This window comes from Candidatus Leptofilum sp. (assembly GCF_965223525.1).
Taxonomy (GTDB): Bacteria; Chloroflexota; Anaerolineae; order Promineifilales; family Promineifilaceae; genus Leptofilum.
Genome location: NZ_OZ245005.1, coordinates 1095303 through 1152973 on the forward strand (window position 1 = coordinate 1095303; position 57671 = coordinate 1152973).

Here is a 57671-nt window from a genome sequence, read left to right on the forward strand (position 1 = left end):
TTCGTTGATGAGGCAGCAGAGGGTTCGGGCACGCACTAAACCGGGGCCATCGGCGACAACGGCCGTTTCATAGCCCAACCCTTCTACAAATTTTTGCGCGCGATCCAGGCTGGCAACGGCCGTTTGCAACCCCGCCGCCAGTTCAATAATGCCACCATCCTTACGCAGCGGGGGTACAATGCCAAAGCCAACGACGCGATCTGGCTTGGGTACCCAGGCGGCGGCTTGGGTGGTGCTGGTGGCTAATGCCGAGGTCAGCAGCAGCGCATCTGGCGGAATGAACGCACCGAGCGCGGCAAGCAACTCCTCTTTGGCGGCGGCCGATTCGTTGTGTAGCTCGATAGCGACATCGACTCCGGCTGCATCGGGCATAGCATAGCCACTGTGCAAGGCGGAAGTGAAGTCTTCCACCAAGTAGAGCACGGTATCGTGGCCAGCCTGCGTGCAAAGCTGGCCCATCTGTTCCACAAAGGGAGATTCCCCGGCAATCACTACTTTCATGCAAAACCTTTTGCAAAAATCAGACAGAAATTACGCTAATTTAGACACTGATTAACACTGATCCTCACAGATAAAAACTACAAAATCAGCGTTTATCCGCGTTCATCTGCGTCCCATTCGACGGCCGAATTATACTCGGTTTTGGTGGACTGTGTTGAGAAATTCGAGAACTGCCGTATTAAACGCATCTGGTTGGTCTATGGGCGTGCCGTGGCGTGAGTTCTCGATGACTTGCAGCCGCGCTGTGGGCATCTCACGCACATACGCCTCCTTGTTGGCCACTGGCGTATAATCCATGTCGCCGCTTACGACCAGTACCGGGCACTGAACGCGATTTAGCTGCGAACGCACACTCCAGCCGATGAGTGCGTTGGTGGCGGCGCGATAGGCTTTGGGATCATTTTCCCGCATTTGCTGCACAAACAGTTCCTTATAATGTGCCTGATGCGGTTCCGGGAAGAGCCGTTCACCAATAAATTCACCGATTTTCTCCATTGGCATAAAGTTTAGCACCAGCCGTCGCTGCAAAATTTGCCAACGCTCTTTCCAGTTCTGTGCCACCAACTCTGGACCACTGTTAACCACGGTCAGGCTGAAGAACCGCTCCGGCTGATCCACCGCCATTTGGAAGCCAATCATGCCGCCCATCGAAAGGCCAACCAGATGAAACTGCTCAATTTGTAAATGATCCAGCAGATTAAAAACGTCGGCGGCAAATTGGGGAACGCTGTAAGGGCCAGGTGGTTTGGCGGAACGGCCGTGTCCACGCACATCCACCAAAAGCACGCGAAACTGTTCGGCAAACCGCTGCCGCTGATACTCCCAGGAACGGCCGCTTGCCCCCAGCCCATGTAGCAAAATGAGCGGTTCTCCCGCCCCTTCTTCTTCGTAATAAAGTGAGGTTGTTTCCAGGTTAACAGTTGGCATAGTTTTGAGATTAGAGGAATTCGTCAGTTTTAAACTGCTCTTCTAGCAGCCTTTTTGCCTTATTTAACTCCCAATGAAAGATTAAAGTCGGTGCACCCAAAACGCCGACCGCAAGCAAAACAAACTGCCAAAGTTGCCAAAATTCATTCGTTATAAACATTGCTACCATCAAACCGAAACCCATAGTCGGCCAAAAAATCATAACTAACAGATGGAGGTGTGCCGTAATCACCAACTTTGTCGCATCCAAATCATTGTAAATCTCACCATCCAAAATTGGTAAGAAGCTATTACGGTAATTTATCACTCTAGAAATTCGGAACGTTTTTATCTCAACTTCCCCTTCAAAGGGCAAATGATTGCGCGACCAACCCCATCGCACTTTCCGTGGTTCCACAATTTCCATAAGCTTTTGTCGGACAGCAACCGCGCCGAGTCGCGTCTTGATTTCAAATTTTTCATAAGGAAGAAATGTAGCCATCGTGCCTCCAAAAATGGTCTCATGCGAACAGTCGTGCTATGATTATGTCTATTATTTTGCACCAATGAGGATGCCATTTTCATGCCTGAATTACAAGCGGTCACGGGTCAACTTTACATCGTTGATGGCGTAATGCAAGCGGTTGAAGCAAATGCGGCCGTTCCCGGCATTCTCGTGCATCCCCCGCCTAACAAAGCCACCCGCAGCCGCAGCCGTGACTTCCTGTTTGTGCATCTTACTTTGAGCGGGGGCATGGGGGAAACGGCCGTACTCGCCCAAGATTTGCTTGATCTGATCAGCCAGAAATTTTATGCCACCAGCGGCAGCCTCACCGCCGCTCTGCGCGGAGCGATCATGGCGGCTAACCAAACCCTGCTACAACGCAATTTAACGGGCCAAGAAGCCACCCGCGAAGGCGGCATCACCTGTGCCGTGCTGCGCCAGGATGAGCTATTCACCCTGCAAGCAGGCGAGACGCTGGCGCTACTGGGCCACAACTTTGGCATCGAGCGACTACCACCCCGCCAACTAGACCACATCACACCGCTGGGACGCACCAGCGGACTAGACATTCGCTACGCCCACCACCGGCTGCAATCTGGCGATCTGATGCTGCTGGCCGACCCGCGCTTGAGCCACCTGCCCACCGATGATTTTAACGAGGCACTGGTGGATACAGACATTGAATCTGGTTTAGATGCCCTCATTGACACTGTGGCTGACGAGTCTGCCCGGCTGCTAATCATTGAATTCAACGACGATTCGCTGCTGGATTTGCCCGATGTGGTTGTACCCCGACCCCGCGAAGGGCAGGTGATTGCCCCTACCCCGCAACCCCGCCGCGACCCAGAGGCAATGACGCTACCTGTAGCTAGTAGTGAACGCCGCCCGCAACCCATCCGCGAAGGGCAACCAGCCTCAGCCAGAGACAATATCCGTACCCTGCCCGCCGTTGATCGGCAGCAGGTGGAAACAACCGCCCGCCGTGCCGGGTCGCAGGCGGCGTTGGGGCTTTCTACCTTCACCGCCTGGCTGGTGGATTTGCTTTCGCGGCTACGCCCGCCGCGCACGGCCGAACCGATCCAGGAGGAAGAAGAGCCAACCAGCCTCACCTGGCCCATCCTCATTGCCATCCTCATTCCCATCCTCATCGCCGTGATTGTGTCTGGCGTCTATTTGGAACGCGGTCGCAGCCAGCGCCTGTCAGAAATTCAAACTGAAATGAGCCAACTCATCAGCCTGGCCGACCAGGTTGGCGCAGATTCAGCGCAAGCGCGGCAATATTACAATGATGCGCTTGCGCTGGCAGTTGAGGCGGAAACCGAGGTGCGCCCCGGCGACGGTACGGTGGCTCAGCTACGCACTACTGCCCGCCAGCGGCTGGATGTGCTGGATGATGTTACACGATTGAGTACACGGCCGTATTATGAATTTAGCGAAGGCACCGCCCTGACTCATGTAGAATTGCGCGACGGCTTCAATGGCGGCATTTTCATTTTGGACAAAGGCAACGGGCTGGTTTATGAGCAGGAAACGGACGAATCCTATCTGAATCCGCTAACGCTAGAGCCTGAGGCGCGTCTTTTTAACGGGCAAGCAGTTGGCAGTGGCGTTGTTGGCAGCGTGATTGATATATTTTGGCGGCCTGCTGGTAGTGCCGTCAGCCGAGACGGGCTGGCCATACTGGACAGCAACGGCGCGCTGCTAACTTACCAGCCCAACCTGGGTAGCACCTTTGCCGTGCCGCTGGATTTAGCCAGCCAGTGGCAGGCACCCATCGCCATTGCCACCTTCGATGAGCGACTCTACATTTTGGACATCGGGGCACGGGTCATCTGGAAATATTTCCCTAACGGGGATGATTTCATTGCCAATGCCGATGACCGCACCATCTTTTTTAGCGATGAGCCGGAGCTAAACCAGGTGATTGATTTTGACATTTTTAGTCAGGATGGGGGCTTGGTGCTGCTATATCGAGACGGCCGTATTCGTTACTACGACACCCGCTCTGGAAGATTAGAATGGGACGAGACAGACGTGCTGGCTAATGGCTTACTCACGCCTTTTGTCGCGCCAACCTCTGTGGAAATTGTGGGACGTGGCTTGAATGCATCAATTTTTGTGGCCGATCCGGGAAGCGGCCGTATTGTGCAAATTAGCCGCCCCACCGGGCAAGTGCTGGCGCAATACCGCGCCACTGCCCCAGATGGAAGTGAATTGTTCAGCCAAATCAGCGACTTTGCCATCGCCGAAACGCCTCTCCGCATCTTCGTTACCACCGAGCAAACGCTTTACCTTGCCGTCCAGGAGTAAAATGTTATGACAGCAATTCAACCAGCAGAACAAAAGACTGTTTTATTTTACGATGATGAAATTACGGCCGTTCGCATGGAAGACGGCCGTGTGTTAATTCCCATTCGCCCCATTTGCGATTTGATGGGATTGTCATGGTCAGGCCAAGCAGATCGAATCGAACGAGATGAGGTTTTGTCTGAAATTGTGGCAACTGTACGTGTAACACGTACAGAAGGCTCGCGGGAGGTAACGCGTGAATTGGTATCACTCCCTCTAGAATACCTAAATGGATGGTTGTTTGGCGTTAACGCTCGCCGGGTAAAAGCTGAGGTTAAAGATCGTCTTGTTCGTTACCAGCGTGAATGTTACAAGGTTCTGGCTGAAGCGTTCCAAGACGGCCGTTTGACAACTGAAACGGACATTGACATCGAGGCTTTGCTCGCACAAGAATCCCCTGCCGCTCAAGCGTACCAGATGGCAATGGCTGTTGTACGCATGGCAAGGCAGCAGTTAATCATGGAAGCTAAGTTGGAGACTGCCGTTTCTACACTTACTGAACACGGCGAACGTCTGGATCAACTAGAAGCGGCCGTTGGGGGTAAACATGTTACTGAAGCACAGGCTTCTCAAATTAGCCAGGCAGTCAAAGCAGTGGCGATGGCTATTGGCAAGAAAACCAAACGGAATGAATTTGGTGGCGTATATGGGGAACTGTACAGAAAATTTTCCGTTTCGAGCTATAAAGCCATCCCTCAACGGCGCTTTGACGAAGTAATGGCTTTTTTGAATGAGTGGTTGCAAAGTCAGATTAGCGACAACCCGTTTTAAGTTAGTAGAGCTTCTATGTCCGTTGCTGTAACAACAACGGACATGGCCACATCGGCCAGTACCAGATCGCCATTGATGCGCCGATACTGCGCCGACCAGTCCAGGCCGAGCGTTTCACAGATGGGTCTTACTGGAATAAATACACGGCCGTCAGACAAACGAACGGCCGTTATCTCATCATCATAAAATATAACCGTCTTTTGCTCAGCAATCTGAAGTTCTTGATTGGATTGACTCATTTGGGCACCTTCATTTAATCCATGTGCATTTTACATACAGGGTTATGTTAACTAAACCAATCGATTCAGGCATTTGCATAATGCGATTACCATCGCAAAGAAGTGCAAGAATGACACCCCCTTTATATTATGTTGACTTGTTGGTTTTTGACAAGGGAAGCTGCAAAAAAGGTGTTTATTTAACCGATAGCCAAAGGCAGCTCCACAATGAAGGTGGCCCCCTGTCCCGGTGCACTTTCAGCCCAAATACGGCCGTCCTGGTTCTCCACTAGCGACTTGGCAATGGCTAACCCCAAACCAGAACCACCATCATGCCGTTGGCGCGATTTGTCACCCCGGTAAAAGCGATCGAAGACATGGGCGAGTTCGGCAGGGTTCATGCCGGGGCCGCTGTCCTGCACGTGCAGTTGGACGGCCGTTTGATTTTGCTGAGCGGTGAGGTGAATATGGCCGTTTTCCGGCGTGTATCGCAGTGCATTGGTTATCAAATTATCCAACACCTGCGCCAAACGATCCGGGTCTACCAGTACATCAGGCAAATCGTTGGGGGCAGTAAGCACTAGCTCGATCTGCTTTTGCTGGGCGGCGGGCGCGTGTGCTATCACAGCCCGCTCTAGCAAGCTCTGCGGCTGCACCGGGCGGCGCACCAACGACAGTTCACCCGCTTCCGATAGAGATAGCAGGCGTAGATCTTCCACCAGCCGGTTGAGGCGGCGTGCTTCGTCGTGGATCACATCAAATGTTTCTGGCGTGGGGGGCAGCACACCGTCGCTGAGTGCTTCAGCATGCCCCAGAATGAGGCTGAGTGGCGTGCGGAGATCGTGGGCGATGTCGGCCGTCATTTGGCGGCGCAGGTCGCGGGATTGGGCCAAGTCGGCGCTCATTTGGTTGAACGAGGTGGCCAGCTTGCCCAGCTCATCGTCTGAGCGTACCGGCACCTGCTGGGTCAGGTTACCCTGAGCCACCGCCTGGGTTGCCTCGGTCATTTCTTGCAGCGGCCTGGTGAGGCTACGTGCCAGCACCACCCCAATGACGAGGGAAACGGCCGTTGCCCCCAAAGCTGCCAAAAAAATGGCCCGGTTTACCCGTGAGGCAAAGTCGTTGCCAGGGGGCTGCTGCGGCACACCACGCTGCCGCCCTTCACCAAAGATAATTTGACCCGCCTGTTTACCATCTACTTCGATGGGAATGCCGCGATTGAGCCAGCCGCGCGGGACGCGGCTGCCGATCTGTTGATCCAGCCCGCCCAGCACAATTTCACCCTGGTTGTCTACAATGAGAAACGGCCGTACCTGTCCATTCCCCGGCCCCACGCCCCCAATCCCGATGCGATCCAGATTGTCCCAACTGCCGTTGATTTCGTAATAATTCACCAACTGCTCCATCAACAAGCTGTCCGATTGGGCATCGGCAAAGTTGCTAAACTCGTTAGCGGAAACGCGCCCGGCAAAAAAGGCAACCAGGGCAATCCCAACCAAACTGACCAGCAAAAAGGCCACACTCAGCTTAAAAACCAGCGAACGGGTCATCGGTTACTCCGGGGCAAAGCGGTACCCCACGCCGTACACCGTTTCAACGTGGCGAGGTTTACGGGGGTTAAGCTCAATTTTTGAGCGCAAATTTTTGATGTGCACGTCAATGGTGCGTTCAGAGCCTTCAAACGTCGTGCCTTGCAGCCGCTCCAGCAGATCAAACCGAGAGAAGGCGCGGCCTGGCGTTCCCATCAGAATGGCTAACAAATCAAACTCGGAGCGTGTTAAATCAATGCGTTCGCCATCTACTTCTACCAAAAAGCGTTCCAAATCTAGGGAGACGTTACCCACGCGGAGTCGGGCGCTGCTCTCAGCAGGCTGGTTGCCGCGACGCAGCACGGCACGCACCCGCGCCAGCAGTTCACGCGGGCTAAATGGCTTGGTAACGTAATCATCGGCACCCAGCTCCAGGCCAATAATTTTGTCGTCTTCCTCCACCCTGGCGGTCAGCAAGATAATCGGCGTTTGCCGCTCCTGACGATGCACGCGCATAAATTCGTGTCCGTCCATCTCTGGCATCATAATGTCGAGGAGAATGAGGTCTGGTTTTTCCTGGCGGGCAACGAAGAGGGCATCACGGCCGTTTCTGGCCGTGACCACACGAAAGCCACCCTGTTCCAGGTAGGCTTTCACCAGATTCACCAGGCGAACTTCGTCATCCGCCACCAATACTGTCTTGCTCATAGATGTCTCTCTTAAATTTAGCCACAGATTACACGGATTACACAGATTAACTGTTCAAAATCTGCGTGATCTGTGCTTACACTCAGTCCGTCTAAACAGATAGTCTCAGTAGACAAATGTCATGCCCGCCTTCGCGGGCATGACACGACTCAGTATCACTGTGAAATCCGCGGATATTCACTCGCGTATCGCGGCGGCGGTGAGTTGTAATTGCCGCTGCTTTTCGCGGGCGCGTTGAATTTGGTCAAAGGTCAATTCATCTGCACAAGTGGGGCAGGAAACGCCCAGTTCGTACTTGGGTGACGTGCGGTGGTGTGGCTGAACGGCCGTTTTGCACATCGGGCAAAGCTCAACAGGCGTCGGCTGCAAACGGTGATCCACCGTTACCCGATCATCGAAGACAAAGCAGTTGCCTTCCCACAGGCTTTCCTCTGGCGATATTTGTTCCAAATATTTCAGGATGCCATCTTTGAGATGATATACCTCCTCGAACCCTTGCTGCAGCATGTAGGCAGTTGCTTTTTCGCAGCGGATGCCGCCGGTGCAAAACATGGCCACCTTTTTGTGGCGGCTGGGGTCGAGGTGCTTTTCTACAAATTCGGGGAACTGGTTGAATGCGGCCGTTTTCGGGTTAATTGCCCCTTTGAACGTACCGAGTTCCACCTCAAAATCGTTGCGCGTATCTACCAAAATCACGTTTGGGTCGCTGATAAGCGTGTTCCACGCGTCGGCGGAAACGTACTCGCCCACCTGCTTGTTGGGGGTGAGGTCTGGTCTACCGAGGTTGACAATTTCCCGCTTCAGCCGCACCTTCATTCGGGCGAAGGGCATAAAATCCGCGTGGGATTCTTTGTGGGTGAGATTGGCAAAAGCCGTATCTTGGCGCAGGTGAGCCAGCACCGCATCAATTCCCTGGCGGCTGCCAGCAACGGTGCCATTGATTCCCTCCGTTGCGAGCAAAATAGAGCCTTTTACCTCTTGAGAGATACAGAAGTCACGCAACGGCCGTTGCCGTTCACGGTAGTCTGGCAGTTCCACAAATTTATAAAACGCAGCGATGACAATTGAAGACATATCCTAGCCTCGATAGTTAGTAGCTAGGTGACAGTCACGGGCGGCAGATGCAGCAAAAGGGTCAATCGTTGCGCCCGTGACTGTCACCTTTTTCAAACTATACCCTAAGGCAAAAAGCGTGTCATCCTGTGGGGAGTGCAGGATGACACGCAAGACAAAATGGGTAATTGAGTAATTAGGCAATTACCCAATTACTCAATTACATTATAAGAAGAAATTAAGCGTCTAAGTCAGAGTCATTGACGTTACCATTACCGCCGCCACGGGGGCCTCCACCGCGTGGACCGCCGTGTCCGCCATGCCCATGTGCGCGCCCACCAAAGCGGGGGCCTTCATGGCTCAACAGGATGTCAGCCTGCTCCTGGGTGATGGTGCCATCTTCCACGGCTGCTTCAATGGCAGCGGTGCGAGCGTCGGATACGGCCGTCATCAACGTTTCCACATCCACACCCTGCTCTTCGGCCAAATCTGGCAGGCGCGTGCCGTCTTCACGGGCGGCGGTGAGTTCTTCCACCGTCAAACCCAATGCTTCGGCAATGATAGCCTGGGCATCGTCGCGGCTAAAGATTTCTTGTGCCAGACCGCGCAGCTCTTGCATCGCCAGCATCTCATCCAGCTCTTCCTGGGTGATGACGCCATCTTCCACCAGCTGCGCCAGCATCGTTTCCATCACGGCATCGCGGGCAGCTTCCAGCTCATCTACCGTTATGCCCAGTTCTGCGGCGATGAGGGCTTTCATCTCGTCACGGTCAGGACGGCCGTCTTCGGCTTCAGCGGCTTCTTTGGCAGCGTCATGGGCGGCTTCCAAATCTTCTACCGTCACGCCGAGCTCCTCAGCCAGCAACGCTTGGGCTTCTTCCCGGTCAATGTGACCTTTCAAACCGCGCGGGCCATGGTGTCCGAAACGGCCGTTTGGACGCGCTTCTTCATTGTCACTACTGTCTTCCGGGGTGGTCACCGTGTCGTCTGTATCTGGCTCATCCTGGGCAAAGGTGAGTGAGCTACCCACCAATGCGGCTAAAGCCAACAGTACAATCAAAATACCACCAAACTTTACAAATCTACTTTTGTTCATTAGTTTACCTCCGAACGTTACAATATTTTTCTTTGTCAATTTCAGCATCTCGTTCGCTGACAAACCCAGATTAGCAATAAGATGTTCAGAAATTGTGAAGAACTTTTTGTAAATTCGTAAAATTTGGCTTTTTTTGCTTCCAGATATTGATGCCCCACCGATTAGCTTCCCCCAAAAGGTGCGACGCACCTTTTGCGTGTCAATTGGTTCCATCAATCAAAGTTTGACTTTCCCATTTGTACATTTTGTAGAAGCTGATTGGCGTCAATTACCCACTTTTGTGCCTCTTCGACTTGTTTTGTTAAGCCAAGGCACAATTCGCCAGATTCAAACTTTACTAGAAGCATAACTTCTGCATAACCCGTGTCTGAATCTTCCCGCAATACAAACCCACGAATCTTTCCAAAGGAAATAGCAGCTTGTATGCCCGGTTTACCAGCTTCCTCGCTAGGATTGAGAATTTTTGCCCCACCATCCAACGAAGTTATAACAAAAGCCCACATCATAATGGACCAATCAATAGCCAAATACTTTTCATGCCATCGGAATTTCGTTATAGTTGGTTTAGTTTTTGTCATAACTTTGTCCTACTCTTTGACTTTCCCCCAATACATAACACAGATTCACACCAATCTCATCAAAATCAGTGTGAATCTGTGTTTATCCTTCGACAAGCTCAGCACATGTCCGTGTCTAATTCAGAAAAAGCTGCTCTGGCTGTGGCCGGCGTCTCGCCGTGCCACCTAGCGGGCACGGTCAGGAGAGCAGCCCTTCGGGACTGAAAAGCGGCCCGAGCGCGTGAGTTCTTATTTTTGTGCCGCTTCCAGGTGGGATTGAACGGCCGTTACCGAATCCAACCCCAGCACCTCAACCGCCAACGCTTCCGCCTCCGGCACTGTCCAGTTGCGGAGCGCAGCTTTGACCGCCGGGATGGATGGCGCAGCCATGCTCAGCTCCGTCAGGCCCAGACCCAGCAGCAGTGGCGTCGCCAGCGGATTGCCCGCCAGTTCCCCGCACATCCCCACCCAGATATTGGCCTGCTTGGCAGCAACGGCCGTTTGCCGAATCATTCTTAGCACGGCCGGTTGAAACGCCTGGGCCAGCTCCGCCACGTTGGCGTTGCCCCGGTCGGCGGCCATTACGTACTGTGTTAGATCATTCGTGCCAATGCTAAAAAAGTCCACCTCTGCCGCCAGCGCATCCGCCACGGCAACCGCCGAAGGTAACTCAATCATGATACCCACGGCCAAATCTGCCGCAAACAATTTTCCCTCCGCCTGGAGCTGCTCACGGGCGGTTTGCAGCATCGCTTTGGCGCGGCGCAGCTCCGCCAGCGTGCCAATCATGGGGAACATCAGCTTCACGTTGGCCGAAGTGCCATCTTCCCGCACGCTGGCCTGCAAAATGGCCCGCAGCTGCGGCAGGAAAATTTCCGGCTTGTCCAGGCAAAAACGAATCCCCCGCCAGCCTAAAAATGGATTCTCTTCCTCGCCTAAATCTAAATAAGGCAGCGGCTTGTCCCCGCCCACGTCTAATGTGCGAATGATGAGTGGACGAGCGCCCAGTCCGGCCACCGCCTGCCGGTACGCTGCCAGCTGCTCCACCTCGCTCGGCGCTTCTTGCCGATCCAGAAAGAGAAATTCGGTGCGGAACAGCCCCACGCCCTCGGCTCCGAAGCTCAGAGCTACGTCCACATCGTGCGGCCCGCCAATGTTGGCCGCTACCTCAATCCGCACGTCGTCGGCAGTATGGGCGATGGCCTGGCTGGCCGCTTTGGCTACCTGCTGTGCCGCCTGCCAGTCGTCACGCGCGGCTTGCAGCTCGCCAATTTGTTCGTCGTCAGGGGTAAGCCAGATTTGCCCGGTACGGCCGTCTATCCCCACCATTTGCCCTTCATCAATATCCGCCAGCGCGTGGCCTGCACCAACCACCGCTGGAATCCCCAAGGCACGCGCCAAAATGGCGCTGTGGGCCGTCGCCCCACCCAGCTCTGTGCAAATAGCCAGCACCCGCGCCGGGTCTAGCTGCGCCGTGTCAGATGGCGTTAAATCAGCAGCGACCAAAACGTACGGCCGTTCCGCCTCCAGCGACGGCATCTGAACCCCCAACAAGTGACGCAAAACGCGATTCCCCACATCCAGCACATCCGCCGCCCGCGCCTGGAAGTATGGATCGTCCATTGCGGCAAACTTTTCGGCAGTTTCTTCGATGGTTTCATGCCAGGCGGCTTCGGCGTTTATTTGCTCGGTTTCCAGGATAGTTTGAACGGCCGTTTGCAAATCTGGGTCCTGCAAAATGAGCTGGTGCGCCTCGAAAATGGCGGCTTCTTCGGAACCAACCTGCTGTTCTGTTTGCTGCTGGATCGCATTCAATTCTGTAACGGCCGTTTGAACGGCCGTTTGCAGCTGCTGCCACGCCGCCCTGCTATCTTTGCCCGTCTCCCGCACAATGGTGGGCAACTTAGGGCGATATTGCAGCACTGGCCCGATGGCAATCCCCGGTGAGGCAGCAATGCCTTGCAATTGGCCTTCTTTTGATGTTGGTAGAACGGCCATTTCCGTCACTTCCGGCTCCGTTACCTGCTCATTTTCCCCAAAATTCTCGGCGGCTAACTGTTTAATTGCTTCAATGGCGGCATGACTGTCTGCGCCAACGGCCGTAATCAGGATCGTTTCCCCATGCCGCACCCCCAACGTTGCCACTTGGTTAATGCTCTTGGCATTGGCCGATTTTTCTCCTTTCCTCACCCTAATTTCCGACTGAAATTGGTTAGCCGTACGCACAAAATTGGCAGCGGGCCGAGCGTGAAGCCCCATTTTGTTGCCAACTTCCAAGCGAATTTCGTGCGTTTCCTCACTATTCTCCACTGTTGATTGCGCCACTGGTACGTTAATGATTTCTGGCGCAGGCAAATTGAGCTGCGTTACCTTCACGGTCAAGGCCCCTTCCGCCTCGGCTTTTACCCGGGTCAGATTGCCCCCCACCATCGCCTGAACAGCCGCTGCCATCGTACCCTCCACCAGCGGGGCAGCGCACAGCACAACCTTTGCCTGCTGTTCTTCGGGCAAAAATTCCAGCGCCATTTCGGCACTGAGCAAAGCACTGCCCAAATCCATCAGCACCAACACGCCATCATCGCTAAAAACGGATTCAATGGCGGCCATCACCTTCATCGGGTCTGTGCCGATGGGCTGCTCTGGATCATCAATACCACCAGCAACTGCAATTTGCACTTGCCCTTGAACCATCTGATCTGCTAATTCACGAACCCCTTGCGCCAGGGTAGCACTATGAGAAACAACGACTAATCCAACCATCCCCACACACTTTCTTTGGGTGCAAAAAAAGGTTCTCGACGGTAAAAACGGCCGTCGAGAACCTCTCTATTCAAAAACAAAAAGCAACTTACTCAACCCAATCAAAGGTACGCGTAACTGCTTTCTTCCACATCCGGTACAGATCCGTGCTGGCGTTGCTGTCTGTGTTCGGTTCCCACGTCTTGTCTACGCCCCAATTCTCGCGCATCTCATCCGTGTTCTTCCAGAAGCCAACAGCCAAACCAGCAGCGTAAGCAGCACCCAGAGCCGTCGTCTCTGCAACCTTAGGCCGAATCACCGGTACGCCCAACACATCTGCCTGGAACTGCATCAGCAAATTGTTGAAGACCATACCGCCATCCACCTTCAAGGCCGTCAGATCAACACCGGAATCTGCATTCATTGCATCCAGAACCTCGCGGGTTTGGTAAGCCGTGGCTTCCAGTGTAGCCCGGCCAAAGTGTCCACGGTTCACGTAACGGGTTAAACCAGCAATCACGCCACGGGCATCATCCTTCCAGTACGGTGCGTACAAGCCGGAGAAGGCAGGTACAAAGTAGATGCCGCCGTTGTCGTCTACCGTCTTGGCTAGCTCCTCAACCTCTGGGGCCGATTTGATCATCTTCAAGTTGTCGCGCAGCCACTGTACCAACGCACCCGTGATGGCGATGGATCCTTCCAGGGCGTAAACGGCCGGTTGGTCACCAAACTTGTAACACAGGGTCGTCAGCAAACCGTTGTTGGATGGCACGGGTTCGGTACCAGTATTCAAAATCATGAAGCAACCGGTGCCGTAGGTGTTTTTGGCTTCGCCAGGGCTGAAGCATGCTTGCCCAACGGTAGCCGCTTGCTGGTCACCCAAGTCACCTGCGACCGGAATGCGTCCGCCAAACGGGCCATCTTCCAACGTATAGCCGTAAATTTCGGAAGAAGATTTGATTGTGGGCAACATGCTCATAGGGATGCCCATTGCGTCAGCAATGTCAGCATTCCAGCTAAGCGTGTCCAGGTTCATGAGCATGGTACGGCTAGCATTGGTAACGTCGGTTACGTGTGCGCCCCCGTTAGGGCCACCAGTCAGGTTCCAAATAACCCAGGTGTCTATGTTGCCAAATAGGGCGTCGCCAGCGTCCGCAGCAGCGCGGATTTCTGGCACGTTATCGAGCAGCCATTTCACCTTGAGGCCAGAGAAGTAGGTGGCCAACGGCAACCCTACCTGCGGACGGAAGCGGTCTTGCCCGCCATCTTTAGCCATCTCTGCAACAACTTTATCATTGCGGGTGTCCATCCACACAACGGCGTTGTGGTATGGTTTCCCTGTATTTTTGTCCCAAACAACGGTGGTCTCGCGTTGGTTGGTAATACCAACGGCGGCCAAATCTTTAGCCGTGATGCCTGCACGATCCAAAGCACCTTTGATCACATCTTCAGTGCGTGCCCAAATTTCCATGGGGTCATGTTCCACCCAGCCTGGCTTGGGGAAAATTTGCTCGTGTTCCATTTGGTGAATCGCTACAGATTCGCCACTGTGATTAAAAACCATACAACGGGTGCTGGTCGTACCCTGGTCAATTGCTGCTACATATTTCGACATATTAACTCCTTCCTACAAAAATAATCCGCAGCATTTGCGGATTTTACAGATTATTCTTTGACAGTTTCGAGCAGGGCGTTGAGCATCAGGTAAGATGATGTTGCACCGGGGTCCTGATGCCCAATGCTGCGTTCTCCCAGATAGCTAGCGCGGCCTTTGCGGGCTTGCAGGGGAATAGTGTTTTTCATTCCTTGTTCGGCGGCAGCAACGGCCGTTTCTAAAATTGCCACTGTTTCTTCACCAGCCGATAGCGCCTGCTGCATCGCTTCCAAAGCGGGTGCCCAAGCATCGTACATCGTTTTGTCTTCCAGATTTGGCCGACCCCGCTGCACAACACCTTCCACGCCAGCCTGAAGCAGTTTGAACAAATCTTCATTGCTCAACTCTTCTTTGGACGCCATAGCCATGCCGCTACGCATGAAAAACGTGCCATAAAGCGGGCCACTCGCGCCGCCCACGCTGGAGATCAACGTCATGCCGGTGGTTTTGAGAATATTGCCAATATCTTTGTCGGAAACTGTGGGTAATTTTTCCATCACCTTTTTAAAGCCGCGATCCATGTTAGTGCCGTGGTCAGCATCGCCAATGGCGGAGTCTAAATCGGTGAGGTAACTTTTGTTTTCATGTAAAACGGCCGCTGTTTTTTCCAGCCACCGTACTATCTGGTCTTTGGTTATCATGTGGTCCTTCTTTTTCGGTAAGCGGTAATCGGTTATCTGTAATCCGATTACCGCTCACCGATTACCGTTCACCTGCTCTACGCGCCCCAGCGCAGGCCAGGGGTATTCACGGCGGCATCCCAGAACTTCAAGATTTCGTCGTCGGTTTTTACGAGGGTAATTGAGCAGCCCTGCATCTCCAGCGAGGTGATGTAGGGGCCAATGAGGTTGCGAGCAATGGTGACACCGCGGGCCTCACACTCGGCAGCCAGCTTGCGGTACACGGCATACAGTTCAGAGACGGGCGTGCCACCCATGCTGTTAACAAAGGCAATGACAGAGTCGCCGGATGCAAATGGAGCGTCGGTCAACTCTTTGTCTACCCAGGTGCCTTCTTCATTGTCCCATTCACGGACGGTGCGGGTGTATGCTTCGTCGTCCAAAACGGCCGCGGCCATCATCGCCGTAATTTCATCTACCGACTTCATCGGCAGCCGCTTACGGCCTGGTTCACCATGAATACCAATGCCAAACTCAAATTCGCCGTCGCCCAGATCAAAGGTTGGTTTGCCAGCCGCAGGCACGATGCAAGACGTGAGAGCCATACCAATGGAACGGCCGTACATGTTCACTTTCCGTGCCAAATCTGCACATTGATCCAAACTGTAGCCAGCTTCTGCTGCTGCGCCCACGACTTTCTCAACAATAACCGTGGTGCCCACCCCGCGCCGACCGGCTGTGTACAAACTATCTTTTACAGCCGCATCATCATCAATCAATATAGATTGCACCTTGATGCCTTCAGCGTAGGCCAGCTCTGCGGCCGTTTCAAAATTGAGCACATCACCTGTGTAATTCTTAACCAGGAAAAGTACGCCAGCGCCACCATCAACCGCTTTGGCACATTCATACATTTGGTCTGGCGTTGGAGACGTGAATACTTCGCCAGGGCAAGCCCCGTCTAGCATACCCATGCCCACAAAGCCACCGTGCATCGGTTCATGACCACTGCCACCACCAGAAACCAGCGCAACTTTACCTTCAACCGGCGCATCGGCACGCACCACAAAATATGGATCATAATTAACTTTCAACGCATCAGCATGAGCCAAAGCCATACCTTCAAGCTGCTCTCTGACAACATCTTCTACGCCATTAATCAATTTTTTCATGAAAAGGCTCCTTTATTGTTACGCCCTGGGAATTGAAGTTTGGTTCGAGACAAACACAACCAAACTAACATCCAGTTCGCTTATAGGTCTTCTAAAGTTTTCAATTATTTTGCCGACGGCAAAACAGCATTCCGTGTGTTAGGGTTGTATGACTGACCCGGCAAATCGAATACTGTTTGCCGGGCCAGCGGTTAGCGGAGGTGATTCGATTTGATTTTAGAACAATAAGAGGACAACGCCTGCTAAAATACCACCAACGATTGGTGCTACCACAGGAATCCAGGCATAACCCCAATCAGAGTCGCCTTTGCCAGCAATTGGCAATAAGAAGTGAGCAATACGTGGTCCTAAATCGCGGGCGGGGTTGATAGCGTAACCAGTTGGGCCGCCTAATGAAAGACCAATGCCCCAAACCAAGGCACCAACCAGGAACGGGCCAAGCGCATCGCTTACACCCCCAGCAAAAATTGCATGGACGCCAAACAGCAGTACAAACGTGCCAATAACCTCGGTAATAATGTTGGAGGTTGTGTTGCGAATAGCCGGTCCAGTTGAGAAAACGGCAAGTTTGAGACCCGGATCGCTTGTCTCTTTCCAGTGGCCCAAATAAGCCAACCAGACAATAACTGCACCGATGAAGGCACCAATGAGCTGAGCAACAATAAATGGTGCTACGTTACTCCAATCGCCATCCCGAACGGCAAACCCAATCGTTACGGCAGGGTTAATGTGGGCTGCATCGCTACCAAACGCGATAGCGGTAAATACGCCAGCCATTACTGCAAACGCCCAGCCAGAGGTGATAACCATCCAGCCTGCATTTTCACCTTTTGATTTTGCCAAAAGAACATTGGCCACAACGCCGTCGCCTAAAATAATCAAAATCATTGTGCCAAGTAGTTCACCTAAAAACGGACTCATTTATCCTCTCCTTAAAATGGCAAAAGCAAACCAACTTCACAAAAATTGAAGTTGCTGCACTTTTGCAAGCGCAAATACGCCTAAAGATCGCTATTTTTATGGCCGATCCATTTTCGATTTGCTGATTTAACTTCTTCCTAATTTCCCTTAATATGATTGGCCTAGTTGGTTGGGCAACCACCTTGACCGTGCCCGAAAAAATGCAGGGGAGTTATTTCTTCATGGGGCTAACAAAACGGATATTTATGTTAACTTGCCGAGTAATATCACCTCCTTTGTCTTCATTTCTACCAACAAATGGCAACAGACCAAACGGCCGTTTCCCGCTTCAATTATTCAATTTAAAATTTGTTGGGCAGTGACTACAATGTGAAGTTCTATTTATTTGTGTAAGTTGTACAACACCCTGGTACTATACGAGGAAATCGGTGAGAGGTTCAAGAAAATGGTGGTTTTTGTTTCACAATGAAACGCGTTTTGGCTAATATCGTTTCATACTGAAACAATCGGGCGTTTAACGGCCGTTCCGAAAACGCGCCGGGTCAATTTGGTGCAGCTTCATCTTGCGCCACAGCGTGGTGCGGCCAATCTCTAGCTCCTGCGCCATTTTAGACACACGCCCCCGGCAGGCCCACCCCGCCCGAATAATTGCCTCGCGCTCCGCCTCCGCAGCGGAAAGCACTGGCAGCGGCTCTGGCCCTCGCCCCATAACGACACGGCCGCTTCGCACATTTTCGGGCAAATCCATCAGCTTAATCATGTGGTCGCTACTTTGGTAGGCAGCTCGCTCCAGCACCATTTCTAGCTCCCGCACGTTGCCCGGCCACGGATACCGCCGCAAAATGGCCGCCGCCTCATCATCCAGCACCAAATGCTGCCCGTGCCGCCGCGCCGAACGCGCCAACAGTCGCTTGGCCAAAAGCAAAATATCCTCCTGGCGCTCGCGCAGCGGAGGAATGGTGATGTTGAAAACTGAAAAACGATAATAAAGATGGGAGAGGAACGTTCCTTCAGCAACGGCCGTTTTCATATTTGCAGAGGTCGCCGCCACCACCCGCACATCCACAGGAATGGGGCGCGTGCTGCCCAGGCGCATGACGTGGCCAGTCTCAACCACTTGCAGCAGTGCAGCCTGCATCTCCAACGACAAACTTTCCACCTGGTCTAGCAGTAACGTCCCTTCATGACCCAGCTCAAACTTACTCGGACGGCCGTCTCTGCCAGACTCCTTCTCATGCCCCAAAAATTCGCTGATGATTAGTTCACGCGGGATGGCCCGGCAGTTGATAGAGATGAACGGTTTGTCGGCGCGTTCGCTGTCGTTGTGGATGGCACGCGCCAGATGATTTTTGCCCACGCCCCCTTCGCCATTTAGCAGCACGGGGGCCGTACCACGCGCCGCAATGCGGGCTTGCCGCGTAACCGGGCGCATCACGGCCGATTCTGCAAAAATATCTTCCAGCTTGAGCATTGCTTGGCTGCCCACTTGCTGGTTAACCAGACGGCGCACCTGTGCCAACGGCCGTAACATCAACATATAGCCAACCGGACGGCCGTATTCCCACACCACCCGCAGCGTCGCCACCGTTTGCAAATGCTCACCCGTAAGGGAAACAACCAGCGTCACTTCAGTGTCGTCTAAATTCTGGTTATCCCGCAGCGCCGAGGCCAAAACTTCTGGCAAATTCAGCACCTCCTTCAGCGGCAACCCCAACACCGAGGCAGGCGACAAATTGAGCAGTCGCCCTGCCTGGGAGTTGACGTGATTGATTTTGCCATTACTGTTCCAGGTGAGCATCCCTTCCGAAATTGACTCCATAATGGTGTTCAGCTCAGTTAGACGGCGGTTTGCTTCTTCCAAATATAGCTCTGCTTGAAGCTGGTTGGCAATGGCCCGCGCTACGGCCATCACCAACGAGAGGGTGTGCGAGGTGGCATCTTCTGCGCTGTTTACCACCCCGATGACCCCAAGGATACGGCCGTTTACGTCATGAATCGGTGCGGCCGTACTGGTAAATTTGTGGAACGTTTGGAAGTAATGCTCGGCCCCCACCACCTGCACGGGCATTGCCGCCACCAAAGAAACACCAAAGGCGTTGGTCCCCAAATATGGCTCTGACCAGTAAGAGCCAACCCCCAAATGTCGTGCGTTTACGCGCTCTTGGGCAATCGAATCTCCACACAACGCCAGCACACAGCCAGTGCCATCTGCCAACAAAATGGCGGCTCCAGAGCCTTCAATGTATTGGTGCATATCTTCCATGAAAGGAATAGAGACGGTAATAATTTCCTGCTGAGATTTGAGTAAAGATTGCAAAACAGGGGAGCGCAGCACCGGGGGATTGGGTAGGTTGGTGGGGTCAGCCAGCGGGGCGCAGCGTTGCCACGATTGGATAATGGTGACGTCTGGTTCTGCCCCAGGAACGGCCGTTACCGACCCCATCGCCATAAAGTTTTGCCAGTAGCGCTGCAACAGCGCGTGATTAACCGGGTAACCAATTGGCTGCATGGTGCATTTTCACAAAAATCACGCCTCGGCGCAAATTCACATCCACCAGAGTCCGCATTTCTCGCCAATGGGACGCGGACGAGCGCAGACTTGCCCTGAGCTTGTTGTAAGGATCGCAAGTAATTTTCCGCGTCATCCGCACTAGTCCGCATCCCATAATTGTGATTGCTGAAAAGCCCTCGAATAATTATTGGAGAAATTATTGTCGCTTTCTGGACAACTAACCTGCATCTGGCCTATCATTCAGAAAAGTGCAAATTAAAGGATGGCAGCTATGAAACGATGGAACGGTTGGGGAGATACGGCCGTATCTCACCCTCTCCCTGAAAAAGCAGGTGAATTTCTGGTTGAACTTGTCGGCGAAGCCACACTGCCGCAAGATGCTACCCTGGCCGACGTCGTCGCCACCGTGCCAGCCAGCCGCCTGCCCACCCACCCGCTCATCCAAACTGATGCGGAAACGCGGCTCAAGCACGCCAGGGGCCAGAGCTTTCCAGATTGGGTGGCGTTACGCGGTGGGCAAATTGGCACCTTCCCCGATGGCGTTGCCTTCCCCCACAGCGAAGCCGACGTGCTAACGCTGCTGCAACTGGCACGCAGCCACGACCTGAAGCTAATTCCCTACGGCGGCGGCACCTCCGTCGCCGGGCACATCAACCCGGAATCAGGCGAACTTCCTGTGCTCACTGTGAATTTGCAGCGACTCAGCCGCATGACATCGCTGGACAGAACTTGCCAGCTAGCCACTTTCGGCGCGGGCGTGGCCGGGCCAGAGATGGAAGCGCAGCTGCGAGCCAAAGGGTACACGCTGGGACACTTCCCCCAATCGTTTGAATATTCCACCCTGGGGGGCTGGGTGGCTACGCGCTCCAGCGGGCAGCAATCGCGTGGATACGGCCGTATCGAAGACCTTTTCGCGGGGGGCAAGCTACTGGCTCCGGCAGGCGACCTCATCATGCCGCCGCTGCCCGCCTCTGCCGCCGGGCCAGATTTGCGCCAGCTCATCCTCGGCTCTGAGGGGCGATTGGGCATCATCACCGAAGCCACCGTTCGCATTTCGCCGCTGCCGGAGAGGGAATCGTTTAACGCCATCTTTTTCCCGGATTTTGAGGCTGGCAAAACGGCCGTTCGCCAAATGCTCCAGGCCGACCTCCCCCTCTCCATGCTGCGCCTCAGCACGGGCGTCGAGACGGAAACCACGCTCAAGCTGGCCGGACACGAACTCCTCATCGGCACGCTGGAACGACTTCTCAGCCTGCGCGGTGTGGATGAGAACAAATCGATGTTGCTGATCGGGTTTAGTGGGAACCGACACATCGTCAACACCGCACGGAGTGAAGCGGTGGACATTGCCAAGGAGCAGGGCGGCATTCATGTGGGGCAGCAGTTTGGCAACCAGTGGCAAAAAGGGCGGTTCCGCACGCCGTACATGCGGAATGAACTGTGGAATATGGGGTATGGGGTCGATACGTTGGAAACGGCCGTTACCTGGAACCAGGTAGACGCCACTCTCGACGACATCGAAAACAGCCTCAAAACCGCAATGACCCAATTTGACGAGCGGCTGCACGTCTTTACCCATCTGTCGCACATGTATGCTTCGGGTTGCAGCATTTACACTACCTACCTCTTCCGGCTCTCACCCGATCATGACGCAAATTTAGCCAGATGGACCGCTATGAAAACGGCCGCAAGCCAAGCAATCGTGCGGCACGGCGGCACCATTAGCCATCAACACGGCGTGGGCAGAGACCACGCCCCTTACCTGGAAGCAGAAAAAGGCAGCCTGGGCATTGCCACCATCGAAGCGATGACCCGGCAGTTTGATCCGGCGGGAGTAATGAATCCGGGGGTTTTGGTGACAAGGTGACTGCGTTCTGCGAACGCTTGGCGACAAGGTGAAGGGGTGACAAGGTGAAAGGGTGAACGGGTAACTTGCACACTTTTCGCTGTAAGAAACGGCAGCTACGGACAAAATTATGTGGAAACAAAATTGGCGTGAGGAAATTTGGCAAAACTTAGAGCAGCCGTGGGATATGGTAATTGTAGGCGGCGGCATTACCGGCGCGGGGATATTGCGCGAGGCGACGCGGCTGGGACTGAAAACCTTGCTGGTGGAGCAGCGTGACTTCGCCTTTGGCACCTCCAGCCGTAGCTCCAAGCTGGTGCATGGCGGGCTGCGCTATCTAAAACAAGGCAAAATTGGGCTGACGCAGGCCAGCGTGCAAGAGCGGCAGCGGCTGCAAGAATCTGCACCGGGATTAGTAGACCCGCTGGGTTTTTTGCTGGCCAACGAGAAAGGAAGCGGCCAACTGCGTGAAAAATGGCTGGTTCGCGCCGGACTTTCATTTTACGATTTGGTGGCGCTGCAATGGAGCCATCGCTACTACAGTCCGCAGGACGTTTGGATGCTGGCACCGCGCCTGAATGTGCAGGATTTGGCAGGGGCTTTCCACTATTTTGATGCCCAAACAGATGATGCCCGGCTGGTGCTGCGGGTATTGCGCGAGGCGGTGAATGCGGGCGGTACGGCCGTAAACTACACTGCCGCCGCCGATCTCATTCGGGAAGAGGGGCAGGTTGTGGGAGCCATCCTACAAGATCGGGAAACGCACCGCAAAAAGGAAGTACGCGCCAAAATCGTTATTAACGCCACCGGGGCGTGGGCAGATGATTTGCGGCAAAAAGCAGATCGGGAACCAAAGTTACGGCCGTTGCGCGGCAGCCATCTCATCTTCCCGCAGTGGCGCTTTCCCATTGCCCAAGCTGTCTCGTTTAACCATCCGCTGGACGGCCGTTTTGTCTTCATTTTTCCCTGGGACGGCGTGACGCTGGTAGGCACCACTGACGTGGATCACAGCGAGGATTTGAGTCACGAACCCCACATCACCCCTGGCGAAGTGGCCTATTTGATGGTCGCTGTGGAATCCCGCTACCCGTCGTTGGCGCTCACTTTGGACGATGTATTGGCCACCTATGCAGGCGTGCGCCCCGTCATCAACACGGGCAAGGCAGACCCGTCGGCTGAATCCCGCGACCATGTGGTGTGGACAGAAAATGGGCTGCTCACCGTCACGGGCGGCAAGCTCACCACCTTCCGCCTCATCGCCCTCGATGCCCTGAAAGCGGCGCGAGAAGCCCTGCCCGACATGCCCAAAATTGATGAGGATGCGCCCGCATTAGATGAGGTGACGGAAGATTTGCCTGCCACCACACTACCAGAAGCAACACGCCAGCGGCTGATTGGCCGCTACGGCCGTGAGGCAGATGAATTGGTAAAGGTGGCGCAGTCGGGCGAGTTGGTAAACATCCCTAACAGCAATGTGCTGTGGGCGGAGCTGCGCTGGGCGGCGCGAAGCGAAGGCGTGGTGCATCTGGATGATTTGCTGCTGCGGCGGGTGCGCTTGGGGCTGCTGCTGCCGCAAGGGGGTGCCAAATTTGAGAGGCAAATTCAGGCAATTTGTCAGGCAGAATTAGGATGGGAGGACGGCCGTTGGGCCGAGGAATGGGCCGCTTACCAAAAACGATGGCAGGCAAAATATAGCCTGCCATCTAAAGAAAATATCCCCGACTGGCATTCCATGCTGCAAAAGCCAGAAAGCGCGCCAATGATTGTTGAGGAAGAAGGTGGTGGGAGGAGAACGGCCGTTGCCGGCGGGTTGCTCAGTGCCGCTTTTGCACTCTTGCTATTCTACCTGGGCCTACGCCGTCGCAAATAAAACATAAAAATGGACCTCTGCACTTAAAGAACCCTCTGGACTTAGTGATAATGCCCAAAGGGTTCAAACAAAACAGGCTCCTATCCAGAGGGCTTTACAGGTTAATGAGCAGGACTTACGCGGCTGCTCCGGCCGGTTTCCTGACCGCGCCGACTAGGTGGCACGGCGAGACGCCGGCCACAACACGAAAAATGCGTATATTCTATGATCAATTTTGGGTACAGAGCGACGGCGATTGGTTGCCGTTGGCTTCTGCGTTATCATATCGCTCTGTCCAATTTTCATCCTGGCTTAACCGCGAGGAAAGCATTGCGGCTAAAATAACAAAACCAGAACTTATTATGCTCAATGTGAAAAATAGTAGGAGTGCCATCATCATTTTCGTTCCCAATTTAAACCGTGTGGTTGGTTGTTTACTTAGCAATGTTCACACTTTAAACGAAGGCAATCCTTAACGCCACGACATACGTGCAGGTGCTCACGCACTTGAGTGCGTCAGAATTACAATGACCCCAATTTTTTCTCCTAACTCACCCACCAAAACTGAACTAGAACGGCCGTTACACCCCCTGCTCCCCCAACTTTTAGCCCAAACCGCCAAGCGCCACCACCACTTATGCCCCCGGCAAGTGCTGGGCGTACGCCTGGGACTGTGCGGCCTCATCACCCTGGGGCTGCTCACGCCAAAGGCCACCACACCATTTTGCAACAATAACAAGCGGCTGCTCACCATCGTGGAAACAGATGGCTGCGGGGCCGACGGCATTGCCGTAGCGACAAATTCATTTGTGGGGCGGCGCACGCTGCGCGTGGAAGATTACGGCAAGGTGGCGGCAACTCTGGTGGATACTCACACAGGCCAGGCAGTGCGCGTTGCGCCAACGGCCGTTTCTCGCACGCTCGCCCAACAATACGCCCCCAACCAACCGGATCGCTGGCACCAATATCTCATTGGCTACCAGCGCATTCCTGATGAGCAATTGGTAGCTGTGCAAGCGGTAACCCTACGGCAACCGCTGGCCACCATCCTTAGCCAGCCAGACAAACGCGCGCTGTGCCAACAGTGCGGCGAAGAGATTATGAATGAGCGGGAAGTAGTGGATGGGAACGGCCGTATCCTGTGCCAAACCTGCGCTGGCCACAGCTACTACCTACCCCGTTAACTTTCTGACCCACACCTGATTTTTCCAAACCACATCGTTTATTGTTACATCTTTGTTAGAGGCCTATTAGCCCGTTGTCATGCCGCTGGGTTGCTTCAGAGGTATGCTGTCACTGTTCGAAAAGTCGCGTTTTCCTAGGACAACTTCTCTCGGCTCAGTTGTTTACGGCCGAAGTTCTCCAAACGGCCGTATTCATTGGAGGATTCGTATGTCTGGCTTCATCAAATTTTTCTCCCTTACTTTATTTGTTTTGCTCATTGGTAGTCTGCTTGTTGGCGCAACGGCCTGCTCCGATGTGGGGCCGGAAACCTTTAGTCAAACCCTGGCCGTGGTTGGCGAAGAAGTGGATGAGGCATTAACTGATCCCGATCAGTTGGTTTTTGCTGGGCAAGTTGAGGATGAAAACGGCCGTTGGCTCAATAATTGCGTCGTCGTGCTGTTTAAACACGGGGAGGAGGTTACCCGTACCACAACGGGTTTGCGAGAGAGCGCCTTCTCTAATGAAGGCCCGATGGATGGCGTCTTTGAACTAAGAATTCCCAATGCCTACAAATTGTCAGAAAGCCACGGATTTTATTACTATCCATCTGGAACCCTTGTGGAAATGCACACGATCCCAGGCGTCGTTGGCAATAAATATCTGGGTACCTGGGAAGGAGACCTGCAGCCGTCCGATTTTCGGCGATTCCATGTGCCCTCTAAACAGGCAGAATACGCTGTGGTGGTGCTGCCCATGCCGCTGGATGAACTGCCAGACACGCACCAGCGAGGCAATCTTATCTTCCAGGATGGCATGTTGGTGATTAAACCAGAGGTAGAGAGTGAAGAAGACATGGCGGCAGAGGCAGCAACGGCCGTTCCCCTACCACCTCCAGAAACCAACATCCAGTTCACCCTGCTGCCTAAGAATGACCAAGCGTGGAATCTACAGATGACAGGCTACTATGGCAACCGCTGGGACGTGTGGGAAAAATATGTTGAAGGACGCGGCACAGGCATGAGCTGGGAAACATTCAAAGTAGACGTCCTGTCACATAATCCTCAGCTAGAAGCAGATGGTTTTGTCTTTTATCCTCATCATTCTTATTTACTACCCACCTCGCCATAATCCTCTTCCCTTCCCAAAAGAGCGTGCCTATCTCTAAAACAGGCACGCTCTTTTTTTCAGCATTGAAAAAAGCAATCAAATTATCTATACTCACGGTGCGTTCTGGCCAATCATGTAAACCAGTAACAGCCGTTTCACAAAACAAAATTATATTCCGCCTTTTTGACGCAGGAGTTTTTTGAATGGTTTCATTTAGCAAAAGACGAAAACGAAATCTGGCTCTGGCAATCCTCTTTTTCCTCTTGTTAGCAGTCGTTCCGATTCTCATTTTTATCTATTTGGAAGATAAGACTTGGTTGGTGCTAGCATCAGTCGTAGGCGTTACGGGTCTCATTAGTACCCCGTTCTTCTTTTACGGCCGTTTCCGGGGAGCAGCAGGCGTTGTTGTGGTCGGGTTAATCATCGGTGCAGGTATTTACTTCTTTGGCGACCGTATCTTGCCATTGCTTACGCCATCGTCAGAACCGGGCCTTGAGGTAGCCTCTGAAGAAGGTGAAGAAGGTGAAATTCAGCTTACCGTGCGCGTGATTGACGGTGAAAGCAACCCAATTGACAATGCCCAAGTTCTCATTTTTCATGATGGGCCGCCCAGAAGCCAAATTAGCGATGTCAACGGCGTGGCCATCTTTGACACAAATGAAGCGCAACTAAATGCTCGCCTCGTTGTCAAACATGCAGAGCATGAAATTAGTGAAAAAGAGGTTTCATTAACCGTAAGCGGCAGAGAAGATGTGCAGCTCAGTCGCAAAGATGAAACCCTGGGGCGGGTTATCACCTATGTTGTGGATAATGAAGACGGCCGTCCGCTCAACGGAGCCAGGGTTACGATCATTGCCGACGGCAACGTTTTCCACGACACAACGGACGACACTGGGCTAGCCCGGTTTGAACTAGACTTCCCGACGGGTCAACTAGATGTTGAACTAAACGTCTCCACAGATGATTACATCACCACCAACCGCAGCCTGACCATTCGCCCCAATGATGTACAAAATATTCGGCTGAATGCTGAAGAAGAGACAATTGTTGTCGCCGAAGAAATTACCGTGGCTGAAGAGCCAACGCTGTCCACCTCCTTCACAGCCGCAGCTTCCGCTGAAACAGTTGGGGCAACTGTTGAACCGATTAATGAAGAAGAGCCAAATGATACCCAGGAAAACGCACAAACATTGAGTGCTATTGGTGTGGAAACGCCCGTGCAGGCAACCATTCGAGCAGCAGCAAGCGATGGGGATCCTGGAGATGTGGATTGGTATGAGTTTACGGCCGTTGCTGGCCAAACCTACGTCATCGAACTGTACAACGTCGCCAACAACATTGACCTCGTTTCTCGACGGTACAACTGCTCTGGCTCACGCACCTACACCGGCATGCGTATTATCCTTTATGACCCAGCAGGCAACGAAGTAAACCGCGTTTGTATACCAAACGGCCGTGGCAATGTGCATACCCTGCTTTCTTTTGTGGCTGGCGTGGATGGCACCCACACCTTCCAGGTAGCTGCCCATGCACCAGAAGTTTCTGGTGACTACAGCTTGCGTGTTCTGCCCAGATATGACGATGCGCTTGCCAGGTGGGATGGCAGCACCTATGAACCCAATAACACCCTTGCCAACGCCTTTGCCATTACCCCAGGCCATGAAAATGGGCTCACCAGCGTGCTAGAGTCGCGGAAATCCCGGTACAGCACCAACAGTGGGGATGTAGATGTGTACCGTTTTACGGCCGTTGCTGGGCAATCCTACGTTATTGAACTGTATAACGTGGCCAACAATCTTTCACTCGAATCACACCGCTACGGCTGCGAAGGCAGCAGCCGCACCTATGCGGGTCTTAGGCTCATTGTTTATGACCCGGCTGAAAATGAAGTGGGCCGGCAATGCACGCCCAACGGCGTAGGCAATGTGCATACCATCTACGCCTTCACGGCCGGATCCAGCGGCGACCATTTTTTGCATGTCGCTGCTCACGAGGGCACAGTCTCTGGCAATTACAGCCTTCGCGTACTGCCCCGGCATAGCGAACCAGGGGCTGGTTGGGAAGCCGATACGTTTGAACCCAATAACCAGGCCGCCAATGGCTATGAACTCACTGTGGATGGCGACCCATTGCCAAGCCGCATTGAAAATGCCAGCACCGTTTACAGCACCCGGCGCACCGACGCAGATTGGTACCGCTTTGAAGTTGAGGCAGGCATCACCTACATTGTAGAAATTTCGGACATTGACAGCGGGATTGCCGAAAGTACCTTGCGCTATGGTTGTGAAGGAAGCTCGCGCACCTATTCGGGCTTTTTCTTGGCAATACACGATAACACGGTGACAGAAGTAAGCAGACAGTGTGCCCCCAATGGGTCTGGCACCGTACATACGGCCGTTGAATTTACGGCCGCACGCAGCGGCACTTACTACGCGGTGTTGTACCCACACAACGGCGAAGCCTCTGGCGTCTATACCATCCACGTCCGCCAACAATAATTTTTACCCCAAAACGGCAACCGGTTGTCGCTGATGATGGCCGGTTGTCGCTTTTTTTTGCCACTATCCCCAAATCGAGATTGGCGGATTCGCAATAAAGGGCACATTAAAGGCCGTTTTTAACGATCAACTGCACAATAGCCACCCAACATAGCTTACAGCCGATGCAAAACGCGGCTGAAGCGGACGTTAGGCTGGCCCTAAGTCTTTATGGGTCGCCAGGTGATTTCACCCATTCTTCCCACAATTTCACCCTCTGATTAATGTCTTCTGGCGTTAACTCAGCTTGCGGCTGCACAACAGTGTAGCTTGCGGGCCATTGGGGCATTCCGGCGGGTAGGGTTTGCGCGACGAGTTGTTCATATTTGGGGAACTGCTGTTCAATGCCTCCTGCCATGATAGTTGCCTGAAACTGGGTAAGAAAGTCTGGGTCATGCTTACGCAGGGTGCGAATGGCTTCTTTCTCTCCACGCCAGGGCATCTTCCGCAGGGTAAAGTAAGCTGTCAGGCAGTTGGAAATGCAGTAGAGTAAGCGGCATTGCAACGCCTCCCAATAAAGCGAATCCCCTGAATGAAAATAGCGCAAGTTCTGGGCGTGGTTGTAGGTTACAGAATACCAAGCAGCATACACCTGGTGGTCAAGGATGCTGTCGCACTGGGTTTGGGGGGCAATTTGGTGCAGTTTGGCCAGCCGCCCAGAGACGTCGTGAACGATTTTGCCCTTTGTTATCATAGAGACAAACGCGCCATGCAGCGTATTGGCTTCGATGGTTTGGGGATTCTGAATGATTTGATCTGCGTCTGAGGCGGTCAAGAAATATAGCTCCGTCAAATATCCATTTATTGTTGTAATTATCAAAGACGGCGGCTTGGACATCTCGTTTAGCACAATCAGCAAATCATAGTCGCTGTACGGTTTGAACGTTTCTTGCCCGGTGCTGCCAGCAAGCAATATAGCATCTATTGCCTCTTGTTGTTGCAATCTTGAAATCAGTTCAGTTAAGCTGAGCGTTTCGGTTGCTGAGGGGCTAATTAGCTTTGCGATGTCCATAAATCTCCTTAGCTATTTTTATCATATCCCTCCCCGACGAGCGGGATTTTTGTTTTTCTACCGTAGGAAATGCAGGCAGCGACGTAAAAGAGATACGGGGGTTTCAATCCCGGCGAGCGGGATTTTTGTTTTTCTACACCTGTATATCCACTCCGTAACCGCCGAGTTGGTGGTTTCAATCCCGGCGAGCGGGATTTTTGTTTTTCTACGGCTTTATCTACGCGATGATGCTCGTCGTTGATGCGTTTCAATCCCGGCGAGCGGGATTTTTGTTTTTCTACGAAAACCGAAGAAGCCCTTGTTAAGAAAGCTAAACCTGTTTCAATCCCGGCGAGCGGGATTTTTGTTTTTCTACAGCGAAGAAGAGCCAGAAGGACAAACAGTGCCTACATTAGCGTTTCAATCCCGGCGAGCGGGATTTTTGTTTTTCTACGATATTGACAAGGAACTTTTGAACCGACTGCGTAACCGTTTCAATCCCGGCGAGCGGGATTTTTGTTTTTCTACAATAGGGGTTGAAAGGGACTATCGGCATCTCGAAACGTTTCAATCCCGGCGAGCGGGATTTTTGTTTTTCTACGAATTAATTTCACTAAGTTTAGAAGAAGAACATACAGGTTTCAATCCCGGCGAGCGGGATTTTTGTTTTTCTACCCGTCCTGGACGGTCCGCATGAGTTGCAAAATGCTGAAGTTTCAATCCCGGCGAGCGGGATTTTTGTTTTTCTACCGCCGAGGAAGGTGACGTAGGGGGAACGGCCGTTCATCGGGGTTTCAATCCCGGCGAGCGGGATTTTTGTTTTTCTACCACAACGATTCACGCGGTTCTATTACGATTAAGGCGGTTTCAATCCCGGCGAGCGGGATTTTTGTTTTTCTACGCGCCAATGATCAAGGTTGCAGTCATCACCGGCTCGTTTCAATCCCGGCGAGCGGGATTTTTGTTTTTCTACCGCTGTGGTTGACGCCCACCGCGCTCCCCACCACCGGGTTTCAATCCCGGCGAGCGGGATTTTTGTTTTTCTACCCATAAACATCGAGACCGAAGATCTGGTCAACTACTCGTTTCAATCCCGGCGAGCGGGATTTTTGTTTTTCTACGGTTTCCTCGGAGAGATCTGTAGGAGATACAAATGGTTTCAATCCCGGCGAGCGGGATTTTTGTTTTTCTACCACTGAGTCGATGGTTGACTCAAAACGCCCAAGGATTGTTTCAATCCCGGCGAGCGGGATTTTTGTTTTTCTACGTTTACAGCTCCAGCAGGCTCAGAGATCCATTTCAAACAAGGTTTCAATCCCGGCGAGCGGGATTTTTGTTTTTCTACCACTGAGTCGATGGTTGACTCAAAACGCCCAAGGATTGTTTCAATCCCGGCGAGCGGGATTTTTGTTTTTCTACTTATAGGCTCAGCTCCTCTAGTAGCCCCAATTGATGTTTCAATCCCGGCGAGCGGGATTTTTGTTTTTCTACCATATCGGCTGGTCCGAGGACTACGGTCTCGACCAGTTTCAATCCCGGCGAGCGGGATTTTTGTTTTTCTACTGGTGTTTTCGTTATACATGATATTGGCGCAGCAAGTTTCAATCCCGGCGAGCGGGATTTTTGTTTTTCTACCCCACCAGATGTAAATTTCGCTCATCAGAAAAAAATGTTTCAATCCCGGCGAGCGGGATTTTTGTTTTTCTACTAGGAACGCTAGTGTTTACCAATAGTGGCTACAGTGGTTTCAATCCCGGCGAGCGGGATTTTTGTTTTTCTACCGAGATGGAGCGTCATCGTCGAGGACAGGGGGAAAACCGTTTCAATCCCGGCGAGCGGGATTTTTGTTTTTCTACAAGATCTCCAGCGGATGATCGAGCAGCTTGGTCCTGGTTTCAATCCCGGCGAGCGGGATTTTTGTTTTTCTACACCAACACTCCCACCAATACGCCCACGGTGGCAGCAACATCGGAAGTTTCAATCCCGGCGAGCGGGATTTTTGTTTTTCTACTGTGTGGTATCACCTTGTACACCAAGATAGGCCATGGTTTCAATCCCGGCGAGCGGGATTTTTGTTTTTCTACCATGTAGAAGCTCCGGACTGGGACTTGGAACCCGTTTGTGGTTTCAATCCCGGCGAGCGGGATTTTTGTTTTTCTACTGGTAGCAACTCCTCAGGAAGAAGAATCAGCGCCTATGTTTCAATCCCGGCGAGCGGGATTTTTGTTTTTCTACCATTTTGCGAATCGCACTGGCCGCAACAGGGAATGCCATGGAAAACGGTTTCAATCCCGGCGAGCGGGATTTTTGTTTTTCTACGCAAGACGAGGGCTTTCGCCTGTTTGAAGGTTTGAATTTTGGTTTCAATCCCGGCGAGCGGGATTTTTGTTTTTCTACGAGCACCGCTAGCTCTACTTGGAAAATCGTTTACCACGTTTCAATCCCGGCGAGCGGGATTTTTGTTTTTCTACAGGTGTTAGTCGTTGATCTTTTAGATAATCTTTGATGAGTTTCAATCCCGGCGAGCGGGATTTTTGTTTTTCTACCCATGCAGCCTGAGGATTGTCTCTACGCTTTTGAGGTTTCAATCCCGGCGAGCGGGATTTTTGTTTTTCTACCGGGTTGCTCCACAAACTATCGCCCAGACTGCAAGCCCGTTTCAATCCCGGCGAGCGGGATTTTTGTTTTTCTACCGGGTTGCTCCACAAACTATCGCCCAGACTGCAAGCCCGTTTCAATCCCGGCGAGCGGGATTTTTGTTTTTCTACGAGTGAATCTCCCTGGGGTATTTAATTTGTTGATGGTTTCAATCCCGGCGAGCGGGATTTTTGTTTTTCTACCAGCAGCAATTATTTTTTTAGTAATGATGGTCAAGGTTTCAATCCCGGCGAGCGGGATTTTTGTTTTTCTACCTGGTTGGGTTTATCCTGGCGGCAGTGTTGGCCTGGCGCTATACGTTTCAATCCCGGCGAGCGGGATTTTTGTTTTTCTACACGGAGAGTGGGGTGCCATTTTACATAGCATTCGTTTGTTTCAATCCCGGCGAGCGGGATTTTTGTTTTTCTACCGTTTTGGCCGTGCTCGACCAACGGTTATGGAGTACCGTTTCAATCCCGGCGAGCGGGATTTTTGTTTTTCTACTAGAGATTATGGATACGGATCCTGATACCACCCTAGCTGTTTCAATCCCGGCGAGCGGGATTTTTGTTTTTCTACCATTGGTTCTAGGTATATCAACATATCTCTCCGGCATCGCTACGGTAAACGCACTTAAGTTTCAATCCCGGCGAGCGGGATTTTTGTTTTTCTACTTCGTCCAAAATTAGTGGAGCGGCACCAGAAAAGTAGTTTCAATCCCGGCGAGCGGGATTTTTGTTTTTCTACGTGGCGAAGGCGATACGGACGAAGTCCTAGAAGATAGTGTTTCAATCCCGGCGAGCGGGATTTTTGTTTTTCTACACTGGTTACTACGAATTTTGGCGTATTTGGACAGATATTGTTTCAATCCCGGCGAGCGGGATTTTTGTTTTTCTACTCGATGTCAGCTATTTCCCTCAAGGCGGAGATGTAGGTTTCAATCCCGGCGAGCGGGATTTTTGTTTTTCTACCAGGTGATGGCCTTTCCTTTGAAGGATTTGAGTTATTTGTTTCAATCCCGGCGAGCGGGATTTTTGTTTTTCTACGGGGAAGATACACCAACGAGTTATTACTGTGAAGTAATGTTTCAATCCCGGCGAGCGGGATTTTTGTTTTTCTACCCCAATATCTTGCCGTTCAATTTCTTTTTGGCTTCTATTTTGGGAGTAGACCGCGTAGAATGACCCAATCTTAACATATTTTGCCCCCTTTTGTCACCATTTTTTGACTTTTCCATCACTTTTGCCTTTTGGCGACGGGGACACTCTATTGTGATTTTCCCTTTCCCCGTCGCCAAAACTGCTTAAATGGCCTTTAAAATAGCCTCTTTTTTGCCCCTCAACGGCAAAATGTGGGGGGTACTTGTCCAACCTTGGCGACGGGCTCCAAAACTGAGTATACCCCCCTTCCCCGTCGCCAAATGCTTTTTCAACCTGAAATAATCGCCGGGGGCGGTTCGCCCAACACTTCTCGTCCCCCTGTTGTTTCTACTTTTTGCAGGCAAGTGGCGCACAGGTAATAAAAGCGGACATGATCTTTGCGTGGTTTGATGATGCGCTTAACTGCCTGGCGCATTGCTTTTTCCGCTTTTTCGTCCAGCAAACATTCAAACACACTGTACTGTACGGGCGTTCCATAATCAAGCAGTTTGTTATGCAGCTTGGTGCGCCGTTTGTCGTTACTAATATCGTAGGCGATGAGAATAAATTGAGACATGGTTTTGATTGACGATTTACGATTTTGGATTGACGATTTCGGATTTTGGATTGACGATTAGCGGCTGCGGAAGGGTTTGTATTGGTTGTCTTGGTTGGTGATAGTGCGGGCAAGATGGCGAGCCTGTACTTCAAACAGTTTACGATAGGAAATAGAACGACCTAACTTGCGTGATTTAATTTTGGATTCTAACTTCTCGCTGTATTTTCGCAAGAAAACCCGAAAGCCGCGCGTGGTCAGGCGCACCCCTTCGCTAGCTGAGCCAAATTCAAAATCTTTTTCTTTAAGTAAGCGATGGTTGAGCAAAGACAAAACGAGTGAATCGACGATGGGGGTGCGGAACTCTTCAACCAGATCGAGGGCAAGGGTGGGTCTGCCATATTTTTCGCTGTGGAAGTAGCCCAGGTAGGGGTCTAGCCCAGCGGCTTCCAAGGCGGTCATCATGGCTTGGGTGAGGAAGCTGTACCCCAGGCTCAGCAGGGCGTTGACGGGGTCTTTGGGCGGGCGGCGGGTGCGCTTGTGGAAGTTCCACTGCTCGCCAAACGCTTGGCGGTAGATGCGGAAGTAGGCGCGGGCGGCAGAACCTTCAATGCCCATTAGATTTGCGATTGACGATTTTTGATTTTCGATTTTGGATTTCGGATTTACGATTAGATTGTTTATGCCTTTGGGGTTGATGTGGGGGTGGCGGCGGAGCAGGCGCAGGGCGAGGGTACGCTGGTTGTGTATTTTGGCGGCGATGATGGCCTGGGCCAGCCGTAGGCAAAAGTCGGGGTCGTCGTTGCGGCGGTATTGCTGCTGGCGCAGGGGGAGGTTGCGGGCGGTGGGGGGCAGCAGGCGGCCGCGCAGCCTGCCGCTGCGGTTTACCAGCAGCAGGGGGATTTCGGCTTGCAGCAGCGCGTATAGGGCGGGGGTGGTGACACCAACGCGCCCCACCAGCACCACCTGGGTAACGCGCTGGATGGGCAGGCGCAGCAGCACTTCGTCTGCTTTGGTGACGAGCAGGCGTTGGTACTCTTTTTCCAGGCGGGCGCCGGGTTCAATGATGTAAAGTGTCGGCATGGCGATTTACGATTGGCGATTTTGGATTTACGATTAGCGATTGGCGATTTATGATTTGCGTTTGCGTAGGGTTTTGATGGAGGCGATGGTCATGGCCAGGATTTCGTCGGTTTCTTTGTGCAGAGCCTGTAGTTTTTGTTGGGTCATGAGTTCTGTTTCGATGAGCATTTCTAGCCAGAATAGGGTTTCGTCGGCTTCTTCTTCGACAATTTTGAGCTTGTTGATCATGTCGGCGGTAGATTTGGCGCGACAAGCGGCGCGGTAATTTGAGCCAACGGAGGTGCTGGAACGGATGATTTGTCGGGCAACCACGTCGGCAGCCCGCGTGTTGGGCAGAGCTTCAGTCATTTTGATAATCCGCACGCCGAGCTGCTTGGTGCGCTTTTGAAACTGTTGCTTATCCATTTTGAACTCCAATTTTGGATTTACGATTTGCGATTTACGATTGGTGTTTGAATCGTCAATCTAAAATCGTCAATCGTTAATAGTTCGGGTCATAGGTTTCTATCCAGGGGTCATCTTCATCTTCGTGTACTTCTATGCGCTGGTCGTCGTAGATGTACCAATACCAGCCTTCTTCAAAATGGACGCCAAGGAAGGCAAAGCCTTTGTTGAAGCTGGTGAGGCGGGTTTTGCGGGGTTCGTAACGCAGCTTTAGGCGAGCCAGGGCGTATTTGGTTACCTGGTAGCTGCGCTGCCAATCTGCTTTGTTTTGGCTGAGGACAATGAAGTCGTCGGCGTAGCGCACCAGGGGGAAGCCGTGGTTTTGTAGCCAGGTGTCCAGGTGGTGCAGGGTGATGTTGGCCAGCATGGGGGAGAGGGGTGAGCCCATGGCAATGCCGCGTTCTTGGTCGGGGGCAATACGCCACGATTTGAGCCACAGGTTGATGAGGCGCATGAGGCTGTTGTCTGGCAGGCGGTGTTGCAGGTGCTGACGCAGCAGTTGGTGGTCAATCTGGTTGAAAAAGTCGTCAATGTCGGCATCCAGCACCCAGTGATACCCCTTTTTGCGGAGTTGGGTGATGCGGCGCACGGCATCTTTTACGCCGCGCCCGGGTCGGTAGCCAAAGCTGCAATCCAGAAAGCGCGGTTCGCAGATGGGGTAGAGCTGCTGCAGCACGGCACGCTGCAAGACGCGGTCGGTGAGGGTGGGGATGCGAAGAACGCGCATCTCTGGGGCGTGCCGCTTGGCAATGCGCCGGGTTCGCAAAGGGCCTGGTTTGTATTGGTTGGCGCGCACGGCCTGGCTCAGTTTAACGAGCCGAGCTTCCCAACTGCGCCGCCATTGGGGAATGGTGATGTTGTCGGCTCCGGCAATGCCGGCGTTGTTGGCAATGTCGTCCCAGGCGCGACGAAGGTTGTTTGGGTTGAGGGTTTTTTGAAGAAGATCCATGCGATTTACGATTTGCGATTTTGGATTGACGATTTAATCTGCAATCGTCAATCCAAAATCGTCAATCCCATGCCTTGGGTGGTGTGCTTGCCGCTGCCGCAGTAGGTGGCGTAGCGGGCGAGGATGGCAAGGGTGCGGAGGGTTTCTGCCGACAATTTGTCGGCTTGGCGTTTGCCTGCCCGCAGGGTGATTTTGCCGACGCAGCCAATGGTGAGGCGACGGCCGTGGCGCACGGGAACGGTTTTTAGCTGGTAGTGGCTTACAAATAGCTGCTCTTGCAGCAGCTTTTGGTCTATCGGAGGTAGCTGGCGGGGGGCAAAGTTGTGCCAACGTCGCCACCAGGAGTTGACGAGTGCCCCAGGCAGGGGGAAGGGCAGATAGGCTTCTTGGCCAATGTGGAAGGTGGTGGGTGTTTTGAATTCAAATTGCCAGGTTTGGCTTGGTGGTGTTTTTTCTTCCAGGGTTTGGTAGCTGGTTTGGGCAGCGTAGGGATGTTCCTGGGGCATGAGGGCGATATTTTGGAGCTGCCAGGGGATAGTGGCTAGTTCAACGGTGTCGGGCAGGTTGGGGAGCCAGGTTTCCAGGGCGCGTTGGGTGATTTCTGGGTGCAGGGTGGTGAGGCGCAACCAGGCGGTGTGGCCCTGGCGAATGGTGGTCGTGCCGCGCTGTGGGTGGGGTAGGTCCATGATGGGGGAGAGGGTGAAGGGCTGGTGGCCATTGACCTGGTGCAGGACGTTGGCAATGGCGGGGGCAGTTTTTTGCCATTGTTGGTACCAGAAGCCGTGCACAGCACGACCAGTGCTGCCGTGGATACGGCCGTTTTCTTTTGCGGTTAGTTGTAGAACGATTGAAGATAACATAGGATTGCCTCTCTATTTACGATTTATGATTTGCGATTTTGGATTGACGAATCAATCTCAAACTGTTTGATTTCCAGGGATTTGTCGTCGGTCTTTCTTCCACAAGGGATGGTGAATGTTTCAGGATTGGTAGCATCTTGAATGCGCTTAACTTCTTGAAGGAATTCGGTTGATTTTAGATAGTTTAAGCTATAACGGTCGCCTTGTTTGGCAACCATGCCGAGGTAGCCAAGAATTTCGGCTCTCGAAAAATTTCGGCGTCTTATTTTGAAAGGCACGCCTATCGTTTTCCCTGACTCAGTACAGCTAAGGCGGATGCCAATTTCTTGTTGCAAGTGCTTTTCTTTTTGACGCGTTAAATGAAGTTGCCAAACGGTGTAGGGAATTCCAAAGAACGCAATCGTATCAGCTACAAAACCGAAATAAAATCCAATCGTTTCTAATAGTTCCATTTGTCTATTCCTTGTTGGCTGTGCGCTTAAACCGCGCATCATCCCGCAGTTGCTGTAGGCTGATAATTTCGCCGACCTCGTAGGGTTCGGGGGCATCGTCGTCACTGGGGCGAATGCGGACAAGTTCGGGAAAATGACCCAGACGGCCGTGTAGTTCAGCAAGCAAAACGGCGGTAGCGGGGGCGTGGCCGGGCGGTACGATGAGGATGCGCTGCTGCTGCCACTCAGCACTGGTGAGTGTGATAGTGTTGATGGCTTTTTGAATTTGGGGGGCAAACGGCCGTTCCTGGTCGAAGTGGGGCAGCAGGTCGATGAGTTGGTCGATGGGCTGCCCTTTATGTTGGGAAACGGCCGTTTGTTGGCTGCGGGTGAGTGGGTGGCCGGAGAAGTTGATGATGATCATTGTCTTTCAATCCTTTTCATTGGCATTTTCAATTAAACTTGCTTGCAAAAGATGTAATATTCGCCGCTTTCTTCATCGTCAATTTCTAAAATAATGGCATTTTTATATTGCCCAATTGCTTTCCGAGGAATCCTGTCACCTACATTTGGTTGTAATAACCAAATGTAATTGGTTGTTTTTGCAGGCAAATGTCTTGCGAATTTGCTGGTCAATTGAAGCTCAACGTACTCATCATTGACATCAATAATTTTTCCTCGAATTCGTTCTCCCTCTTTGAATTCAAATGGTGGTTCAATTGGGTTCTCATTCATTCTCAAACGGCCGTAGCCACTCGACGTTTTGGCACCGACGCCATCTTGCATCAAGGCATCGCGCAGAATGCCATAGCATGGTTCTACCCACGGAGGCGCATCTGGTGCGTACAGGGCAATCAGAAACGTCCCGTTGACCGATAAAAATGGAATGGGCGTGGGATCGTCCCAATCCGCCGGGGCTTTGCCTTCTACGCCACCATAGTAATCTCGGTGATGAACGGTCATAACATCTGGCAAGGCATTCCATTTTCCTGGCAGTGGGAGGGCATCAAAAAACGTTACAAAACCTGCCGACGCCTGTGTGCCAAACGCTGTTTCGTGGGCAGCCCCGCCCATTTGCCAAACGGGGGCTAAATTTGCCTGGGCATAGGCGCTACCCATGCCTTTGAGGCTGCTGCCAGAAATAAAGGGAACCCCATAGGTGTGATGAAATTGTGCGCCTGTTTCAATGACGGCGGCATTGCCCAATCCCACGATCATCTTGCCCTCTACCGTGGCTTTGTACGGTGTTACCCCCAAGGTGTGAAGATATGCCTGCCAACGCTCGAAGAATGGTTTATACGTTTCCGGCTCACCGATTTCACAGGTGTTGTCCACATGCTGAAAGAAGGAATCCATGGGTTTACCGCTGGCGGTTTGTTTGCTCAAATATTTATCAAACCACAAACCCATGTGTGCGGCTTTTTTCTTGAGAAGTGCTTCTGGTATGGCAGAAATTGCGCTGCGTTTGTAGGTTAACATGGCTTACCTCTTTTATATTATGTGGCTGGTGCGGAAACGGCCGTTTCCACATCATTGGCTGCATCTCTCGCTGAAATACCAAATTCCGATTCAACAAAACGCTTGTACCAAAGCAACGCCATCATCACCCGTTTTGTGAGGAAGATATATTGCTCCAGCGGTGCATTACGGCTTTCGTTAACCAAAGAATCCCCGTCTGTAATGCCGCCAACCTGAATTGCCAATGCAACATGATCCAGTAACAAGGTTTGGGGGTGGCTACCTCTGGCCTGAACAAATCCCAAGGCCTGAATCAACCCGGCTGAACGGATCAAAATGGGCAATTTATGCGCCATCGTGGCATATTTTTGCCGATCTGTTTGAGTAATCGTTTGAATATGTGTATGTGCTTGTTTTGCTAACTGCTGTTGTATCGTTTGCATCTTACCCTCCAGGTTCAGCCATGACTAACCGGCAAAGGCCACGCCCAATCGTTGCATTGCCACCTAGTTGAACAAGGTTTTTTGTCAATTTAGTCACTTCAGCCAACGCCGAGCTTGCGTTACGGCCGTTTGCACTAATCTGATGTGTCAAAATCAAACCAGACAATATGGACTCAGCCGGCAATGCCTCTTCGTACCATAAGTTGTTGGATGTTTTGTCTTCTGTCAGCTGGTTTCTGGCGATAACAACTGTGGCTGTTTCCAACAGAAAACTTAAGATGTCATCGTGGACAACACAAATTTTTTGGTTGAGCGTTTTTTGCCAATCGGCATCAAAAAGAGTTGCGCCAATCCACGTTGCCCACAGACTCACCTCTTTTGAAGGTTTTGATGTCAGATCAATATCCTCCAAAACAAGGCGACGATGCCCTTCCTTGAGTGGAATTGTTAGCTGATTTTCTTTTTCATGAACGTGGGCTTGTTCGCTAGTTGGCATGGGTATCTCTTGTGGACAATCCATACCAATTGCCGTTAGCTCTCGTTTTAGCCGCTGTAGGATGAAGGGAGATGTTACCCAGGCAAACGTGCCAGCTAACGATCGCACGGGAAGCAACAGCAAACGTTGATCGCTAAATTGGGCTTCGCCCGCTCTCAGTTCACTGTTGGCAATTTTTTCAACAGCAGGGCCAAATAGTCTGCTTTGAATTTCGTTGTCCTGGCAACGGTCGCGCAAGACGCCTTTTAGGGATGAGCCAGGCAGGTAGGGCAACCCTGTAGCTGTTTCTTTGGCAATAGGCAGATCAATTACGCCAATGCCTTGCCCCGTACCCGCATGAAGCGGGGTAAGTGCATGAATAAACATCATATTAGCTTCCATTTTTTTACCTCCTACAATGAATCGATAAAGGATTGCAGAATATCTACATTCCCGTCGTAAATATTGTTATCTCGTGTTGCAATTTGGGCTGCTTCATCTGGGAGCAGCCTGGATTGAACAGCTTCATCGTCAATACCTTCTAAAATGAGATCGCTGGGTGGCAAGCGTGGGCCAGCCAAAATGAGGGCTAAGCCCACAAACTGCTGATTTGCACATTGATACGGCCGTAAAATCAAAGGCGAGCCCATTCGGTTATGATCTTTACCTCTCAATGTGGATTTAGGGATTCCCCCCTCGCCACGCAGTTCAAAAATAATGGGTAAGCCAAATTCAGCGCGTGGGTATTTTAAAATTTCCGGGTCGTAGTAAGCTGGGTAGCGTCTGTTTCTTGGGCTTACTTTTGTCCGAATAGCATCCGGTTCCGGCCATTTATTGCGCGTTGGTTTTGGTCTGCCTCTTTCATCTAGTCTGATAGGCCGTTTATGCCGAAATTGTTGTAGCGCCTCGATCAGATGGATCCATGCCTGTTCTGCTTTTTCAAACGGCGACGTAGAGACAATTTTTAATTGAGTTTTGAAATCAGAAGGCAAATGGGGAATATCATCATGGAAGTGGGTATCTTCCTGGTAATGCTCAAGCTGGTTTGCCAGCCAGTTTTCCAACGTATCTTTTGGTATCAACGGTGAATCCTGCTCTTCACCATTGATCACAATCTTCTCACAGGATAATGCGCCAAACCCGCGCCTGGATCGTGCCCCAACGCCGCCAAATGTTTCCCATGCCCACAGGGCAGCATCTAACTCTTTTTGGTGTTCCATAAAGTAAATGAGCTTGAGCTTGAACGTGACGTTTGCAAAAAGAGGTTCTGATGTTGTGCCTGGAGGCGATCCTTCTTCTGGTCTTTGGGGAAATGCTGCATATGCGGGGACTTTATCCCTATGGAATTGCTTGATTTGGGTTCTACCTTGTCTTCTTGGGTTTGGGATTGCACGGTACACGACAAACTCATCACCGATTTCAGAATCATAAACGTGAAGATTTACTTTGGGTGGCAGTTTGGTCGGTTTTTCTTCGGACTTCTCTTTTTTAGCGGGAACGGCCGTTCCCCAAATTTCATCCTCTTTTGCTTTCATGCTTTTCAGGCTGTCGCCGAACTGTCCGCCTCGTACGGCACGCCACCAAAAGCGCAAATTGCCTCGGACAGCTTTACCGCTAACTGGCGTGACCCTATCAACTTTGCCTGTCTTTACGCCACCGCCATACAGCGGTGTAATAAGGCGATAGCTACGCTCCATGGTGACAATGTCCAAATCATCACGTTTTGTGGCTGCTTTTATCTCCTCTGTCAGCTCAATTTTAGGTTTTCGCATCGACATCCTCCTTAACCTCAACCGTGCGCGGTTGGCCGTCCCAACGACCAACGGCCGTTAAACCAAAACCAGCATCACGTAACATCTCATCATCACTCCAGCAGTCCATCCACACCGCTTTGAGCCACGCCTGAAGATTGGCATTGGCTTCAAGCTCAAATTGCACAAAGTAAACTGAACCCGCAGGAACCAGCCGCCGTGTTGGTTTTGGCTGACGATTTTCAAAATCCCAACCAGAAACCGTTTCTGGCTTGCCTACTGCTGCCGCCTTGAGTAGCGGCTTGACCCCGTACCGTTTTTCTAGCAACCGAGTCGGTTGCCATCCGTGCGTAAAAAAGGCGGGGGTGAGTAAAAATAGGCGGCACGCGCCATCCTTTTCAACCGATTCCAATAAGCCTTCTGGCCAATCGGGGAATGACAACGGAGAGAGACGCCACTGAACCAAACGACGCTCGCCGCCCAGCGATGCAAAGCCTTGATCAATAGATAATTCGTTGGCATTGTCTACCTCCAACGCCAAACCCATTTGTTTTGCATTGCTCAACGCAGACGGTTTATCATCATCCGGTAATTTTGCTGAGTTCATAAACTCCAGGGCAGAAGTAGCAAATAAATCCCCCTCGCGTGCTGCCAGGCTTTCTGGGTTGATAGCCACATGAGTCCGTGAATTTTGTGGCAAACTGCTTATACCCTGCTCTGTTTTCTCTACCAATGTTGGCTTAGGCGCGAAATTGCTCAGCCAGTCAGCAAATTTTGCCCAATGCCAAAAAGCGGGTACGCCTTTGGCTGGTTTTTGTAAATCGATCAATTCTAAGCCGACGGTGTATTCCAATGGCTCGGGCAGATTGCATTGCAAATCTTCTTGTTTCACGGGCACGAGCGGCACAAGGTTGACTATGCTTTTCTTTGCTTCCTCGCCTGCTGACTGGAACATGAGCATGTCGCGAGGGGCAGGCACAAGAAATGGCGTTTCATCCTTGCTATCGCAATCGATCAGCAGAGGGCCTTTGACCTTCATTTGTTTGACCTTGTCGATTTTATCGGTGTCAAAACGGCCGTTTTCATCCATTCCAGCTCTTGTGCGCACGCCACCAGCAATGGTGGAAGGAAAGGGGAATGGGAGGGTTTTGGCACGTGCGCCGGGGTTGGGGCCAAACGGCCGTCCATCCCGCACAATGAGTGGGTCTCGCGGTTCAATAATCCAAAGTTCGCTCACGGTGATACCTCCTCGCTTTGGGTTTTGGCTTTTGCCAGTAAATTGGCGATGATGAGTTCGTTGAGAAAGGTGGTGACGGAACGGCCGTTATTGCCAATGCCTTTTGCTTCTTGATCCAAAAAATCTTTCACTTCTTTTACCATCTCCCCCTGTTTGCGTTTGACAATGCGGACGGTTTCAGCCTGCACTACTTTCAGCAGATCGGGGTCTCTCTTGATAGCTTCCTCCCCACCCAAGGATTGCACCATCATCTGTAAGTGATACGGTAAGCCATGCGGCAATTCCCCATCCCGGTAAAATTGAACAATCTTTTCCAGATTGGGCGCTAGCGGCTCCCATTTGCCCACCACGGTACGCGTCACGCCGCTGCGTTTGTCTAAGCTGATTGCCAGCGCGTTTTTATCAGGTACATCCTTGGCTTTCTTCTCTGCATTCCGTGCTAATTCAAGTGCATCCTCAAGCGGTTCCAGATGATGGGCTATGGCAATGCCAGCAGAGAAGGTGGGTTTCTTATCTAATTTTGTTTGGTTCGGTAATTCGTTGATTTCCATAATGAGATGTTCCATTTTGGCATCAAACGCTTTTTTGATGGCCTGGGCGCAGGAAACGGCCGTGTGCAGCGGCAACAACGCCATCACATCATCCCCACCCGCATAAACGAGCGCACCGCCATATGCTTTCCCCTCAATAAGCCCCTTCATCCCCCCCGCAAATTCAGCAAGAAGCTCCGAAAAACGACGGTGTGCTTCAGGCGTTTCCAACTGATTCAAGGTTCGCCCCATAAAATCACCATCCCCAAGCAAAATGGCGTAATATGGCAGCGGTTCAGGCACTTCTTTCAGAGCGTAAAACTTTTTCAGCGCACTTTGCACCTTCTTTGGCACATCTTTATCAAAATAATCGCGCAGTCGAGATTCAAACAAAAGCGAGCCATCTGCTGTGCCAAAAAGCTTATGGGCAGTTTGGCCCTTGCCAATCGTTTCATTTTGAATCACCTCAAGGTGTAATTCTTTAATCTCCGTTACATAGGCATCCCAGCGCTTTTTCACCTCCCCATTTGCATTTCGCAGACGGTGGCGCAACGGTCCAGTTGCCAAATGTGAGGTGCTAGGGAAGCTGTCCTCTTCGCCGAGTCTGCCCAACCGTTTAAGCAAATCCACGCCCGACAACCGCTCGGCTCCCCTAGCGCGGAAGTTGTTGTAAAGAGCTTTAATTTTCTCCTCCCGATCTTTTGGGGGCATTGCCCGGTCTGGATAATTGTCTTCGTGGATCACAGATTCCAGCGCCCCGCTCAAGGACGACTTTGGTACTTGCGCCTGCCAAACTGCAGCCTGAAAGTTACGACAGTTTTTGCGAGCTGCCAGAAGTCCCTCTACCTTCAGGCGAACAGTTTTGTATTGACTGAGGTCTGCAAGTGGCAGGGCGACCCAGTAAAATTCTGGCAGAGCCCCAACTTGAGCGAGAGCCACATCCCACATTGAGTTGAACTGCTGATTGTTTACGGCCGTTTCCGCCAATTTTTTCTGTGCTTTTTTCTCTAAAGTCATCATCGTACGCCGCAATTGAGCCTGCATGGCATCTTCTGCCTTTTTTGCCACTATCTTTGGCGGCTGCTCAATGAGAGCCACAATCTTGTTAGCCACACTAAAATCAGTGCTGATGTCAAGTTCCTTGGCAGTGGCCACCGGAAAGATGAGGCACTTCTCATGTTCTGCCTCTCCATCTGCAATGGCCTTGGCAACTGCCTTGCTTAACGAACTCATCAACCAGGAGCCATACCACAAATCTCGTGTGCGCCTTGCTGCTTTAATAAAGTCTTGCATCGGGCCAATTTGAATAGCAAGAATGTATCTGGTCATAAAACCTCCTTTTGCTCAGCGATTGAGGCTTGAGCGCTGCAAATCGCCAATCCAAAATCGTCAATCGCTATAATTGCTCCCCTCTTTGTCGAAAATAAGTGGCAAACTCGCCAGCTAAATAGGCCCGGATATTTTTCTCGCTTGTATCCGACTCCAGGCCAGACGTTATCTCTGGGGCAATGTATTCCGCATAGATCTCCGTTAATTTATTGGCAACCGTCTTTGACTTAAGCGGTTTACTCAGGCGAATACCAATCTCTTCATTGCTTAACCCCTGGGAAACGCCAACCAAAATTTGGCGCTCGTCAGCATCGAGATAGCGCAGTAACTCATCTTTGCGGCGTATGTCCATCAACTGCATGTAGTTTTCCTGGGCAGATATTGCATCATATGGATCGCTGCTGGTAAGCAACATGCCCAAAGCTGGGCTGGCCGCACTAAGCCGTATGACCGGAATTGGCACCAACAGACTTTGGCCGCTGTCGTCGTGCATTGCCTGTTTATTCATAAATTCATCTTGCGAGACAACATGCCAAACTTTGTCCTCCGGCCAAAAAAGGAGCTGGGCAGACGACATGCCAAAAACAGACATGCTTTTGCGCCCGCCTGCAATGTTGAGATGAATGATGGCCCGCTGCTCCTTGTATCGTTTCAGAATGCGATAAATGGTGCGAAAGGTCGCTTTGGCATTCGCTTCTGTTTCAACATCATTGATGGGTTCATACTTCGGCTCAAGCTGACCGGGAATGGGTTCTTCACGACGTAATAAAATGCGACGGTATTTGAAACGGAACCATTCGCTTCCAACTCGATAATCTACTTTCCATTTTTTTTCTTCTTCTGATTGAACCAGTGGCACTTTGTTGACGAATTCGCGATCAAGCTGCTTGATTGTTTCGTGCATTGTTGCCAATCCTCTGGCTGCACGCTCAGGGTGGGGCTTTGCATTTGTGTGAATAATGCAAACTTCGGCAAATTTATGCTCTTTGAGTAAGCGATCCAGCGCCAAGGTAATAACAGGAGGAGCGTTTCCTAGCGTTGCCACATAGACATACGGCCGTTGTCCCCAATCATTCATTTTTACAATTTCTCCTTGTAGACAAGATTTGAATCCAACATATTGATGCGCCGCAGGAACCAATTCCCGAAAAGCGGGAAAACCTTCTTTTGCGCCCCTTCTACATTGAAATCAAGTGATTTATTGGCAATTGCCAAACCTAACCCGGTTTGGCCTAGACGAAATGGAGGTACTTCTCATGACTCGTCACTTGATTTCTCGTTTTCAGCAGTTGGTTGTGTTGTCTGTGTTAATGTTGACCCTGGCAACGGCCGTTCTCACCACCACACAACTTAGCCAAGCCAACATCGTAGACGCAGCCCCAGCACCGGTACAGGTAGCCGACGGTTGGGACGATCCCACGGGTGGCTAACTTATAGTCCATGCTTTATTCAGGAGCTGTCGTCTGGGGCAGCTCCTGAAGCCACCACCACACCTCTTTCTCTTTGCGATGTCCAATTGCCAAAAGCTGCTGGCGACTTTGCTCCCCTAAAGTACGCGCCTCAGAAACATTTCCACGCACCCCAGCCACACGAGCCAAGCCAAACAAACTCAATGGGCTCACTTGCCTCAAGCCATATGACTCTGCAAGCTGTAATGACTCACTAAAACAGTCAGCCGCTTCTGCATAAGCATCTTGCTTTAGAAAGTTTTCGCCCGCCTGGTTCAAAATAATCCCCAAATCCTCAGGAAAATCACGAGGGCGAACCAGCGCCAATGCGTGTTGGAAATGCGTATTTGCCTGCCGAAACTGCCCCCGCAGCATGGCCGCTTCACCCAGATTCGCCTGCTGGCGATATTGCTGGATGGACAAATCGTTGGCTTCTGCCAATGCCAGCCCCCGCCGAAAATGGGCGGTTGCTTCAGCATAGTTTCCCAGGTGGCAGGCGACTGCGCCTAAATTACCCAACATCCTGCTGCACAACTCTGGGCTTTTTTGAATTTCGGCCAACAGCAACCCCTCTTCATACTGTTTTTTGGCCTGAGCATAATCGCCGCGCTGTTCATGAACGACCCCTAAATTTTGCAAAATGTTGATGACAAGCCCCTCATCTCCAAGTTGCCGAGCCAGCGCAAGCGCTTCTTCATAATGGGCAATTGCTTCGGTGAAACGGCCGTTTGCCTTTTCCACTAGGCCCAAATTTGTTAGCAAGTTGGCAATTAGCTGGTGATTTTGCACCTGACGCGCCAACACCAGCGCCTCCTGGCAAAACTGTTCAGTTTCTTCAAACCGACCCCGTCGGTACGCCAAAGCACTCAGCTTGTGCAGGATTTGGGCGGTTTGGCCCACATCACCAATGCTTTTGGCCAGAGCCAACGCTTCCTGGTAGTAGCCGTCTGCTTTGTCGGGAACGCCTAATTTCATCACGGTAAATCCTGATTGTTGCAAAATTTGGATAAGCCCTGGCATATCTTCCTGATGGCGGGCAACTTGTTCGGCTTGCTGTAGCAAATCCAGAGCACGTTCATACTGCCCAGTGCGCTGAAGGTGGGGGATGAAATCGGTAACGGCCGTTACCACCACATCCTCCATTTGCAACTGCTCCGCTAGTGCGATGGCCGCTAAGATATGTTGCTGCTCGGCCTCTGCTGCCTCATTTGTTTGGGCGGCCAGGCCCGTAAAGTGATGCACAAAGCGGCGGGGCCATGCTGCCTGCTGCGGCAACTCTTGGCAAAATAGGCGCGTCAGCGGATGCAGTTCATACCGCTCCTGGCGGTCTACGGTGAGCAACGACTGGTTGTAAAGCTGTCGCAGGCCATCTTCCACTTCGGGCAACGGCCGTTCGGCCACAGCCGCTACGTGAACGGGCACAAAAGACCCAGAGAAGCTGCCCAACAGTGCCAGCAGCCCCTGCTCGTCTGGGGACAATGCCGCATAGCTAGTGGCTAATTGGCCCCGCACCGACTGATCGCCCCAAACCAGCAAATCGAGCGGCCGTTCTGCTTGTTGTAATCTGGTTAGCATCTTAGCGACCGTCCAGCCAGGTTCATGCGTGATACGCTGGGCTGTAATGGTGAGAGCCAGCGGTAGCTGACCCAGCCAGTCGGCAAGCTGCGGCAGCAGTTCAGCCTCAGCCTGCACCCTTTTTCGGGGCAGTAACTGCCGGAAGAGCGCCACACCCTCCGCTTTTTCCGAGTTCAAGGGAGGCAGCGTCAGGCGATAGGCCGTACCCGCCACCGCCAAATCGTGGCGACGGCTGATGATGAGCGTGGCGCAAGCACCATCCGGTGGCAGCAACGGCCGTATTTGGTCATCATCCTGCACATTGTCTAGCACCAACAGGCTGTTTTTGTGAACCAATAGTTCGCGCAGCTTGCTGCTGCGGCTGCCTAAATCGTGATGGCTTGAGAAATCTTCACCAAATGCTGTGGCAATTGCTTGCTGGGCTGCTAACGGCTCAGTTTGGGCCATATCCAGCCACAAAATGCCGTGGCCAAATTGATCCCGAAGCAGGTACGCTAGCTGAACGGCCAGGCTGGTTTTACCCAGCCCGGCCATCCCCAACAGGCAGCAAACGCGACTTTGCCCCTGGCTACCAACATACCGCTCTAGGCTAGCCAAAAGACCTAACCGGCCAACGAAGCCAGTGGTTTTGGGCGGCGCCTGAAACGGCGGCGGTTGGTCGAATTCTGGTTCCCGCCACGGGTCAAATAGTCCCGGAATGGGTGGCTCGGTGGCCAGAATGTGTGGCACGTTGTGCCCCGCTGCACGCAGCAGCAAGAGCAGATCGTCGTATGAAAGTTGTAAAATGGTGCCGAGCTTAACAATATCTACCCAATTACGCGGTTTTTTTACCGCCCCCCGCAGCCAGCGGCTAATGCTACTGTGGGACATTTGCTGCGCTTCGCCAAACCGTATAGCTGTGGCGGCAGCAAGCTGTCGGGCATACCGTCCATCGCGGGCCACATGCTGCTGTAGAAGGTCTACAAAGGAGGGCTGGGGGGCCATTGTTTGCCTCGATTGGGGTTAGTGTACTTGAAAGTGTACAAGGGAAGTGCCACAATATGTGGCACTTCTGTTGCAAAAACAGATAATCAGGGGCAGTATACTTGAAAACGGCCGTAAAAAGAAAGCGCCTCGCCCAAAATTTTACGGTTAATCTCTGTGACTGTTGTAGGAAACGGCCGTTCCCGCTATCATTCCTTTATAGCCTCACCCATGTAAGGAAGAGACCCATAAGGAAGAGATATGAGTACAATAACTGACCAACTGTTACAACAACTAAGTTCCGGGGGACTGTCCCAAATTAGCCAGCAAATTGGCGCGGATGAATCCTCTACTGGCTCTGCCCTGGCAATGGCCATGCCGCTGCTAACTTCAGCGTTAGCCAACAACAGCGCCAAGCCAGACGGCGCACAGGCATTGCACCAAGCCCTCGCCAACGATCACGATGGCTCCATTTTGAGCAACTTGCCCGCCTTTTTAAACAATCCACAGGCAGCCAACGGAGCGGGCATTTTGGGACATGTGCTGGGTAGTCAGCAGCCCGCTGTAGCCCAGGGATTGGCCCAAAACAGCAACCTGAACAGTGGCCAAATGGGGCAGATACTAGAGATTGCTGCCCCACTACTCATGGGTGCGCTGGGACAGCAGCAACAGTCACAAGGGCTAAACCCTAGCGGATTAGCCGCGCTGTTAGGCGGGCAACAGCAAGCCGCCCAGCAAAGCAACCCCAGCATGATGAGCACACTCAATCAACTGCTGGATCAAAATAATAGCGGGTCAGCGCTAGATGAAATTTTTGGCTTCCTGCGCCGACTGTTTGGTGGCAGCAGGTAATAAGGGTGCTCAATGTCAAAAGCTGAACGCACTGCGCTCATTGCGTTGCCGATTGTGATTTTAATTGGTGCGGGCGTGGCTTGGGCTGGTAGCCAAGGCAGTGCCGAAGTTGGCGGGTTGCCACTGTTTGCCATTTGCGTAACGGCCGCTTTTGTGGTGCAGTGGCTCGTCTTCATCCCCGCCTACGCGCGCCAAACCGAGAAATTTTTCGATTTGACCGGAAGCCTGACCTACATCTCAGTCACGATTTTGGCTGTTGTGCTGAGTCCAGTGCAAGACGGCCGTTCCTACCTGCTCATGGCGATGGTTATCATCTGGGCGGGGCGGCTAGGCTCGTTTTTGTACCGTCGCGTGCATAAGGATGGTGGCGACGGCCGTTTCGACGACATCAAACCCTCCTTCATTCGCTTCCTCAACGTGTGGACCATTCAGGGGCTGTGGGTAACGTTTACGGCCGCTGCTGCCCTCGTGGCCATCACCAGCAGCCACCGTCAACCGCTGGGCTGGGTGACCGGGCTAGGTACGCTCATCTGGCTTATTGGCTTTGCCATTGAGGTGGTTGCCGATAACCAAAAAAGCCGCTTTAGGGCCGACCCGGCCAACAAAGGCAAATTTATCAACACCGGATTGTGGGCCAAATCGCGGCACCCCAACTACTTTGGCGAAATTGTGCTGTGGCTTGGCGTGGCCATTGTAGCCGTGCCCGTGCTGCAAGGGTGGCAATGGGTGGCGCTTATTTCCCCGCTGTTTGTTACGTTACTGCTGACGCGCGTCAGCGGCGTGCCCATGCTAGAGCGCCGCGCCGACGAAAAGTGGGGCGGCCAGCCCGATTACGAACAATACAAAAAAGAAACGCCGGTGCTCATCCCCAAACTATAAAATCTTCACTCCTTGTCTCTCCGCATAGGCGGGAATCCATATTTGACAAAGCGGTGGGTTCTGTTTTCACGAGCCTGCCCCCGCGAAGGCGGAGGGAACGACAAGTGAAGAATCCTACCGAACTGTTTAATCAAAATGAAAGCCCATTGCCTCTAGCGTTTGGCGCAGATGAGGGCGGCTGGGTTTGTTGAGCCGCTTGGCAATGGGGCCGCTCCAGGCAGCCTTGTTCTGGTTACGCGGCCCGTAAAATTCAGCCAGCATCGCATTATAGTCGGCAATGCGCGGGCGCGGATCGGTCGCGTCGTACTGTTCGTGGTGGATAACCAGAGATTCTGGTAAGCGGGGTTTGAACGCCGTCGGGGATTCACCTGCAGGCCAACCAATGCTCATGCCAAACACCATGTAAACACCGGGCGGAAAGCCCAGCAGCTTGGCCACGTCTTGCGGGTGGTTCCGCATGCCGCCAATCATTACCGCACCCAGGCCAAAGGATTCTGCGGCCGTTTGTACCGACATTCCCACCAAAGCTGCATCCACCGTGGCCACCAGCGTGGTCTCTAACGATTTTGCCAGCGTTTCGCCGTGCATTTGGCTAGCAATGCCCAGCCTATTAATGTCCGCTAAAAAGCCTACAAAGACGTCACATTCCTCGATATGCTTTTGATTGCCAGCCAGCACCGCCAGCTTTTGGCGCGTTTCCGGGTTGCGTACCGCAATGATGCTGTAGGTTTGCATGTTGCTACTGGTTGGCGAACGCCGCGCCGCATTCAGGACGGTTCGCAGCATCTCATCCAGTACTGGCTTGTCTAAAAAGGCCCGCACCGAGACATGCTGATTGAGCGTTTGGGTAACGGCCGTTTCATACGTTACAATTTCATCTACCATCATTCACCTCACAAAGCTCTTGGATGCGCTGCATAGCCAAAGTCTTACGTGAGAAATCATGATGCATTTTCCAGAGCCCTTTTCTCTGTGCTCTCTGTGGCCAGCTTTCCATGACCGTCGTAAATTTCGCAGTTTGGGTAAGTGAACGAGAAGCCATACCAGCGGGTGAGCAACTGCATTGGCGGCTCGCCACCATCAGCCCATCTGGCAAAAGGAACCCCGTCAATTTCGCCCCGCTCAATGTGGACGGTACGGCCGTGCCACACATCTGTTAGCATTTGTGCTTTAGACAGCAACCGAAGTGGGTAAAACTTGCCGCTGTCATTCTCGCCAATCAACCCTAAACCCTGCTCATCTTTTGGCAAGCGAGGGTCAATGGCACGGCTCATAGAGAAGCGAAAGGTAGGGGGTATTTTGGAATTTTTACGGTTGATCAGGCTTTTGCCACCCGAAAAATCGGTGTGCGCCCATTTCATGAACGTTTTTAGCAGGCTGCGATGGTTGGATTTCAGCAAGATGGTCTCCGAATTGCGTGCCAGTTCTGCGGCGACGGTTGTCAGGCCAGCGTACCAAAATTCCAGACGCTCCCCGGCAAGTGGCCCATCAAAACATTCCCCCGTGGTGTGATCCCACAGGCTCTTCGTCTCCTCATCCCGCATCACCGCCAGGCCATTGGCAACGCCGGGTACGCCAAACCAGTGCACCTTGCCATTTACAACCGGTGTCAGACCGACACCGCTGTTGCACGGGGCTCAGAAGCTAATCAAATAGGGTTCGCCAGCCAGTCCACCCTGGGCAACGTGATGGTAAATCATCTCTTCCACCAGCAGCACCCGCCGCTCTCCGTTGCGCTCAAAGGCCATCAGTTCGGTATCCAGGGGCAAATTGGCATCTAAAAGCGGCCGTTCATGTTTGGCAGTTGGGCGAAACGGCCGAAACTGGTAGCCCCATTTTCTGATTTTCATTTTGCTGCGATCAATTCGACTCATTTTGTACCTCGTTTGATCCGCTTAAGTTTTTATTTCAAGTAACTACTTGCTTTAAGGATAACAGATTATTTTTGCAAGTCAACACTTGCTTATGCTAAACTTGAAACAGTTTTTGCAAAATAGGAGCAGCCAAATGCCGAAAATTGTGACAGATTCCCAGATTTTTGAAACGGTTATCCAGCTCATCGAGGCAAATGGGTATGTGGGCACCACGACCAAGCAAATTGCAGACGCCGCCCAAATCAACGAGGTGACGCTATTTCGCAAATATGGCAACAAGGCGCAGCTTGTAAAAGAAGCGATCTCCTATTATGCGGACCATTCAGAAGTGGAAACGGCCGTTCAATACAGCGGCGATTTGGAAGCGGATTTACGACGGGTGGTGCACGCTTATTGGGGCGCAGCCGAACTGCACGCCAAAGTATTTCCCATCATCATGTCTGAAATGGCTCGTGTGCCAGAATTGAGTGAAACGGCCAAAGCCCCGCTGGGCATCATTACCAAAATTGCCCACCTGCTACAAAGATACCAGGATAAAGGCAAGCTTCGCCCCGAAAATCCGTTCCAGGCCGTAGGCGCTTTGCTGGGGCCGCTAATCGTCAACACAATGGTGCGAGAAGCTGGCGTTATTGGTGCCAATGAAATTGTTGATTTGGATGAGCATGTGGTCGCTTATTTGTACGGCCGTTCCCTCCCCACCGCCTAAAATTCACCCTCTCGCGGATTAGACTTGACGGTCTAGACCTACTGGTCTACAATTATAACTTCTTCAGATAGATGGATTTTTATTCACTGCGCCACAATCTCTTTCGTGGCAGGAGCAAAGATATGCAGCTTCCTATTGGCTACCAACCATTTCATAAAATATCGTTTTTCAATTATCAGATGAATCGTCTGCACGCGCTGGGCTATGCCCGCCAAGACGAGATTCAACAAGCGGCCGCACAAATCAAAACGCGGGCAGACTATGTAAGCGCGTTTCTAAAACTGGCGGACGTGGCAAAGGTGGACGGCCGTCTCAAAAATGCCGCCTCCTACCTGCGCGCCGCCGAATTTTTTGCAGAACACAATTCCCCCCAGCGCAAAGCGATTTACCAAGATTTTCAGGGGACTTTTTACGCCGCCTTTGCCGATGAAGACATCACCCGGCATGAGGTTCCCTATGGCGGTAGCTGCTTGCCCGCAATGACGCTGCCGTCAGCGGCACAGCCTACCAAAGGCACCATTTTGCTCTTTGGCGGCTTCGACTCGCTCATAGAAGAGTTCTTCGTCATTTGGAAGTTTTTTGCCGAGGCAGGTTACAGGGTCATTGCCTTTGAAGGGCCGGGGCAGGGCGGTGCGCGGCAGCAGTACAATCTTGCCTTTGACCATGATTGGGAAAAGCCCGTTCGCACGATTCTGGACTATTTCGAGGTTGAAGCAGCCACGCTCATTGGCATCTCGATGGGAGGCTATTGGGCCATTCGCGCCGCAGCCTTTGAAAAGCGCATTCAGCGGGTGGTGTCCTGGTCGCCCGTGTACGATTGGCTGGAGCAAATTCCGGGGTTTGCCCAAAAGATGGTTCAGCTTATTGTGCGCTGGGAGGGGATGATGAACGCCACCATTCGCCTGCGGATGCGTCTATTCCCCATTTTGGACCATGCCGTGAACCAGGCAATGTACATGGTTAAAAAGGACCAACCAATGGACGCAGTGCGCTGGCTGCTGGGCATGAACAAAGATCATCTACATAGCGACAAGGTAACGCAGGATGTTCTGTTGGTGGGGGGTGAAAATGATGCTTTTCAGCCAATCAAGCTGCTGCACAAGCAGCAAGCGGCGCTGGTTAACGCCCGCTCTGTGGCAACAAGGATTTTCACCAAAGCGGAAAATGCCGACATGCACTGCCAGATGGGAAACCTCAATCTGGCGATGAGCGAGATTGAATCATGGTTGCGGCAAACGTCGCCGACGCCAGCGGAGCATGAGCACGCCACCTAAAATCAGCAGGCTGCCAACAATTTGCAAGCTGGTGAGCTGTTCTTTTAACAACAGGTAGGCGAGTACGGCCGTAAACACGGGCTCCGTCGTTAAAATCAGGTTGACCACGCTAGCCGGCAGCAAGGTGAGGCTGGTATTCAACAAGCCAAAGCCAGCCACGGTGGGGCCTGCCGCTAGTAAAACCAGAATGCCCCACCCCAGCCATTGATTCCCAAACCAGAGCAGGTCGGTGGCGGCAACGGCCATACCCAACACCATCTCTCCAGGTAGCAAATTCAGCAGCAAAAAGTAAATGGTAGCAAAGCCAAACACATACAGCAGCGTGGTCCACGGGTTGAGGCCGCGCTGCGCTGCTGATCGCCCCATCAAACTGTAGCCCGCGTACCCCAATCCGGCCAAAGTGCCTGTGAGAATCCCGGCCAGGTTGCTAGACCAGGCAACCGGATCAAGCGCGTTAGCTACTAAAATGCAACCGACCAGGCACAGGGCAACGGCTGTCAGTTTGGCCACACCCAACGTTTCTTTTAGGAGCCAGCGAGCCAGCAGCGCGGTAAACGCCGCCGAACTGTAAACCAGCACGGTAGCCACCGCCGCTCCGTTTAAAGCCACAGACAAAGTCCACAGACCATTGAAAACTGTGAACAGAAGTCCGTAGCTTGCTAGGTAGGGCAAGAGGTGGCGTGGCAATCGTAGTAGCTCGGTTCGGTAGAGACGCAGGCCAATGAGCAGAGTGAGCAACACAAAAAAGCTGCGCCAGAAAGCAAGCAGCAGGGGGGGGATCTGGTATGTTTCGGTGAGGTAGCGAATAAATATGGCTGTTGTAGAAAGCGTCGCGGAGCTAGCCAATGCAACCAGGTAGCCTCGCGCGCCAGCATCGTCATGGATAAGGGCAGACATTGGGGAAGTTTAGTGTAAATACGGCCGTTGCCAACCCCACAAACTTTACTAAAATCAGAAGCCTATGAACGCAACAGATGCTTTAACCCGATTGCAGGAAGGAAACGGCCGTTTCCTGGCCGAGATTCATAACCGTGACGTTTCTCAAGAGCGGCGGATGGCATTAGCCACCGGGCAGGCCCCATTTGCCGTCATCCTGAGCTGTGCCGATTCGCGGGTGCCGCCTGAAATCATCTTTGATCAAGGATTGGGCGACCTGTTTGTCATTCGCGTCGCGGGCAATGTCATTTCGCCAGAGGTGTTGGGGAGCGTGGAGTTTGCCACCCAGGCATTAGGCAGTCGCCTGGTAGTAGTGCTGGGGCACACAAGCTGCGGCGCTGTGCAGGCTACGCTGAACGAGATGGCTAATCCCACTGCAACCCTCTCTCCCAATTTGCAAGCTTTGGTGGATGGCATACGGCCGTCCATCACCCCTTTGCTAAACACAAACCCACCGCCAGAAGCTAACACGCTGCTTACTCTCGCGGTACAGTCAAACATTCATCAATCGGTGAACCAGTTACGCCAAAACGCTAACCGTGGGCAAGCAGAAAGCCCAGCCAACGGCCTGCAAATCATCGGCGCAGAGTACGACTTGGCAACGGGCAAAGTCGCCTTCTTCAACTCAACGGATGATTAGCGGCACATGGTGCCATGCGTATCCAATTAGCACTCTCTTGGCTGTGGTCAGGCGGTACTGGCTGAGATATACTGTGAATCCAAGACTCACTCCTCCCGCAGGTTTGTTCTCGAACACCGTTGGCGGATGGAACCTGCAGGAGGTTTATTTTCACAGGAGACGGCCGTATGCCAAAAACTCACCCGCTAACCACCGTAGATGCAGCCTGGCTGCGTATGGAAGACCCCACGAACCTGATGATGGTTTCTGGCATCATCACCTTCAAAAAGTTGGTTGATTTTGACCATCTTAAAGCCGTCATCGAACACAAATTGCTCTCGTTTGATCGGTTTCGGATGCGCGTAGTGCAGTCTCGGCTGCCGTTTGCGCCTGCCTACTGGGAGCCAGACCCTACCTTTAACCTGGACGCTCATCTGCATCGGGTTGCACTCCCCTCCCCCGGCGATAAAGCGACCTTGCAAGAGATGGTCAGCGACCTCATGAGCACGCCGCTTGATTTTTCCAAGCCGCTTTGGCAATACCACCTCATCGAAAATTATGGTGATGGCTGCGCCATTATGTGCCGCCTGCACCACTGCATTGCCGACGGCATGGCATTGGTGTTTGTGCTACTCTCGCTTACAGACATGATGCCGGGCGTTCCACCGCCCACCGGAAAAGAGAGTTCAGGTGAAGAAGCAGCAGAAAACGGCAACTCAATGTTGAATGCACTGGTGCAACAGGGTGCCAAAGCGGTAGGCACGGTTTGGGAAACTACAAGCAAGGTCGCCTCTGAAAGTTTAGAAGCGTTGGTAAATCCAGCTCATGCAATGGAACTCGCGCTTAAAGGTACCGACACCGCATTGGCAGCAGGCCGTCTCTTTTTGCGCTCGCCAGACCCCAAAACGTTGTTCAAGGGCGAACTGGGCGTGGCCAAACGGGCTGCCTGGTCCAAGCCACTCTCCTTGCGCGACGTAAAAGCGGTGAAAAACGTAACGGGCTGCACGGTGAACGACGTGCTGGTTTCTGCCATGACGGGCGGATTGCGCCGCTACATGCTAAACAGAGGGGCGGATGTGGCCGGGTTGAACTTCCGTGCGGCCGTTCCCGTGAATTTACGCACGCCAGAACAGATGGGAGACCTGGGGAATAAGTTCGGCATTGTGTTCCTCTCGCTGCCAGTGGGCATTGGCGACCCGCTGGAGCGGCTGCATGAGGTTCACAAGCGCATGGTGGAGCTAAAGAACTCAAAAGAAGCACCCGTGGCGTTGGGCATTCTTAGCGCCATGGGCATGTCGCCCAACGAGCTACAAGGGACGCTGGTTCGCATGTTTGGCTCCAAGACAACGGCCGTTATGACCAACGTTCCCGGCCCGCCCATGCCCCTCTACCTGGCCGGGCAGGAAATTGAAGGGCTGATGTTCTGGGTGCCGCAATCAGGGCGTGTATCTTTGGGCATTAGCATCCTCAGCTATGCCAACAAAGTGTTCCTGGGCGTTGCCACAGACGCTGGCCTGGTGCCAGACCCCAACGAAATTATGGAAGGCTTCTACACGGAGTTTGACGAGTTGATGGCACTGGTGCATGAGGCAGAGGCAGTGGCTGCCGCCGAAACTGCTAAAGCCGTCAAAACTGCTAAAAAAGAAGAAGCTCCGGTAAAAACCCGCGTCGTCGCCCAACCAGAGCAATGTCAGGCCACTACGAAAAGCGGCCGTCAATGTCGCAACCACCCCCTTGAAGGTTCAGATTTTTGCCGTGTGCACCAAGCCTGATTCGGCCAAGCCAAAGCCAAATACTCTTTTTATCAACAGATTACGCAGATTTTAACAACTTGTATCTGCGTAATCTTTGATTATTTGTTGTCCGCATAGTTACCACCATGAGCCGATCGCTCCATTTCCACCTGTTGGGTGGGCTC

The 57671-nt window shown here is 52.4% G+C and carries 50 protein-coding genes, 1 pseudogene and 1 CRISPR repeat array (2 of these 52 cut by a window edge); of the genes and pseudogenes, 15 read left to right on the forward strand and 36 right to left on the reverse strand.

Going from position 1 to position 57671, the window contains the following annotated elements; all coding sequences use genetic code 11:
• From ACOQPM_RS21725 to ACOQPM_RS21735, 3 genes are all read right to left on the reverse strand, one after another.
• Positions 1–501: the 5' portion of a 3-hydroxyacyl-CoA dehydrogenase family protein gene (locus ACOQPM_RS21725; RefSeq protein WP_420632347.1), read on the reverse strand. It extends 258 nt beyond the left edge of the window; 501 of the gene's 759 nt are visible here — the first part of the coding sequence; its start codon is at positions 499–501; its stop codon lies off the left edge, out of view.
• A gap of 129 nt (positions 502–630) precedes the next feature.
• Positions 631–1428 (reverse strand): alpha/beta fold hydrolase, encoded by a 798-nt coding sequence (locus ACOQPM_RS21730; RefSeq protein ID WP_420632348.1) that lies wholly within the window; start codon positions 1426–1428, stop codon positions 631–633.
• Positions 1429–1438: 10 nt separating this feature from the next.
• Positions 1439–1909, reverse strand: a complete 471-nt coding sequence (locus tag ACOQPM_RS21735; RefSeq protein ID WP_420632349.1) for a hypothetical protein — start codon at positions 1907–1909, stop codon at positions 1439–1441.
• An 81-nt stretch (positions 1910–1990) separates the two neighbouring features.
• On the opposite strand from ACOQPM_RS21735, the gene ACOQPM_RS21740 reads away from it, so the two are divergent.
• Together ACOQPM_RS21740 and ACOQPM_RS21745 are read left to right on the forward strand one after the other, a co-directional pair.
• Positions 1991–4222, forward strand: coding sequence for a hypothetical protein (locus ACOQPM_RS21740; RefSeq protein ID WP_420632350.1), 2232 nt, complete (start codon positions 1991–1993; stop codon positions 4220–4222).
• Positions 4223–4228: 6 nt separating this feature from the next.
• A complete protein-coding gene (locus ACOQPM_RS21745; protein WP_420632351.1) occupies positions 4229–5032 on the forward strand; it encodes a phage antirepressor N-terminal domain-containing protein in 804 nt (267 codons plus the stop codon).
• Here ACOQPM_RS21745 and ACOQPM_RS21750 read toward each other — a convergent pair.
• The 13 genes from ACOQPM_RS21750 to dhaR all read right to left on the reverse strand — a co-directional run bounded on the left by ACOQPM_RS21750 (position 5029) and on the right by dhaR (position 19808).
• Positions 5029–5271: a phage antirepressor N-terminal domain-containing protein gene (locus ACOQPM_RS21750; protein WP_420632352.1), complete on the reverse strand. Its 243-nt coding sequence runs from the start codon at positions 5269–5271 to the stop codon at positions 5029–5031. The genes ACOQPM_RS21745 and ACOQPM_RS21750 overlap by 4 nt on opposite strands.
• Before the next feature lie 179 nt (positions 5272–5450).
• The gene (locus tag ACOQPM_RS21755) at positions 5451–6800 is read right to left on the reverse strand and encodes a sensor histidine kinase (protein WP_420632353.1); all 1350 of its coding nucleotides are present in this window, start codon (positions 6798–6800) and stop codon (positions 5451–5453) included.
• Positions 6801–6803: 3 nt separating this feature from the next.
• Positions 6804–7487 carry a response regulator transcription factor gene (locus ACOQPM_RS21760; protein ID WP_420632354.1) on the reverse strand — a complete coding sequence of 228 codons (684 nt, stop codon included), beginning with the start codon at positions 7485–7487 and terminating at the stop codon, positions 6804–6806.
• A 177-nt stretch (positions 7488–7664) separates the two neighbouring features.
• A complete protein-coding gene (locus tag ACOQPM_RS21765; protein ID WP_420632355.1) occupies positions 7665–8561 on the reverse strand; it encodes a rhodanese-related sulfurtransferase in 897 nt (298 codons plus the stop codon).
• A 3-nt stretch (positions 8562–8564) separates the two neighbouring features.
• Positions 8565–8744 (reverse strand): hypothetical protein, encoded by a 180-nt coding sequence (locus ACOQPM_RS21770; RefSeq protein ID WP_420632356.1) that lies wholly within the window; start codon positions 8742–8744, stop codon positions 8565–8567.
• A gap of 34 nt (positions 8745–8778) precedes the next feature.
• Positions 8779–9636, reverse strand: coding sequence for a hypothetical protein (locus ACOQPM_RS21775; RefSeq protein ID WP_420632357.1), 858 nt, complete (start codon positions 9634–9636; stop codon positions 8779–8781).
• Between the two features lie 212 nt (positions 9637–9848).
• On the reverse strand, positions 9849–10214 hold the full coding sequence (locus ACOQPM_RS21780; protein ID WP_420632358.1) for a hypothetical protein: 366 nt from the start codon (positions 10212–10214) through the stop codon (positions 9849–9851).
• A 228-nt stretch (positions 10215–10442) separates the two neighbouring features.
• A complete protein-coding gene (gene ptsP, locus ACOQPM_RS21785; RefSeq protein ID WP_420632359.1) occupies positions 10443–12953 on the reverse strand; it encodes a phosphoenolpyruvate--protein phosphotransferase in 2511 nt (836 codons plus the stop codon).
• Positions 12954–13041: 88 nt separating this feature from the next.
• The gene (glpK, locus tag ACOQPM_RS21790; RefSeq protein ID WP_420632360.1) at positions 13042–14547 is read right to left on the reverse strand and encodes a glycerol kinase GlpK; all 1506 of its coding nucleotides are present in this window, start codon (positions 14545–14547) and stop codon (positions 13042–13044) included.
• A 50-nt stretch (positions 14548–14597) separates the two neighbouring features.
• Complete coding sequence (gene dhaL, locus ACOQPM_RS21795) at positions 14598–15227, reverse strand: dihydroxyacetone kinase subunit DhaL (RefSeq protein WP_420632361.1); 630 nt, start codon at positions 15225–15227, stop codon at positions 14598–14600.
• Between the two features lie 77 nt (positions 15228–15304).
• Complete coding sequence (gene dhaK / locus ACOQPM_RS21800; protein ID WP_420632362.1) at positions 15305–16378, reverse strand: dihydroxyacetone kinase subunit DhaK; 1074 nt, start codon at positions 16376–16378, stop codon at positions 15305–15307.
• 216 nt (positions 16379–16594) lie between these two features.
• Entirely contained in the window at positions 16595–17299 is a 705-nt protein-coding gene (locus ACOQPM_RS21805; protein WP_420632363.1) for an MIP/aquaporin family protein, read from the reverse strand.
• A gap of 514 nt (positions 17300–17813) precedes the next feature.
• A complete protein-coding gene (dhaR, locus tag ACOQPM_RS21810; protein ID WP_420632364.1) occupies positions 17814–19808 on the reverse strand; it encodes a dihydroxyacetone kinase operon transcriptional regulator DhaR in 1995 nt (664 codons plus the stop codon).
• Between the two features lie 274 nt (positions 19809–20082).
• Here dhaR and ACOQPM_RS21815 point away from each other — a divergent pair, with 274 nt between their 5' ends.
• The 5 genes from ACOQPM_RS21815 (at position 20083) to ACOQPM_RS21835 (ending at position 28275) form a co-directional block, all read left to right on the forward strand.
• Entirely contained in the window at positions 20083–21678 is a 1596-nt protein-coding gene (locus ACOQPM_RS21815) for an FAD-binding oxidoreductase (protein ID WP_420632365.1), read from the forward strand.
• A gap of 109 nt (positions 21679–21787) precedes the next feature.
• Positions 21788–23527, forward strand: a complete 1740-nt coding sequence (locus ACOQPM_RS21820; protein ID WP_420632366.1) for a glycerol-3-phosphate dehydrogenase/oxidase — start codon at positions 21788–21790, stop codon at positions 23525–23527.
• Between the two features lie 506 nt (positions 23528–24033).
• Positions 24034–24690 (forward strand): FmdE family protein, encoded by a 657-nt coding sequence (locus tag ACOQPM_RS21825; RefSeq protein WP_420632367.1) that lies wholly within the window; start codon positions 24034–24036, stop codon positions 24688–24690.
• A 208-nt stretch (positions 24691–24898) separates the two neighbouring features.
• On the forward strand, positions 24899–25798 hold the full coding sequence (locus ACOQPM_RS21830) for a hypothetical protein (protein WP_420632368.1): 900 nt from the start codon (positions 24899–24901) through the stop codon (positions 25796–25798).
• 182 nt (positions 25799–25980) lie between these two features.
• Positions 25981–28275 carry a hypothetical protein gene (locus ACOQPM_RS21835; RefSeq protein WP_420632369.1) on the forward strand — a complete coding sequence of 765 codons (2295 nt, stop codon included), beginning with the start codon at positions 25981–25983 and terminating at the stop codon, positions 28273–28275.
• Between the two features lie 208 nt (positions 28276–28483).
• Here ACOQPM_RS21835 and ACOQPM_RS21840 read toward each other — a convergent pair whose 3' ends face one another.
• From ACOQPM_RS21840 to ACOQPM_RS21910, 15 genes are all read right to left on the reverse strand, one after another.
• Positions 28484–29326 (reverse strand): nucleotidyltransferase domain-containing protein, encoded by an 843-nt coding sequence (locus ACOQPM_RS21840; protein ID WP_420632370.1) that lies wholly within the window; start codon positions 29324–29326, stop codon positions 28484–28486.
• A 24-nt stretch (positions 29327–29350) separates the two neighbouring features.
• A CRISPR array of direct repeats spans positions 29351–33063; the repeat unit is 37 nt; unit sequence GTTTCAATCCCGGCGAGCGGGATTTTTGTTTTTCTAC.
• Between the two features lie 307 nt (positions 33064–33370).
• On the reverse strand, positions 33371–33658 hold the full coding sequence (cas2, locus tag ACOQPM_RS21845) for a CRISPR-associated endonuclease Cas2 (RefSeq protein WP_420632371.1): 288 nt from the start codon (positions 33656–33658) through the stop codon (positions 33371–33373).
• Positions 33659–33715: 57 nt separating this feature from the next.
• Positions 33716–34720 (reverse strand): CRISPR-associated endonuclease Cas1, encoded by a 1005-nt coding sequence (gene cas1 / locus ACOQPM_RS21850; RefSeq protein ID WP_420632372.1) that lies wholly within the window; start codon positions 34718–34720, stop codon positions 33716–33718.
• Positions 34721–34768: 48 nt separating this feature from the next.
• On the reverse strand, positions 34769–35125 hold the full coding sequence (locus ACOQPM_RS21855) for a four helix bundle protein (protein ID WP_420632373.1): 357 nt from the start codon (positions 35123–35125) through the stop codon (positions 34769–34771).
• Between the two features lie 76 nt (positions 35126–35201).
• Positions 35202–36113 carry a reverse transcriptase domain-containing protein gene (locus ACOQPM_RS21860; protein WP_420632374.1) on the reverse strand — a complete coding sequence of 304 codons (912 nt, stop codon included), beginning with the start codon at positions 36111–36113 and terminating at the stop codon, positions 35202–35204.
• Between the two features lie 47 nt (positions 36114–36160).
• Positions 36161–36973 (reverse strand): CRISPR system precrRNA processing endoribonuclease RAMP protein Cas6, encoded by an 813-nt coding sequence (gene cas6 / locus ACOQPM_RS21865; protein WP_420632375.1) that lies wholly within the window; start codon positions 36971–36973, stop codon positions 36161–36163.
• Positions 36974–36996: 23 nt separating this feature from the next.
• Positions 36997–37425 (reverse strand): hypothetical protein, encoded by a 429-nt coding sequence (locus ACOQPM_RS21870; protein WP_420632376.1) that lies wholly within the window; start codon positions 37423–37425, stop codon positions 36997–36999.
• A 4-nt stretch (positions 37426–37429) separates the two neighbouring features.
• Positions 37430–37828, reverse strand: coding sequence for a CRISPR-associated protein Csx15 (gene csx15 / locus ACOQPM_RS21875; RefSeq protein ID WP_420632377.1), 399 nt, complete (start codon positions 37826–37828; stop codon positions 37430–37432).
• Between the two features lie 32 nt (positions 37829–37860).
• Positions 37861–38883, reverse strand: coding sequence for a type III-B CRISPR module RAMP protein Cmr6 (gene cmr6 / locus ACOQPM_RS21880; protein WP_420632378.1), 1023 nt, complete (start codon positions 38881–38883; stop codon positions 37861–37863).
• Positions 38884–38900: 17 nt separating this feature from the next.
• Positions 38901–39305: a type III-B CRISPR module-associated protein Cmr5 gene (cmr5, locus tag ACOQPM_RS21885; protein WP_420632379.1), complete on the reverse strand. Its 405-nt coding sequence runs from the start codon at positions 39303–39305 to the stop codon at positions 38901–38903.
• Position 39306: 1 nt separating this feature from the next.
• Positions 39307–40182, reverse strand: coding sequence for a type III-B CRISPR module RAMP protein Cmr4 (cmr4, locus tag ACOQPM_RS21890; RefSeq protein ID WP_420632380.1), 876 nt, complete (start codon positions 40180–40182; stop codon positions 39307–39309).
• A gap of 11 nt (positions 40183–40193) precedes the next feature.
• The gene (gene cmr1 / locus ACOQPM_RS21895) at positions 40194–41552 is read right to left on the reverse strand and encodes a type III-B CRISPR module RAMP protein Cmr1 (protein WP_420632381.1); all 1359 of its coding nucleotides are present in this window, start codon (positions 41550–41552) and stop codon (positions 40194–40196) included.
• Complete coding sequence (locus ACOQPM_RS21900) at positions 41539–42768, reverse strand: type III-B CRISPR module-associated Cmr3 family protein (protein ID WP_420632382.1); 1230 nt, start codon at positions 42766–42768, stop codon at positions 41539–41541. The genes cmr1 and ACOQPM_RS21900 overlap by 14 nt, the downstream gene beginning before the upstream one ends.
• On the reverse strand, positions 42765–44627 hold the full coding sequence (gene cas10, locus ACOQPM_RS21905) for a type III-B CRISPR-associated protein Cas10/Cmr2 (RefSeq protein ID WP_420632383.1): 1863 nt from the start codon (positions 44625–44627) through the stop codon (positions 42765–42767). The genes ACOQPM_RS21900 and cas10 overlap by 4 nt, the downstream gene beginning before the upstream one ends.
• Before the next feature lie 67 nt (positions 44628–44694).
• Complete coding sequence (locus ACOQPM_RS21910; protein ID WP_420632384.1) at positions 44695–45705, reverse strand: CRISPR-associated ring nuclease; 1011 nt, start codon at positions 45703–45705, stop codon at positions 44695–44697.
• Positions 45706–45883: 178 nt separating this feature from the next.
• On the opposite strand from ACOQPM_RS21910, the gene ACOQPM_RS21915 reads away from it, so the two are divergent.
• A complete protein-coding gene (locus ACOQPM_RS21915; protein ID WP_420632385.1) occupies positions 45884–46057 on the forward strand; it encodes a hypothetical protein in 174 nt (57 codons plus the stop codon).
• A 15-nt stretch (positions 46058–46072) separates the two neighbouring features.
• On the opposite strand, the gene ACOQPM_RS21920 is transcribed toward ACOQPM_RS21915, so the two are convergent.
• Positions 46073–48634: an ATP-binding protein gene (locus ACOQPM_RS21920; protein ID WP_420632386.1), complete on the reverse strand. Its 2562-nt coding sequence runs from the start codon at positions 48632–48634 to the stop codon at positions 46073–46075.
• Between the two features lie 240 nt (positions 48635–48874).
• On the opposite strand from ACOQPM_RS21920, the gene ACOQPM_RS21925 reads away from it, so the two are divergent.
• Together ACOQPM_RS21925 and ACOQPM_RS21930 are read left to right on the forward strand one after the other, a co-directional pair.
• On the forward strand, positions 48875–49465 hold the full coding sequence (locus ACOQPM_RS21925) for a DUF937 domain-containing protein (RefSeq protein ID WP_420632387.1): 591 nt from the start codon (positions 48875–48877) through the stop codon (positions 49463–49465).
• A 12-nt stretch (positions 49466–49477) separates the two neighbouring features.
• Complete coding sequence (locus ACOQPM_RS21930; protein ID WP_420632388.1) at positions 49478–50344, forward strand: DUF1295 domain-containing protein; 867 nt, start codon at positions 49478–49480, stop codon at positions 50342–50344.
• Between the two features lie 126 nt (positions 50345–50470).
• Here the strand turns inward: ACOQPM_RS21930 and ACOQPM_RS21935 are convergent, their stop codons facing one another.
• The 3 genes and pseudogenes from ACOQPM_RS21935 to ACOQPM_RS21945 form a co-directional block, all read right to left on the reverse strand.
• Positions 50471–51232: an NADPH-dependent oxidoreductase gene (locus ACOQPM_RS21935; protein WP_420632389.1), complete on the reverse strand. Its 762-nt coding sequence runs from the start codon at positions 51230–51232 to the stop codon at positions 50471–50473.
• Between the two features lie 53 nt (positions 51233–51285).
• Positions 51286–51963 (reverse strand): annotated as a pseudogene (locus ACOQPM_RS21940) (DUF3179 domain-containing (seleno)protein); the annotation flags it as partial.
• 18 nt (positions 51964–51981) lie between these two features.
• On the reverse strand, positions 51982–52218 hold the full coding sequence (locus ACOQPM_RS21945) for a hypothetical protein (protein ID WP_420632390.1): 237 nt from the start codon (positions 52216–52218) through the stop codon (positions 51982–51984).
• Positions 52219–52351: 133 nt separating this feature from the next.
• On the opposite strand from ACOQPM_RS21945, the gene ACOQPM_RS21950 reads away from it, so the two are divergent.
• On the forward strand, positions 52352–52924 hold the full coding sequence (locus ACOQPM_RS21950) for a TetR/AcrR family transcriptional regulator (RefSeq protein WP_420632391.1): 573 nt from the start codon (positions 52352–52354) through the stop codon (positions 52922–52924).
• A 122-nt stretch (positions 52925–53046) separates the two neighbouring features.
• Complete coding sequence (locus ACOQPM_RS21955; protein WP_420632392.1) at positions 53047–54198, forward strand: alpha/beta hydrolase; 1152 nt, start codon at positions 53047–53049, stop codon at positions 54196–54198.
• On the opposite strand, the gene ACOQPM_RS21960 is transcribed toward ACOQPM_RS21955, so the two are convergent.
• The gene (locus ACOQPM_RS21960) at positions 54145–55095 is read right to left on the reverse strand and encodes a DMT family transporter (protein WP_420632393.1); all 951 of its coding nucleotides are present in this window, start codon (positions 55093–55095) and stop codon (positions 54145–54147) included. The genes ACOQPM_RS21955 and ACOQPM_RS21960 overlap by 54 nt on opposite strands.
• A gap of 64 nt (positions 55096–55159) precedes the next feature.
• On the opposite strand from ACOQPM_RS21960, the gene ACOQPM_RS21965 reads away from it, so the two are divergent.
• The 3 genes from ACOQPM_RS21965 to ACOQPM_RS21975 form a co-directional block, all read left to right on the forward strand.
• Positions 55160–55774, forward strand: coding sequence for a carbonic anhydrase (locus ACOQPM_RS21965; protein WP_420632394.1), 615 nt, complete (start codon positions 55160–55162; stop codon positions 55772–55774).
• 167 nt (positions 55775–55941) lie between these two features.
• On the forward strand, positions 55942–57525 hold the full coding sequence (locus ACOQPM_RS21970) for a WS/DGAT/MGAT family O-acyltransferase (protein WP_420632395.1): 1584 nt from the start codon (positions 55942–55944) through the stop codon (positions 57523–57525).
• A 107-nt stretch (positions 57526–57632) separates the two neighbouring features.
• On the forward strand, positions 57633–57671 hold the start of the coding sequence (locus tag ACOQPM_RS21975; RefSeq protein WP_420632396.1) for an ATP-binding protein. 3081 nt of this gene lie beyond the right edge of the window; 39 of the gene's 3120 nt are visible here — the first part of the coding sequence; the start codon lies at positions 57633–57635; the stop codon falls past the right edge of the window.

Excerpts from the sequence above, each read along its gene's own strand:
- glpK (WP_420632360.1), bottom strand. The coding sequence starts at position 14,547 with ATGTCGAAATATGTAGCAGCAATTGACCAGGGTACGACCAGCACCCGT.
- dhaR (WP_420632364.1), bottom strand. The coding sequence starts at position 19,808 with ATGCAGCCAATTGGTTACCCGGTTAATCACGCGCTGTTGCAGCGCTAC.
- ACOQPM_RS21930 (WP_420632388.1), top strand. The coding sequence starts at position 49,478 with ATGTCAAAAGCTGAACGCACTGCGCTCATTGCGTTGCCGATTGTGATT.
- ACOQPM_RS21735 (WP_420632349.1), bottom strand. The coding sequence starts at position 1,909 with ATGGCTACATTTCTTCCTTATGAAAAATTTGAAATCAAGACGCGACTC.
- ACOQPM_RS21950 (WP_420632391.1), top strand. The coding sequence starts at position 52,352 with ATGCCGAAAATTGTGACAGATTCCCAGATTTTTGAAACGGTTATCCAG.
- ACOQPM_RS21755 (WP_420632353.1), bottom strand. The coding sequence starts at position 6,800 with ATGACCCGTTCGCTGGTTTTTAAGCTGAGTGTGGCCTTTTTGCTGGTC.
- ACOQPM_RS21840 (WP_420632370.1), bottom strand. The coding sequence starts at position 29,326 with ATGGACATCGCAAAGCTAATTAGCCCCTCAGCAACCGAAACGCTCAGC.
- ACOQPM_RS21780 (WP_420632358.1), bottom strand. The coding sequence starts at position 10,214 with ATGACAAAAACTAAACCAACTATAACGAAATTCCGATGGCATGAAAAG.
- ACOQPM_RS21915 (WP_420632385.1), top strand. The coding sequence starts at position 45,884 with ATGACTCGTCACTTGATTTCTCGTTTTCAGCAGTTGGTTGTGTTGTCT.
- ACOQPM_RS21825 (WP_420632367.1), top strand. The coding sequence starts at position 24,034 with ATGACCCCAATTTTTTCTCCTAACTCACCCACCAAAACTGAACTAGAA.
- cmr1 (WP_420632381.1), bottom strand. The coding sequence starts at position 41,552 with ATGCGAAAACCTAAAATTGAGCTGACAGAGGAGATAAAAGCAGCCACA.
- ACOQPM_RS21815 (WP_420632365.1), top strand. The coding sequence starts at position 20,083 with ATGAAACGATGGAACGGTTGGGGAGATACGGCCGTATCTCACCCTCTC.
- ACOQPM_RS21870 (WP_420632376.1), bottom strand. The coding sequence starts at position 37,425 with ATGGAACTATTAGAAACGATTGGATTTTATTTCGGTTTTGTAGCTGAT.
- ACOQPM_RS21830 (WP_420632368.1), top strand. The coding sequence starts at position 24,899 with ATGTCTGGCTTCATCAAATTTTTCTCCCTTACTTTATTTGTTTTGCTC.
- ACOQPM_RS21945 (WP_420632390.1), bottom strand. The coding sequence starts at position 52,218 with ATGAGTCGAATTGATCGCAGCAAAATGAAAATCAGAAAATGGGGCTAC.
- ACOQPM_RS21955 (WP_420632392.1), top strand. The coding sequence starts at position 53,047 with ATGCAGCTTCCTATTGGCTACCAACCATTTCATAAAATATCGTTTTTC.
- ACOQPM_RS21855 (WP_420632373.1), bottom strand. The coding sequence starts at position 35,125 with ATGGATAAGCAACAGTTTCAAAAGCGCACCAAGCAGCTCGGCGTGCGG.
- ACOQPM_RS21835 (WP_420632369.1), top strand. The coding sequence starts at position 25,981 with ATGGTTTCATTTAGCAAAAGACGAAAACGAAATCTGGCTCTGGCAATC.
- ACOQPM_RS21860 (WP_420632374.1), bottom strand. The coding sequence starts at position 36,113 with ATGGATCTTCTTCAAAAAACCCTCAACCCAAACAACCTTCGTCGCGCC.
- ACOQPM_RS21820 (WP_420632366.1), top strand. The coding sequence starts at position 21,788 with ATGTGGAAACAAAATTGGCGTGAGGAAATTTGGCAAAACTTAGAGCAG.
- cas1 (WP_420632372.1), bottom strand. The coding sequence starts at position 34,720 with ATGCCGACACTTTACATCATTGAACCCGGCGCCCGCCTGGAAAAAGAG.
- ACOQPM_RS21965 (WP_420632394.1), top strand. The coding sequence starts at position 55,160 with ATGAACGCAACAGATGCTTTAACCCGATTGCAGGAAGGAAACGGCCGT.
- csx15 (WP_420632377.1), bottom strand. The coding sequence starts at position 37,828 with ATGATCATCATCAACTTCTCCGGCCACCCACTCACCCGCAGCCAACAA.
- ACOQPM_RS21960 (WP_420632393.1), bottom strand. The coding sequence starts at position 55,095 with ATGTCTGCCCTTATCCATGACGATGCTGGCGCGCGAGGCTACCTGGTT.
- ACOQPM_RS21740 (WP_420632350.1), top strand. The coding sequence starts at position 1,991 with ATGCCTGAATTACAAGCGGTCACGGGTCAACTTTACATCGTTGATGGC.
- ACOQPM_RS21750 (WP_420632352.1), bottom strand. The coding sequence starts at position 5,271 with ATGAGTCAATCCAATCAAGAACTTCAGATTGCTGAGCAAAAGACGGTT.
- ACOQPM_RS21970 (WP_420632395.1), top strand. The coding sequence starts at position 55,942 with ATGCCAAAAACTCACCCGCTAACCACCGTAGATGCAGCCTGGCTGCGT.
- ACOQPM_RS21730 (WP_420632348.1), bottom strand. The coding sequence starts at position 1,428 with ATGCCAACTGTTAACCTGGAAACAACCTCACTTTATTACGAAGAAGAA.
- cas2 (WP_420632371.1), bottom strand. The coding sequence starts at position 33,658 with ATGTCTCAATTTATTCTCATCGCCTACGATATTAGTAACGACAAACGG.
- cmr5 (WP_420632379.1), bottom strand. The coding sequence starts at position 39,305 with ATGCAAACGATACAACAGCAGTTAGCAAAACAAGCACATACACATATT.
- ACOQPM_RS21910 (WP_420632384.1), bottom strand. The coding sequence starts at position 45,705 with ATGAATGATTGGGGACAACGGCCGTATGTCTATGTGGCAACGCTAGGA.
- ACOQPM_RS21935 (WP_420632389.1), bottom strand. The coding sequence starts at position 51,232 with ATGATGGTAGATGAAATTGTAACGTATGAAACGGCCGTTACCCAAACG.
- cas6 (WP_420632375.1), bottom strand. The coding sequence starts at position 36,973 with ATGTTATCTTCAATCGTTCTACAACTAACCGCAAAAGAAAACGGCCGT.
- ACOQPM_RS21775 (WP_420632357.1), bottom strand. The coding sequence starts at position 9,636 with ATGAACAAAAGTAGATTTGTAAAGTTTGGTGGTATTTTGATTGTACTG.
- ACOQPM_RS21745 (WP_420632351.1), top strand. The coding sequence starts at position 4,229 with ATGACAGCAATTCAACCAGCAGAACAAAAGACTGTTTTATTTTACGAT.
- ACOQPM_RS21920 (WP_420632386.1), bottom strand. The coding sequence starts at position 48,634 with ATGGCCCCCCAGCCCTCCTTTGTAGACCTTCTACAGCAGCATGTGGCC.
- cas10 (WP_420632383.1), bottom strand. The coding sequence starts at position 44,627 with ATGACCAGATACATTCTTGCTATTCAAATTGGCCCGATGCAAGACTTT.
- ACOQPM_RS21925 (WP_420632387.1), top strand. The coding sequence starts at position 48,875 with ATGAGTACAATAACTGACCAACTGTTACAACAACTAAGTTCCGGGGGA.
- ACOQPM_RS21760 (WP_420632354.1), bottom strand. The coding sequence starts at position 7,487 with ATGAGCAAGACAGTATTGGTGGCGGATGACGAAGTTCGCCTGGTGAAT.
- cmr6 (WP_420632378.1), bottom strand. The coding sequence starts at position 38,883 with ATGTTAACCTACAAACGCAGCGCAATTTCTGCCATACCAGAAGCACTT.
- ACOQPM_RS21805 (WP_420632363.1), bottom strand. The coding sequence starts at position 17,299 with ATGAGTCCGTTTTTAGGTGAACTACTTGGCACAATGATTTTGATTATT.
- ptsP (WP_420632359.1), bottom strand. The coding sequence starts at position 12,953 with ATGGTTGGATTAGTCGTTGTTTCTCATAGTGCTACCCTGGCGCAAGGG.
- ACOQPM_RS21765 (WP_420632355.1), bottom strand. The coding sequence starts at position 8,561 with ATGTCTTCAATTGTCATCGCTGCGTTTTATAAATTTGTGGAACTGCCA.
- dhaL (WP_420632361.1), bottom strand. The coding sequence starts at position 15,227 with ATGATAACCAAAGACCAGATAGTACGGTGGCTGGAAAAAACAGCGGCC.
- cmr4 (WP_420632380.1), bottom strand. The coding sequence starts at position 40,182 with ATGGAAGCTAATATGATGTTTATTCATGCACTTACCCCGCTTCATGCG.
- dhaK (WP_420632362.1), bottom strand. The coding sequence starts at position 16,378 with ATGAAAAAATTGATTAATGGCGTAGAAGATGTTGTCAGAGAGCAGCTT.